54 protein-coding genes, 2 tRNA genes and 3 rRNA genes (2 of these 59 only partly in view) are annotated in these 55,963 nt (G+C 62.9%); 36 read left to right on the plus strand and 23 right to left on the minus strand.

All coding sequences use genetic code 11. The annotated features are described in order from the left end of the window. The 18 genes from CFB34_RS28950 to CFB34_RS29035 form a co-directional block, all read left to right on the plus strand. Positions 1–911, plus strand: the 3' portion of a protein-coding gene (locus tag CFB34_RS28950) for an NADH-quinone oxidoreductase subunit D (protein ID WP_009694120.1). 343 nt of this gene lie to the left of the window's left edge; only the last 911 of its 1,254 coding nucleotides appear in the window; its start codon lies beyond the left edge, outside the window; it ends in the stop codon at positions 909–911. A gap of 171 nt (positions 912–1,082) precedes the next feature. Then, positions 1,083–1,568, plus strand: coding sequence for an NADH-quinone oxidoreductase subunit NuoE (gene nuoE / locus CFB34_RS28955; protein WP_039370599.1), 486 nt, complete (start codon positions 1,083–1,085; stop codon positions 1,566–1,568). Then, entirely contained in the window at positions 1,565–2,875 is a 1,311-nt protein-coding gene (gene nuoF, locus CFB34_RS28960) for an NADH-quinone oxidoreductase subunit NuoF (protein ID WP_006478267.1), read from the plus strand. The genes nuoE and nuoF overlap by 4 nt, the downstream gene beginning before the upstream one ends. Positions 2,876–2,957: 82 nt before the next feature. Further along, positions 2,958–5,288, plus strand: a complete 2,331-nt coding sequence (gene nuoG, locus CFB34_RS28965) for an NADH-quinone oxidoreductase subunit NuoG (protein ID WP_089440664.1) — start codon at positions 2,958–2,960, stop codon at positions 5,286–5,288. Continuing rightward, entirely contained in the window at positions 5,289–6,356 is a 1,068-nt protein-coding gene (gene nuoH, locus CFB34_RS28970; RefSeq protein ID WP_011352696.1) for an NADH-quinone oxidoreductase subunit NuoH, read from the plus strand. A 12-nt stretch (positions 6,357–6,368) separates the two neighbouring features. After that, positions 6,369–6,857: an NADH-quinone oxidoreductase subunit NuoI gene (gene nuoI / locus CFB34_RS28975; RefSeq protein ID WP_011352695.1), complete on the plus strand. Its 489-nt coding sequence runs from the start codon at positions 6,369–6,371 to the stop codon at positions 6,855–6,857. 112 nt (positions 6,858–6,969) lie between these two features. After that, a complete protein-coding gene (locus CFB34_RS28980) occupies positions 6,970–7,620 on the plus strand; it encodes an NADH-quinone oxidoreductase subunit J (RefSeq protein WP_089425978.1) in 651 nt (216 codons plus the stop codon). Positions 7,621–7,637: 17 nt separating this feature from the next. Further along, positions 7,638–7,943, plus strand: a complete 306-nt coding sequence (gene nuoK, locus CFB34_RS28985) for an NADH-quinone oxidoreductase subunit NuoK (protein WP_006478272.1) — start codon at positions 7,638–7,640, stop codon at positions 7,941–7,943. Between the two features lie 17 nt (positions 7,944–7,960). Further along, entirely contained in the window at positions 7,961–10,015 is a 2,055-nt protein-coding gene (gene nuoL, locus CFB34_RS28990; protein ID WP_039370608.1) for an NADH-quinone oxidoreductase subunit L, read from the plus strand. 16 nt (positions 10,016–10,031) lie between these two features. Continuing rightward, on the plus strand, positions 10,032–11,522 hold the full coding sequence (locus CFB34_RS28995) for an NADH-quinone oxidoreductase subunit M (protein ID WP_021162817.1): 1,491 nt from the start codon (positions 10,032–10,034) through the stop codon (positions 11,520–11,522). A 39-nt stretch (positions 11,523–11,561) separates the two neighbouring features. Further along, positions 11,562–13,016, plus strand: a complete 1,455-nt coding sequence (gene nuoN, locus CFB34_RS29000; protein WP_039370611.1) for an NADH-quinone oxidoreductase subunit NuoN — start codon at positions 11,562–11,564, stop codon at positions 13,014–13,016. Continuing rightward, positions 13,016–13,312 (plus strand): DUF2818 family protein, encoded by a 297-nt coding sequence (locus CFB34_RS29005; RefSeq protein WP_046544751.1) that lies wholly within the window; start codon positions 13,016–13,018, stop codon positions 13,310–13,312. Before nuoN ends, CFB34_RS29005 begins: the two co-directional genes overlap by 1 nt. Positions 13,313–13,352: 40 nt before the next feature. After that, positions 13,353–13,943, plus strand: a complete 591-nt coding sequence (locus CFB34_RS29010) for an NUDIX hydrolase (protein ID WP_069248464.1) — start codon at positions 13,353–13,355, stop codon at positions 13,941–13,943. A gap of 135 nt (positions 13,944–14,078) precedes the next feature. Next, positions 14,079–14,501 carry a DUF1178 family protein gene (locus CFB34_RS29015; RefSeq protein WP_046544753.1) on the plus strand — a complete coding sequence of 141 codons (423 nt, stop codon included), beginning with the start codon at positions 14,079–14,081 and terminating at the stop codon, positions 14,499–14,501. Positions 14,502–14,603: 102 nt separating this feature from the next. Continuing rightward, on the plus strand, positions 14,604–15,800 hold the full coding sequence (locus CFB34_RS29020; protein ID WP_089440662.1) for an acyl-CoA dehydrogenase family protein: 1,197 nt from the start codon (positions 14,604–14,606) through the stop codon (positions 15,798–15,800). A 19-nt stretch (positions 15,801–15,819) separates the two neighbouring features. Further along, positions 15,820–16,953, plus strand: a complete 1,134-nt coding sequence (locus CFB34_RS29025; RefSeq protein WP_089440661.1) for an acyl-CoA dehydrogenase — start codon at positions 15,820–15,822, stop codon at positions 16,951–16,953. Between the two features lie 37 nt (positions 16,954–16,990). Continuing rightward, positions 16,991–17,452: a MaoC family dehydratase gene (locus CFB34_RS29030; protein WP_089440660.1), complete on the plus strand. Its 462-nt coding sequence runs from the start codon at positions 16,991–16,993 to the stop codon at positions 17,450–17,452. After that, positions 17,449–17,925, plus strand: coding sequence for a MaoC family dehydratase (locus CFB34_RS29035; RefSeq protein ID WP_039370625.1), 477 nt, complete (start codon positions 17,449–17,451; stop codon positions 17,923–17,925). The genes CFB34_RS29030 and CFB34_RS29035 overlap by 4 nt, the downstream gene beginning before the upstream one ends. A gap of 47 nt (positions 17,926–17,972) precedes the next feature. Here the strand turns inward: CFB34_RS29035 and CFB34_RS29040 are convergent, their stop codons facing one another. After that, positions 17,973–18,665 (minus strand): glutathione binding-like protein, encoded by a 693-nt coding sequence (locus CFB34_RS29040; protein WP_089440659.1) that lies wholly within the window; start codon positions 18,663–18,665, stop codon positions 17,973–17,975. A 244-nt stretch (positions 18,666–18,909) separates the two neighbouring features. Further along, positions 18,910–19,701 carry an enoyl-CoA hydratase gene (locus tag CFB34_RS29045; protein WP_069248459.1) on the minus strand — a complete coding sequence of 264 codons (792 nt, stop codon included), beginning with the start codon at positions 19,699–19,701 and terminating at the stop codon, positions 18,910–18,912. 202 nt (positions 19,702–19,903) lie between these two features. Between CFB34_RS29045 and CFB34_RS29050 the strand changes: the two genes are divergently transcribed. Further along, positions 19,904–20,560 (plus strand): glutathione S-transferase, encoded by a 657-nt coding sequence (locus CFB34_RS29050; protein ID WP_089440658.1) that lies wholly within the window; start codon positions 19,904–19,906, stop codon positions 20,558–20,560. A gap of 42 nt (positions 20,561–20,602) precedes the next feature. Here CFB34_RS29050 and CFB34_RS29055 read toward each other — a convergent pair whose 3' ends face one another. Further along, positions 20,603–21,775, minus strand: coding sequence for a pyridoxal phosphate-dependent aminotransferase (locus CFB34_RS29055; RefSeq protein WP_089440657.1), 1,173 nt, complete (start codon positions 21,773–21,775; stop codon positions 20,603–20,605). A 33-nt stretch (positions 21,776–21,808) separates the two neighbouring features. Continuing rightward, positions 21,809–22,306, minus strand: coding sequence for a putative toxin-antitoxin system toxin component, PIN family (locus CFB34_RS29060; RefSeq protein WP_089440656.1), 498 nt, complete (start codon positions 22,304–22,306; stop codon positions 21,809–21,811). A 57-nt stretch (positions 22,307–22,363) separates the two neighbouring features. On the opposite strand from CFB34_RS29060, the gene yaaA reads away from it, so the two are divergent. Together yaaA and CFB34_RS29070 are read left to right on the plus strand one after the other, a co-directional pair. Continuing rightward, on the plus strand, positions 22,364–23,146 hold the full coding sequence (gene yaaA, locus CFB34_RS29065; protein ID WP_089440655.1) for a peroxide stress protein YaaA: 783 nt from the start codon (positions 22,364–22,366) through the stop codon (positions 23,144–23,146). Positions 23,147–23,234: 88 nt separating this feature from the next. Further along, complete coding sequence (locus CFB34_RS29070) at positions 23,235–24,389, plus strand: M14-type cytosolic carboxypeptidase (protein ID WP_089440654.1); 1,155 nt, start codon at positions 23,235–23,237, stop codon at positions 24,387–24,389. Positions 24,390–24,470: 81 nt separating this feature from the next. On the opposite strand, the gene CFB34_RS29075 is transcribed toward CFB34_RS29070, so the two are convergent. From CFB34_RS29075 to CFB34_RS29090, 4 genes are all read right to left on the minus strand, one after another. Further along, positions 24,471–25,124, minus strand: a complete 654-nt coding sequence (locus CFB34_RS29075) for a hypothetical protein (RefSeq protein WP_089440653.1) — start codon at positions 25,122–25,124, stop codon at positions 24,471–24,473. A 138-nt stretch (positions 25,125–25,262) separates the two neighbouring features. After that, positions 25,263–25,937 carry an energy-coupling factor ABC transporter permease gene (locus CFB34_RS29080; protein ID WP_072440675.1) on the minus strand — a complete coding sequence of 225 codons (675 nt, stop codon included), beginning with the start codon at positions 25,935–25,937 and terminating at the stop codon, positions 25,263–25,265. Between the two features lie 75 nt (positions 25,938–26,012). Beyond that, on the minus strand, positions 26,013–26,849 hold the full coding sequence (locus CFB34_RS29085; RefSeq protein ID WP_089440651.1) for a response regulator transcription factor: 837 nt from the start codon (positions 26,847–26,849) through the stop codon (positions 26,013–26,015). A 212-nt stretch (positions 26,850–27,061) separates the two neighbouring features. Then, complete coding sequence (locus CFB34_RS29090) at positions 27,062–28,279, minus strand: DUF2863 family protein (protein WP_089440650.1); 1,218 nt, start codon at positions 28,277–28,279, stop codon at positions 27,062–27,064. A 568-nt stretch (positions 28,280–28,847) separates the two neighbouring features. On the opposite strand from CFB34_RS29090, the gene CFB34_RS29095 reads away from it, so the two are divergent. The 8 genes from CFB34_RS29095 (at position 28,848) to CFB34_RS29130 (ending at position 35,655) form a co-directional block, all read left to right on the plus strand. Further along, positions 28,848–30,380 (plus strand): 16S ribosomal RNA (locus CFB34_RS29095). Positions 30,381–30,444: 64 nt separating this feature from the next. Then, positions 30,445–30,521 (plus strand) — tRNA-Ile (locus CFB34_RS29100). Between the two features lie 91 nt (positions 30,522–30,612). Then, a tRNA-Ala gene (locus CFB34_RS29105) sits at positions 30,613–30,688 on the plus strand. Between the two features lie 293 nt (positions 30,689–30,981). Beyond that, positions 30,982–33,862, plus strand: a 23S ribosomal RNA gene (locus CFB34_RS29110). A 153-nt stretch (positions 33,863–34,015) separates the two neighbouring features. Then, positions 34,016–34,128 (plus strand): 5S ribosomal RNA (rrf, locus tag CFB34_RS29115). The 16S, 23S and 5S rRNA genes sit together here with 2 tRNA genes alongside, the layout of an rRNA operon. Positions 34,129–34,405: 277 nt before the next feature. Next, a complete protein-coding gene (gene cueR / locus CFB34_RS29120) occupies positions 34,406–34,810 on the plus strand; it encodes a Cu(I)-responsive transcriptional regulator (protein ID WP_041493104.1) in 405 nt (134 codons plus the stop codon). 215 nt (positions 34,811–35,025) lie between these two features. Continuing rightward, positions 35,026–35,172: a DUF3563 family protein gene (locus CFB34_RS29125; RefSeq protein ID WP_006478295.1), complete on the plus strand. Its 147-nt coding sequence runs from the start codon at positions 35,026–35,028 to the stop codon at positions 35,170–35,172. Between the two features lie 114 nt (positions 35,173–35,286). Next, a complete protein-coding gene (locus CFB34_RS29130; protein WP_179243647.1) occupies positions 35,287–35,655 on the plus strand; it encodes a hypothetical protein in 369 nt (122 codons plus the stop codon). A gap of 15 nt (positions 35,656–35,670) precedes the next feature. Here CFB34_RS29130 and rlmJ read toward each other — a convergent pair whose 3' ends face one another. Continuing rightward, a complete protein-coding gene (gene rlmJ, locus CFB34_RS29135; RefSeq protein WP_089440634.1) occupies positions 35,671–36,516 on the minus strand; it encodes a 23S rRNA (adenine(2030)-N(6))-methyltransferase RlmJ in 846 nt (281 codons plus the stop codon). Between the two features lie 111 nt (positions 36,517–36,627). Beyond that, positions 36,628–37,599, minus strand: a complete 972-nt coding sequence (locus CFB34_RS29140) for an aldo/keto reductase (protein WP_089440633.1) — start codon at positions 37,597–37,599, stop codon at positions 36,628–36,630. Positions 37,600–37,763: 164 nt separating this feature from the next. On the opposite strand from CFB34_RS29140, the gene CFB34_RS29145 reads away from it, so the two are divergent. Then, the gene (locus CFB34_RS29145; protein WP_089440632.1) at positions 37,764–38,552 is read left to right on the plus strand and encodes a 3-hydroxybutyrate dehydrogenase; all 789 of its coding nucleotides are present in this window, start codon (positions 37,764–37,766) and stop codon (positions 38,550–38,552) included. Between the two features lie 120 nt (positions 38,553–38,672). Here the strand turns inward: CFB34_RS29145 and CFB34_RS29150 are convergent, their stop codons facing one another. Further along, entirely contained in the window at positions 38,673–39,872 is a 1,200-nt protein-coding gene (locus tag CFB34_RS29150; RefSeq protein ID WP_089440631.1) for an amino acid aminotransferase, read from the minus strand. 267 nt (positions 39,873–40,139) lie between these two features. Between CFB34_RS29150 and uvrB the strand changes: the two genes are divergently transcribed. The 5 genes from uvrB (at position 40,140) to CFB34_RS29175 (ending at position 45,684) form a co-directional block, all read left to right on the plus strand. After that, positions 40,140–42,230: an excinuclease ABC subunit UvrB gene (gene uvrB, locus CFB34_RS29155; protein ID WP_089440630.1), complete on the plus strand. Its 2,091-nt coding sequence runs from the start codon at positions 40,140–40,142 to the stop codon at positions 42,228–42,230. Positions 42,231–42,449: 219 nt separating this feature from the next. Then, positions 42,450–43,001 (plus strand): iron transporter, encoded by a 552-nt coding sequence (locus tag CFB34_RS29160; protein ID WP_021163417.1) that lies wholly within the window; start codon positions 42,450–42,452, stop codon positions 42,999–43,001. A gap of 55 nt (positions 43,002–43,056) precedes the next feature. After that, positions 43,057–43,389 carry a cupredoxin domain-containing protein gene (locus CFB34_RS29165; RefSeq protein WP_047898577.1) on the plus strand — a complete coding sequence of 111 codons (333 nt, stop codon included), beginning with the start codon at positions 43,057–43,059 and terminating at the stop codon, positions 43,387–43,389. Between the two features lie 58 nt (positions 43,390–43,447). Further along, positions 43,448–44,290 (plus strand): FTR1 family protein, encoded by an 843-nt coding sequence (locus CFB34_RS29170; RefSeq protein WP_089440629.1) that lies wholly within the window; start codon positions 43,448–43,450, stop codon positions 44,288–44,290. Next, entirely contained in the window at positions 44,287–45,684 is a 1,398-nt protein-coding gene (locus CFB34_RS29175; protein WP_039370073.1) for a 4Fe-4S binding protein, read from the plus strand. The genes CFB34_RS29170 and CFB34_RS29175 overlap by 4 nt, the downstream gene beginning before the upstream one ends. A 274-nt stretch (positions 45,685–45,958) precedes the next feature. On the opposite strand, the gene CFB34_RS29180 is transcribed toward CFB34_RS29175, so the two are convergent. The 3 genes from CFB34_RS29180 to CFB34_RS29190 all read right to left on the minus strand — a co-directional run bounded on the left by CFB34_RS29180 (position 45,959) and on the right by CFB34_RS29190 (position 47,803). Beyond that, positions 45,959–46,210, minus strand: coding sequence for a hemin uptake protein HemP (locus CFB34_RS29180; protein WP_089440628.1), 252 nt, complete (start codon positions 46,208–46,210; stop codon positions 45,959–45,961). A gap of 138 nt (positions 46,211–46,348) precedes the next feature. Next, on the minus strand, positions 46,349–46,831 hold the full coding sequence (locus CFB34_RS29185; protein ID WP_039370078.1) for an SRPBCC family protein: 483 nt from the start codon (positions 46,829–46,831) through the stop codon (positions 46,349–46,351). 99 nt (positions 46,832–46,930) lie between these two features. Next, entirely contained in the window at positions 46,931–47,803 is an 873-nt protein-coding gene (locus CFB34_RS29190; protein WP_089440627.1) for a pirin family protein, read from the minus strand. A 122-nt stretch (positions 47,804–47,925) separates the two neighbouring features. Here CFB34_RS29190 and CFB34_RS29195 point away from each other — a divergent pair, with 122 nt between their 5' ends. Then, the gene (locus tag CFB34_RS29195; protein WP_069248441.1) at positions 47,926–48,900 is read left to right on the plus strand and encodes a LysR family transcriptional regulator; all 975 of its coding nucleotides are present in this window, start codon (positions 47,926–47,928) and stop codon (positions 48,898–48,900) included. Positions 48,901–49,290: 390 nt separating this feature from the next. On the opposite strand, the gene CFB34_RS29200 is transcribed toward CFB34_RS29195, so the two are convergent. The 9 genes from CFB34_RS29200 to CFB34_RS29240 all read right to left on the minus strand — a co-directional run. Beyond that, positions 49,291–49,719, minus strand: coding sequence for a biopolymer transporter ExbD (locus tag CFB34_RS29200; protein ID WP_039370086.1), 429 nt, complete (start codon positions 49,717–49,719; stop codon positions 49,291–49,293). A gap of 13 nt (positions 49,720–49,732) precedes the next feature. Then, positions 49,733–50,464: a MotA/TolQ/ExbB proton channel family protein gene (locus CFB34_RS29205; RefSeq protein WP_089440626.1), complete on the minus strand. Its 732-nt coding sequence runs from the start codon at positions 50,462–50,464 to the stop codon at positions 49,733–49,735. A gap of 36 nt (positions 50,465–50,500) precedes the next feature. Further along, on the minus strand, positions 50,501–51,232 hold the full coding sequence (locus CFB34_RS29210; protein WP_089440625.1) for an energy transducer TonB: 732 nt from the start codon (positions 51,230–51,232) through the stop codon (positions 50,501–50,503). A gap of 218 nt (positions 51,233–51,450) precedes the next feature. After that, complete coding sequence (locus CFB34_RS29215) at positions 51,451–51,687, minus strand: (2Fe-2S)-binding protein (protein WP_039370093.1); 237 nt, start codon at positions 51,685–51,687, stop codon at positions 51,451–51,453. 150 nt (positions 51,688–51,837) lie between these two features. Beyond that, positions 51,838–52,698, minus strand: a complete 861-nt coding sequence (murI, locus tag CFB34_RS29220; protein WP_089440624.1) for a glutamate racemase — start codon at positions 52,696–52,698, stop codon at positions 51,838–51,840. A 39-nt stretch (positions 52,699–52,737) separates the two neighbouring features. After that, positions 52,738–53,214: a bacterioferritin gene (gene bfr / locus CFB34_RS29225; RefSeq protein WP_011352652.1), complete on the minus strand. Its 477-nt coding sequence runs from the start codon at positions 53,212–53,214 to the stop codon at positions 52,738–52,740. Between the two features lie 194 nt (positions 53,215–53,408). Then, a complete protein-coding gene (locus CFB34_RS29230) occupies positions 53,409–54,932 on the minus strand; it encodes a fumarate hydratase (protein ID WP_089440623.1) in 1,524 nt (507 codons plus the stop codon). A gap of 34 nt (positions 54,933–54,966) precedes the next feature. Then, the gene (locus tag CFB34_RS29235) at positions 54,967–55,590 is read right to left on the minus strand and encodes a TIGR00645 family protein (protein WP_039370107.1); all 624 of its coding nucleotides are present in this window, start codon (positions 55,588–55,590) and stop codon (positions 54,967–54,969) included. Positions 55,591–55,703: 113 nt separating this feature from the next. Continuing rightward, positions 55,704–55,963: the 3' end of a DMT family transporter gene (locus CFB34_RS29240; RefSeq protein WP_071333524.1), read on the minus strand. The gene runs 634 nt beyond the window's last position; only the last 260 of its 894 coding nucleotides appear in the window; its start codon lies beyond the right edge, outside the window; it ends in the stop codon at positions 55,704–55,706.

Consider the following 55,963-nt stretch of genomic DNA (forward strand, 5'->3'; position numbering starts at 1 on the left):
GCGCGCACGCGCTCGACGTCGGCGCGATGGCCGTGTTCCTGTACGCGTTCCGTGAGCGTGAAGACCTGATGGACGTGTACGAAGCGGTGTCCGGTGCCCGGATGCACGCGGCGTACTACCGTCCGGGTGGCGTCTATCGCGATCTGCCTGACGCAATGCCGCAATACAAGGCGTCGAAGATTCGCAACGAGAAGGCGCTCGCGAAGATGAACGAAGCGCGCAGCGGCTCGGTGCTCGACTTCATCGACGACTTCTTCACGCGCTTCCCGAAGTGCGTCGACGAATACGAAACGCTGCTCACCGACAACCGGATCTGGAAACAGCGTCTGGTCGGGATCGGCGTGGTCAGCCCGGAACGTGCGCTGCAGATGGGCCTGACGGGCCCGATGCTGCGCGGCTCGGGCATCGCCTGGGATCTGCGCAAGAAGCAGCCGTACGAAGTGTACGATCGCCTCGATTTCGACGTGCCGGTCGGCGTGAACGGCGATTGCTACGACCGCTATCTGGTGCGCGTCGAAGAAATGCGCCAGTCGATCCGCATCGCGAAACAGTGTATTGAGTGGCTCCGCAAGAATCCGGGCCCGGTGATGACGGACAATCACAAGGTTGCCCCGCCGTCGCGCGTCGGCATGAAGACCAACATGGAAGACTTGATTCACCACTTCAAGCTCTTCACCGAAGGTTTCCATGTGCCGGAAGGCGAAGCGTACGCGGCGGTCGAGCATCCGAAGGGTGAGTTCGGCATCTACCTCGTGTCGGATGGTGCGAACAAGCCGTATCGCCTCAAGATTCGCGCACCGGGTTTCGCGCACTTGGCGTCGCTCGACGAAATGGCGCGCGGTCACATGATCGCCGACGCCGTCACGATCATCGGTACGCAGGACATCGTGTTCGGCGAAATCGATCGCTAATGGTTAGCGCCGCCCGCGCGAGCGGGCGGCGAGCAGCAAGTCACACGCGATGCGCGCTGAACCGGCGCGGCTTCGCAAGCTGTCAACAGTGAGCGCCAGGTCTGCCGTCCATGCACCCCAGTGTGCGGCAGGTTGTTCGTTCGGTAGGAATTGAAAGAGTCGTGTCTGAAAATGATCTCAGCTGAAGGCCTGAAGGAAATCGATCGAGCGTTGACGAAGTATCCCGCCGATCAGAAACAGTCCGCCGTGATGTCGGCGTTGGCCGTTGCTCAGGAAGAGCACGGCTGGCTGTCGCCCGAACTGATGCAGTTCGTCGCGGACTATCTCGGCATGCCGGCCGTTGCCGTGCAGGAAGTCGCGACGTTCTACACGATGTACGAGCTCAAACCGGTCGGCAAGCACAAGATCACGCTCTGCACGAACCTGCCGTGCCAGCTCGGCCCGGACGGTGGCGCGGAAGCGACCGCCGACTACCTGAAACAGAAGCTCGGCATCGGCTTCGGCGAGACCACGCCCGACGGCAAGTTCACGCTGAAGGAAGGCGAATGCATGGGCTCGTGCGGCGATGCGCCGGTGCTGCTGGTGAACAATCACAGAATGTGCAGCTTCATGAGCCGCGAGAAGATCGACCAGCTGCTTGAGGAGCTCTCGAAATGACGTCCCTCCACGACCGTCACATCAAACCGCTGATCCTCGCTGGTCTGAACGGCGAGAACTGGCATCTCGAAGATTACGTTGCGCGCGGCGGCTACAAGCAGCTGCGCCGCATTCTCGAAGAAAAGATTCCGCCCGAGCAGGTGATCGCCGACGTCAAGGCGTCGGGCCTGCGCGGCCGTGGCGGTGCGGGCTTCCCGACCGGCCTGAAGTGGAGCTTCATGCCGCGCCAGTTTCCGGGGCAGAAGTACCTCGTCTGCAACTCGGACGAAGGCGAGCCGGGCACGTTCAAGGATCGCGACATCCTGCGCTGGAACCCGCACGCGCTGATCGAAGGCATGGCCATCGGCGCGTACGCGATGGGCATCACCGTCGGCTACAACTACATCCACGGCGAAATCTTCGAAGTGTATCGACGCTTCGAAGCCGCGCTCGATGAAGCGCGCGCCGCGGGGTTCCTCGGCGACAACATCATGGGCTCGGAATTCTCGTTCCAGCTGCACGCGCACCACGGTTACGGCGCGTACATCTGCGGCGAGGAAACGGCACTGCTCGAGTCGCTCGAAGGCAAGAAGGGCCAGCCGCGCTTCAAGCCGCCGTTCCCGGCGAGCTTCGGCGTGTACGGCAAGCCCACCACGATCAACAACACCGAGACGTTTGCCGCGGTGCCGTTCCTGCTGTCCATCGGGCCGCAGAATTACCTCGAGATCGGCAAGCCGAACAACGGCGGCACGAAGATTTTCTCGGTGTCGGGCGACGTCGAGCGTCCGGGCAACTACGAAGTGCCGCTCGGCACGCCGTTCGCGACGCTGATGGAGCTCGCCGGCGGGATGCGCGGCGGCAAGAAGATCAAGGCCGTGATTCCGGGCGGTTCGTCGGCGCCGGTGATCCCGGGCGACATCATGATGCAGACGGATCTCGACTACGATTCGATCGCGAAGGCGGGCTCGATGCTCGGTTCCGGCGCGGTGATCGTGATGGACGAGACGCGCTGCATGGTGCGTTCGCTGCTGCGCCTGTCGTACTTCTACTACGAGGAATCGTGCGGCCAGTGCACGCCGTGCCGTGAAGGCACCGGCTGGCTGTATCGCGTCGTGAACCGTATCGAGCACGGCGAAGGCCGCCAGGAAGATCTGGACCTGCTGAACTCGGTTGCCGAGAACATCATGGGACGCACGATCTGTGCACTCGGCGATGCGGCGGCGATGCCGGTACGCGGGATGCTCAAGCACTACTGGGACGAATTCGCGTACCACGTCGAGCACAAGCACTGCATGGTCGGCGGCCACGCGCACGCGGCGGCGGCCTGAAGCGAACCCGGTTGCGGAATTTGAGCGCACGGTCGGGCGAAGGCGCGAACGGGCGGAAATAGGTTAAGGACCATTCACCATCATGGTTGAACTTGAAATAGACGGCAAGAAGGTCGAGGTGCCCGAAGGCAGCATGGTGATCCAGGCTGCGCACAAGGCGGATACGTACATTCCTCACTTCTGCTATCACAAGAAACTGTCGGTTGCGGCCAACTGCCGGATGTGTCTCGTCGAAGTCGAGAAGATGCCGAAGGCCGTGCCTGCCTGCGCGACCCCCGTGTCGGCCGGCATGATCGTCCATACGCAATCCGACAAGGCCGTGAAGGCGCAGCAGTCGGTGATGGAATTCCTCCTCATCAACCACCCGCTCGACTGCCCGATCTGCGATCAGGGCGGCGAATGCCAGCTGCAGGATCTGGCGGTCGGTTACGGCAAGTCGTCGTCGCGTTACGCGGAAGAGAAGCGCGTGGTGTTCCACAAGAACGTGGGCCCGCTGATCTCGATGGAAGAGATGTCGCGCTGCATCCACTGCACGCGCTGCGTCCGCTTCGGCCAGGAAATCGCCGGCGTGATGGAGTTCGGCATGCTGGGCCGCGGCGAGCACTCGGAAATCACGACGTTCGTCGGCAAGACGGTCGATTCCGAAATGTCGGGCAACATGATCGACCTGTGCCCGGTCGGCGCGCTGACCAGCAAGCCGTTCCGCTACAGCGCCCGTACGTGGGAGCTGTCGCGCCGCAAGTCGGTGAGCCCGCACGATTCCGTCGGCGCGAACCTCGTCGTGCAGGTGAAGAACAACCGCGTGATGCGCGTGCTGCCGTTCGAGAACGAAGCCATCAACGAATGCTGGATCTCGGACAAGGATCGCTTCTCGTACGAAGGCCTCAACAGCGAAGAGCGCCTGACGAAGCCGATGCTGAAGCAGGGCGGCCAGTGGATCGAGACCGACTGGCAGACCGCGCTCGAATACGTCGCCAAGGGCCTGAAGGGCATCGCCGCGGATCACGGCGCGAACGCGCTGGCGATGCTCGCGAGCGCGCACAGCACGGCCGAAGAGCTGTTCCTCGTGAAGCAGCTCGCCAACGAACTGAAGACGCCGAACGTCGACTTCCGTCTGCGTCAGCAGGATTTCTCGGCGCCGGTCCAGGGCGCACCGTGGCTCGGCATGCCGATCGCCGACCTGTCGAACGTGGACGCCGCGTTCGTCGTCGGTTCGTTCCTGCGCCGCGACCACCCGCTGTTCGCCGCCCGCCTGCGTCAAGCCGCGAAGAACGGCGCGAAGCTGCACTTCCTGCACGCGACCGGTGACGACGCACTGATCCCGACCGCGCAACGCATCGTTGCCGCACCGTCGGCATGGCTCGACCAGCTGGCCGGTATCGCCGCGGCCGTCGCGCAACTGCGCGGCGTCGCACTGCCCGACACGCTCGCGGGCGTCACGGCATCGCCGGCCGCGCAGGCTGTCGCCCAGTCGCTCGCGAATGGCGAACGCCGCGCGGTGCTGCTCGGCAACGTCGCGGTCCGCCATCCGGAATTCGCGAAGCTGCACGCCGTTGCCAAGTGGATCGCCGACAACACCGGCGCCACGTTCGGCTTCCTGACGGAAGCGGCGAACACGGTCGGCGCGCACGTCGTCGGCGCACTGCCGGGCGAAGGCGGCCTGAACGCACGCGAAGCGTTCGCGCAGCCGCGCAAGGGCTACGTGCTGCTGAACGTCGAACCGGAATTCGACACCGCCGATCCGGCGCAGGCGCTGGCCGCACTGAATCAGGCGGAAATGGTCGTCGTGATGTCGCCGTTCAAGCATGGCCTCGACTACGCCGACGTGCTGCTGCCGGTTGCGCCGTTCACGGAAACCGCCGGTACGTATGTGAATGCCGAAGGCACCGTGCAGAGCTTCAATGGCGTCGTGCGCCCGCTCGGCGACACGCGCCCGGGCTGGAAGGTGCTGCGCGTGCTCGGCAGCCTGCTCGGCCTGCCGAACTTCGAATACGAGACCGCGGAAGAAGTGCGTCTCGCCGCGCTCGGCGACGCCGGCGTCGCGAGCCGCCTGTCGAACCAGACGTCGGTCGCGCCGGTGCGCGGCGCGGCGAATGCCGCGAACGGCGGTTTCGAGCGCCTGGCCGATGTGCCGATCTATCACGCCGACGCACTCGTGCGCCGCGCAGGTGCGCTGCACCTGACGGCCGCCGCGAAGGCGGCGAATGCCGCGGCGCTGCCGGCTGCGCTGTTCGACAAGCTTGGCTTGAAGGAAGGCGACGCAGTGCGCGTGCGCCAGGGCGAGCGTGCGGTGCAGTTGCCGGCCGTGCGCGACGCGAATCTTGCGGAGACCGTCGTTCGCGTGTCGGCGGCGACGCCTGCCGGCGCAGCGCTCGGCAGCCTGTCCGGTGAACTGGTGGTGGAGAAGGCGTAAATGAGCTTGTTCGATACGATCAACGCGGGCGGGTCCCAGCTTCTCGGCTTCGCATGGCCGACGGTGTGGGCAATCGTGCGCATCCTCGTCGTCTCCGTCGTCATCCTGCTGTGCGTCGCGTACCTGATTCTGTGGGAACGCAAGCTGATCGGCTGGATGCACGTGCGTCTCGGCCCGAACCGCGTCGGCCCCGGCGGCTTGCTGCAGCCGATCGCCGACGTGCTGAAGCTGCTGCTGAAGGAAGTCATTCAGCCGAGCGCCGCCAGCCGCTGGCTGTACCTGATCGCACCGGTGATGACCGTCGTGCCGGCGTTCGCCGTGTGGGCCGTGATCCCGTTCCAGGCCGAAGCGGTCCTCGCGAACGTGAACGCGGGCCTGCTGTACGCGATGGCGATCTCGTCGATCGGCGTGTACGCGGTGATCCTCGCCGGCTGGGCATCGAACTCGAAGTACGCGTTCCTCGGTGCGATGCGCGCCGCGGCACAGATGGTGTCGTACGAAATCTCGATGGGTTTCGCGCTGGTGCTGGTGCTGATGACGGCCGGCAGCCTGAACCTGTCGGAAATCGTCGGTTCGCAGCAGCACGGCTTCTTCGCGGGCCACGGCGTGAACTTCCTGTCGTGGAACTGGCTGCCGCTGCTGCCGGCGTTCGTCGTGTACTTCATCTCGGGCATCGCCGAAACGAACCGCCACCCGTTCGACGTGGTGGAAGGGGAGTCGGAAATCGTTGCCGGTCACATGATCGATTACTCGGGCATGGCGTTCGCGCTGTTCTTCCTCGCCGAGTACATCAACATGATCGTGATCTCGGCGCTGACCGCGACGCTGTTCCTCGGCGGCTGGGATGCACCGTTCGAATTCCTGTCGTTCATTCCGGGCATCTTCTGGCTTGTGCTGAAGATATTCGCGCTGCTGTCGGTGTTCATCTGGGTTCGCGCGACGTTCCCGCGTTTCCGTTACGACCAGATCATGCGCTTGGGCTGGAAGGTGTTCCTGCCCGTCACGGTGGTCTGGGTGGTCGTGGTCGGCTTCTGGATGATGTCGCCGCTCAACATCTGGGTGAAGTAATCGGACGAAATCATGAGCGCAATCCAACACTTCTTTAAGACCTTCTTCCTGACCGAGCTGCTGCAGGGGCTCGCGCTGACCGGCCGTTACACGTTCAAGCGCAAGGTCACCGTGCAGTTCCCGGAAGAAAAGACACCGATTTCGCCGCGTTTCCGCGGGCTGCACGCACTGCGCCGCTACGAAAACGGCGAAGAGCGCTGCATCGCGTGCAAGCTGTGCGAGGCCGTGTGCCCCGCGATGGCGATCACGATCGAATCGGAAACGCGCGCGGACAACACGCGCCGCACGACGCGCTACGACATCGACCTGACGAAGTGCATCTTCTGCGGTTTCTGCGAAGAGAGCTGCCCGGTCGATTCGATCGTCGAGACGCAGATTCTCGAGTACCACGGCGAAAAGCGCGGCGACCTGTATTTCACGAAGGAAATGCTGCTCGCGGTGGGCGATCGCTACGAGAAGGACATCGCCGCGGCGAAGGCTGCCGACGCGCCGTATCGTTGATTGTGTTTGCAGTGCCGGCCCGAAGCCAGGGCCGAGCCGCCGCGACGGGTGCGGCACGCGAGAGCGTCCCGCAAGCCGCGCCTGACTATGGCCTAACGATGAACCGGTAATCATGGAATTCACGACCGTACTGTTCTACATCTTCGCGCTGCTCCTGGTGGTATCAGGGCTGAAGGTGATCACTTCGCGCAACCCGGTGGCGTCTGCGCTTTTCCTTGTGCTGGCGTTCTTCAACGCCGCCGCGATCTGGATGCTGCTGGAAGCGGAGTTCCTCGCGATCCTGCTGGTGCTGGTCTACGTGGGCGCGGTGATGGTGCTGTTCCTGTTCGTCGTGATGATGCTGGACATCAACATCGACTACCTGCGCCGCGACTTCAAGCGCTTCGTCCCGATGGCGACCGTGGTCGGCGCGATCATCGTGATCGAAACCGCGCTGATCCTGTGGCGCGGCTACGGCGACACGCAGACGGTGCATGCGATGGCGACGGGCGAGATGGCCAACTGGTCGAACACGCGCCTGATCGGCAAGGTGATCTACACCGACTACATCTTCGCGTTTGAAATCGCCGGCCTCGTGCTGCTGGTCGCGATCATTGCCGCGATCGGGTTGACCGAGCGCAAGGGCAAGGACAGCAAGCGCCAGCGCGTGTCGGATCAGGTCAAGGTGCGCCGCAACGATCGCGTGCGCCTCGTGAAGATGGACGCGGAAAAGCCGCAGCCGGAAACGGCGCAGAGCGAAGCCGGTTCGGGCACCAACGGCTAAGCGGAGGAAAAGAAAACATGCTGACTCTTGCTCATTACCTCGTGCTCGGCGCGATCCTCTTTGCGATCGCGATCGTCGGGATCTTCCTGAACCGCCGCAACGTCATCATCATCCTGATGTCGATCGAACTGATGCTGCTGGCGGTGAACACCAACTTCGTCGCGTTTTCGCATTACCTCGGCGACGTGCACGGCCAGATCTTCGTGTTCTTCGTGCTGACCGTCGCCGCAGCGGAAGCCGCGATCGGTCTTGCGATTCTGGTGACCCTGTTCCGTAAGCTCGACACGATCAATGTCGAGGATCTCGATCAGCTCAAAGGTTAATTTCAGGCAACGCTGTTATGTCAACGACACTCAATGAAAACCTGCTGCTGGCGATTCCGCTCGCTCCGCTGGCCGGCTCGCTGATTGCGGGGCTGTTCGGGAACGCAGTCGGGCGCAAGGGCGCACACCGGATCACGATCCTCGGCGTAATGATCGCGTTCCTCCTGTCGGCGAAAGTCTTCTTCGACGTGATGGGCGGCGCAAGCTTCAACGCGACCGTCTACGAATGGATGAACGTCGGCTCGCTGAAGCTCGAAGTCGGCTTCCTCGTCGATTCGCTGACCGCGATGATGATGGTCGTCGTGACCTTCGTCTCGCTGATGGTGCACGTGTACACGATCGGCTACATGGCGGAAGAAGACGGCTACCAGCGCTTCTTCTCGTACATCTCGCTGTTCACGTTCTCGATGCTGATGCTCGTGATGAGCAACAACTTCCTGCAGCTGTTCTTCGGCTGGGAAGCGGTGGGTCTGGTGTCGTACCTGCTGATCGGCTTCTACTTCACGCGTGAGAGCGCGATCTACGCGAACATGAAGGCGTTCCTCGTGAACCGCGTGGGCGACTTCGGCTTCCTGCTCGGCATCGGCCTGCTGCTCGCATTCGCCGGCTCGATGAACTACGGCGAAGTGTTCGCGAAGCGCGCGGAACTCGCGAGCCTGCACTTCCCGGGCACCGACTGGGGCCTGCTGACCGTCGCCTGTATCTGCCTGTTCATCGGCGCGATGGGCAAGTCGGCACAGTTCCCGCTGCACGTGTGGCTGCCGGACTCGATGGAAGGCCCGACCCCGATCTCCGCGCTGATTCACGCGGCGACGATGGTGACCGCCGGCATCTTCATGGTGTCGCGCATGTCGCCGCTGTTCGAGCTGTCGGATACCGCGCTGTCGTTCATCACGGTGATCGGCGCGATCACGGCGCTCTTCATGGGCTTCCTCGGCATCGTCCAGAACGACATCAAGCGCGTGGTCGCGTACTCGACGCTGTCGCAACTCGGCTACATGACCGTCGCGCTCGGTGTGTCCGCTTACCCGGTCGCCGTGTTCCACCTGATGACGCACGCGTTCTTCAAGGCGCTGCTGTTCCTCGGCGCAGGCTCGGTCATCATGGGCATGCACCACGACCAGGACATGCGCAACATGGGTGGCCTGCGCAAGTACATGCCGATCACGTGGATCACGTCGCTCGTCGGTTCGCTCGCGCTGATCGGCACGCCGTTCTTCTCGGGCTTCTACTCGAAGGACTCGATCATCGACGCGGTGAAGCTGTCGCACCTGCCGGGTTCGGGCTTCGCGTACTTCGCGGTTGTCGCGAGCGTGTTCGTCACGGCGCTGTACTCGTTCCGCATGTACTTCCTGGTGTTCCACGGCGAAGAGCGCTTCCGCAAGCCGAAGCATCCCGAATCGCCGATGGGCATGGCGGCTGCGCACGGCCACGACGACCACGGTCATGGCCACGGTCATGACGACCACGCGCACGAACCGCACGAGACCCCGTGGGTCGTATGGGTGCCGCTGGTCCTGCTGGCGATCCCGTCGGTCATCATCGGCGCGATCGCGATCAGCCCGATGCTGTTCGGCGACTTCTTCCAGCACGGCGTTGCATTCGACAAGGTGATCTTCATCGGCGAAAACCATCCGGCCCTGGCCGAGATGGCCGAGGAGTTCCATGGCTGGGTGGGCATGGGCCTGCACTCGGTGTCGGGCCTGCCGGTCTGGCTCGCGCTCGCCGGTGTCGTTGTCGCGTGGTTCCTGTACCTGAAGCGTCCGGAACTGCCGGCGTCGATCCGCCGCGCGTTCGGCCCGATCTACACGCTGCTGGACAACAAGTACTACATGGACAAGATCAACGAAGTGGTGTTCGCCCGTGGTTCGGTGGCGATCGGCCGCGGCCTGTGGAAGGAGGGTGACGTCGTGGTGATCGACGGCCTCGTCAACGGCAGCGCCCGGTTCATCGGCTGGTTCGCCGGCGTGATCCGCTTCCTCCAATCCGGTTACATCTATCACTACGCGTTCGCCATGATCATCGGCATGCTGGGGCTCCTGACCCTGTTTGTAACGCTCGGCGGCAAATAAGGCGGGGGACAACTTAATGCACGCTTTTCCGATTCTCAGTACCGCGATCTGGCTGCCGATCGTTTTCGGCCTCCTCGTGCTTGCGGTGGGTAACGACAAAAATCCGGGGACGGCCCGCTGGATCGCGCTGATCGGTTCGCTGCTCGGCCTGGCGGTCACGATCCCGCTGATCACGGGCTTCGACTCGAGCACGGCTGCGCTGCAGTTCGTCGAGAAGTCGACCTGGATCGAGCGCTTCGACATCGCGTATCACCTCGGCGTCGACGGTATCTCGATGTGGTTCGTCGTGCTGACCGCGCTGATCACGGTGATCGTCGTGATCGCCGCATGGGAAGTGATCACCGAGAACGTCGCGCAGTACCTCGCGGCGTTCCTGATCCTGTCCGGGATCATGATCGGCGTCTTCTCGGCAGCCGACGGCCTGCTGTTCTACGTGTTCTTCGAAGCGACCCTGATCCCGATGTACATCATCATCGGCGTGTGGGGTGGCCCGAACCGCGTGTATGCGGCATTCAAGTTCTTCCTGTACACGCTGGCCGGCTCGCTGCTGATGCTGGTCGCGCTGATCTACCTGTACACGGAAACGCATTCGTTCGACCTCGCGACGTGGCAGAACGCCAAGATCGCGATGACGCCGCAGATACTGTTGTTCATTGCGTTCTTCCTCGCGTTTGCGGTGAAGGTGCCGATGTGGCCGGTGCACACCTGGCTGCCGGACGCGCACGTGGAAGCGCCGACGGGCGGCTCGGTCGTGCTGGCTGCGATCATGCTGAAGCTCGGCGCATACGGTTTCCTGCGCTTCTCGCTGCCGATCACGCCTGACGCGAGCCACTTCCTGGCACCCGTCGTGATCACGCTGTCGCTGATCGCGGTGATCTACATCGGCCTCGTCGCGATGGTGCAGGCCGACATGAAGAAGCTGGTCGCGTATTCGTCGATCGCGCACATGGGCTTCGTCACGCTCGGCTTCTTCATCTTCAACCAGCTCGGCGTCGAAGGCGCGATCATCCAGATGATCTCGCACGGCTTCGTGTCGGGCGCGATGTTCCTCTGCATCGGCGTGCTGTACGACCGCGTGCACTCGCGCCAGATCGCCGATTACGGTGGCGTCGTCAACGTGATGCCGAAGTTCGCGGCCTTCGCGATGCTGTTCTCGATGGCCAACTGCGGCCTGCCGGGCACGTCGGGTTTCGTCGGCGAGTTCATGGTGATTCTCGCGGCCGTCCAGTACAACTTCTGGATCGCATTCGGCGCGGCATTCACGCTGATCCTCGGTGCTGCCTACACGCTGTGGATGTACAAGCGCGTGTACTTCGGCGCGGTGGCGAACGATCACGTTGCCAAGTTGAAGGACATCGGCCGTCGCGAATTCCTGATGCTGGCCGTGCTTGCCGCGTTCACGCTGCTGATGGGCCTGTATCCGAAGCCTTTCACCGACGTGATGCACGTTTCCGTGGAAAACCTCCTCTCCCACGTCGCGCAGTCGAAGCTGCCGCTGGCCCAGTAATCGCGAGCGGAGGAACTCAAGATCATGCAAAACGCCCCTATGAATGTTCTGTTGCCTGACGCGCTGGTGCTGGCCGCCATCGTCGTCGCATGGCTGAACGACACCTTTACCGGCGCCTCCGGCCGCCGCCTGACTTATCTGATCGCGGTCGTCTCGTCGGTCGTCGCCGGCGTGTGGTTCGCGGTGCAGGCACTCGACCCGCAGCAGTACTACTTCTTCTCGAAGATGGTCGTCGTCGACTCGTTCGCGAGCATGATGAAGGCTGTCGTGTCGTTCGGTTTCGCGGTCTCGCTCGTCTATTCGCGCAAGTACCTCGAAGATCGCGACATGTTCCGCGGTGACGTGTTCCTGCTCGGCATGTTCTCGCTGCTCGGTCAGCTGGTCATGGTGTCGGGCAACAACTTCCTGACGCTGTACCTCGGTCTCGAACTGATGTCGCTGTCGCTGTACGCCGTCATCGCGCTGCGCCGCGATGCCGCGCAGTCGAGCGAAGCCGCGATGAAGTACTACGTGCTGGGCGCGCTCGCATCGGGCTTCGTGCTGTACGGCATCTCGATGCTGTACGGTGCGACCGGCTCGCTCGAGCTGGGCGAGGTGTACAAGGCGGTCGGCGGCAACACCGACGCAGCCGTGCTGATGTTCGGCGTGGTCTTCATCGTCGCCGGTATCGCGTTCAAGCTCGGCGCCGTGCCGTTCCACATGTGGGTGCCGGACGTCTACCAGGGTGCACCGACCGCGATGACGCTGTTCGTCGGCGGCGGCCCGAAGGTTGCCGCGTTCGCGTGGGGCCTGCGCTTCCTGGTGATGGGCCTGCTGCCGCTCGCACAGAACTGGCAGACCGCGCTCGTGATCCTGGCCGCACTGTCGCTGATCGTCGGCAACATCACGGGTATCGTCCAGCGCAACATCAAGCGGATGCTTGCGTACTCGGCGATCTCGAACATGGGCTTCGTGCTGCTCGGCCTGCTCGCGGGTATCGTGAAGGGCGACGCGACGGCACCGGCGAACGCATACAGCTCGGCGATGTTCTACGCGATCGTCTACCTGATCACGACGCTCGGCTCGTTCGGCGTGGTGATGCTGCTCGCACGCCGCGATTTCGAAGCCGAAACGATCGACGACTTCAAGGGCCTCAACAAGCGCAGCCCGGTGTTCGCGTTCGTGATGATGGTCATGATGTTCTCGCTGGCCGGTATTCCGCCGACCGTCGGCTTCTACGCGAAGCTCGCCGTGCTCGAGGCGACCGTCAACGCAGGCCTCACGTGGCTGGCCGTGCTGGCCGTGATCACGTCGCTGTTCGGCGCGTTCTACTACTTGCGCATCGTGAAGCTGATGTACTTCGATGCACCGCAGGATACGACGCCGATTTCGGGCGATTTCTGCAAGCGCACGATCCTCGTGCTGAACGGCCTCGCGGTCGTCGCGCTCGGCCTGATCCCGAGCCCGCTGCTGACGGCCTGCCTGCAGGCAATTCGTCACACGCTGCCGCTGTAATGTCGGCAGCCGGCTGGTTTATCGTGCTGTTGGCGCTCGTCTGCGCCAACCTGCCGTTCCTGAACCAACGCCTCTTCGCCGTCGTGCCGTTCGGCACGGCGAAGAAGAGCGGGTGGGTGCGGATCGGCGAGCTGATCGTGCTGTACTTCATCGTTGGCGCGCTCGGCTTCTGGCTCGAGTCGCGCGCCGGCAACCGCTTCGAACAGGGCTGGCAGTTCTACGCGATCACGTTCAGTCTTTTCGTCGTGTTCGCGTTTCCCGGCTTCACGTTCCAGTATCTCGTCAAACGACGCTGACGGCTCCGGCCGTCCGTCGCGCTCAATTTTGGAGCCGCCGATGGCCGAACTACCCAATCACGACGCCGCACTGACCGAAACCTGCCTCGAAAGCGAGGCGATCTTCGACGGCGCGTTCCTCAAGCTCAAGCGCGATACCGTCCGTCTGCCGGATGGCAAGAAGGCCACGCGCGAATACGTCCAGCATCCGGGCGCGGTGATGGTGATCCCGCTGTTCGACGACGGCCGCGTGCTGATGGAAAGCCAGTATCGCTACCCGATCGGCAAGGTGATGGCCGAATTCCCGGCCGGCAAGCTCGATCCGAACGAAGGCGCGCTCGCATGCGCGGTGCGCGAACTGCGTGAAGAAACCGGCTACACCGCACGCGAGTACGTGTTCCTGGCCCGGATTCACCCGATCATTTCCTATTCGACCGAATTCATCGACCTGTACCTGGCGCGCGGGCTGACGGCCGGCGAGCGCAAGCTCGATGAAGGCGAATTCCTCGAGACCTTCACTGCGACGCAGGCCGACCTGCAGGAATGGGTGCGCACGGGCCAGATCTCCGACGTCAAGACGATCATCGGCACGATGTGGCTCGACAAGGTGCTGTCCGGCACGTGGCCGCTCGGGCCGGTCCTGACGCCCTGAGCGCGGCGTCAGCAATGGGTGGGGCGCCGCGTTACAATCCGGTGACGCGCGCCATCGCGGCGCGCGATCGATATTTAGCACGACCGTTCACAAAACCGCTTTTTGCGCTACACTCGCCACACGCCCTGATTCAGCATGAAGGTCCTCGATTTACAGTGCCCGCACGGTCATCGGTTCGAAGGCTGGTTCGCTTCCGCCGATGAATTCGAAGCGCAGTTGTCCCGCAAGCTGGTCGAATGTCCGGTGTGCGGAACGACCGAGGTCAACCGTCTGCCGTCGGCGCCGCGCCTGAACCTGTCGGGCGCGACGCAGGCCCAGCCGGTCGATTCGCGTGCACTGCAGGCGCAGGTAATGCGTGCGCTGCGCGAGGTGCTGGAGAAAACCGAGAATGTGGGCGAGCGCTTCGCTGAGGAAGCGCGGCGCATCCATTACAACGAGGCGCCGGCACGCAGCATTCGTGGCGTCACGACGCCTGAAGATGCGCAATCCTTGGCCGAAGAAGGCATCGACGTGATGCCGCTGCCGATTCCTGCCGCGCTCAAAGAACCGCTGCAATGACATTGCAGTGAGTCCTTGCCGGGCCGGACGGCTGCGGACAGCCTTGCATGGGACCGGACTAACCGCTGAAGCGCTAACTCCGGTCGACAGGAGACACTGCGCATGGATCTGGATTATTCCCCCTCGGACGACGCGTTCCGCGTCGACGTCCGCGCCTGGCTCGAGGCCAACCTGCCTCACGCACTGCGCGCCAAAGTACTCGATCACAAACGACTCGATCGCGAGGATTTCGCGAGCTGGCACCGGATTCTCGGTAAGCGAGGCTGGTCTGCGCCCGCGTGGCCGGTCGAATATGGCGGCCCGGGCTGGAACGCGACGCAACGACACATCTGGGAAGAGGAGTGCGCGCGGATCGGTGCGCCGACCGTGCTGCCGTTTGGCGTATCGATGGTCGCGCCGGTGCTGATGAAATACGGCAGCGAAGCGCAGAAACGTCATTATCTGCCGCGCATTCTCGATGGCACCGACTGGTGGTGCCAGGGCTATTCGGAGCCGGGTTCGGGATCCGACCTCGCATCGTTGCGCACGCGCGCGGAGCGCCAGGGCGACCACTACGTCGTCAATGGCCAGAAGACCTGGACGACGCTCGGCCAGTACGCCGACATGATGTTCTGCCTCGTGCGCACCGATCCGGCCGCGAAGAAACAGGAGGGCATCTCGTTCCTGCTGATCGACATGAAGACGCCCGGCATCACGGTGCGCCCGATCGTCATGCTCGACGAGGACCACGAGGTCAACGAGGTGTTCTTCGAGGACGTGAAGGTGCCGGTCGAGAATCTCGTCGGCGACGAGAACCGCGGCTGGACCTACGCGAAATACCTGCTTGGCCATGAGCGCACGGGCATCGCGCGCGTCGGCGGGTCGAAGCGCGAGCTCGCGTTCCTGAAGCGTGTGGCCTCGAAGCAGCGCAAGAACGGCAAGCCGTTGCTCGCCGATCCCGTGTTCGCCGCGAAGGTCGCGGCGCTCGAGGTCGAGCTGATGGCGCTGGAGGTGACGGTGCTGCGCGTCGTCAGCCGCGAGACGAGCGGCAAGGGGCCCGGCCCCGAGGCGTCGATGCTGAAGATCAAGGGCACGGAAGTGCAGCAGGCGCTCACCGAGTTGATGGTCGACGCGATCGGCCCGCTCGCCGCACCGTTCGACGTACCGTTCCTCGACGGCCAGCGCGAGCACAGCATCGCGGGCGACGACGATGCGGCACCCCTTGCCGCGTACTACTTCAATTATCGGAAGACGTCGATCTACGGCGGCTCGAACGAGATCCAGAAGAACATCATCGCGCAGATGATTCTGGGGCTGTGATCAGGGAACGGAGACAACCATGGATTTCAGCTTTACCGATGAGCAGCAGCAGTTTGCCGACGCGCTGCGCCGTTATCTCGGCGAGCAATACGGCTTCGAAGCACGTCAGGCAATCGTGCGCAGCGATGCTGGCGTGTCGGACACGCAATGGAGCGCGTTCGCCGAACTGGGGTTGACCGCGCTGCCCGTGCCGGACGCGCAGGGTGGCTTCGGCGGCGGCCCGGTCGACATGCTGGTCGTGATGCAGGAACTCGGCCGTGCGCTCGTGATCGAGCCGTACTGGGCAACGGCGGTGGGCGTCGAGGCCTTGCGCATTGCCGGTTCCGGCGCGGGTGAGGATGCGGCGCTGCTGGAAGCCGTCGCGCAGGGGCAAAAGCGCGTGGCAGTCGCGTTCCACGAACCGCATGCGCGCTACGACCTGTTCGAACTCGACACGCATGCGCGCGAGCAGGGCGGCACGTACCGGCTGACCGGCACGAAGTCGGTCGTTCAGCATGGCGCACAGGCGGATGCGTGGATCGTGCCCGCACGCGTCGATGGTGGCGGCATCGGCCTCTTCGTCGTCGAACGGGATGCCGCGAACGCGAAGGTGGTCGACTACCGGACGATCGACGGCCAGCGTGCCGCGACGATCGGGTTCAATGAAACGCCGGCGCGACTGCTGACGGGTGGAGCGCGCGACGCTGCGGCCCTCGAGCAGGTTGCCGATTACGCGACGTTCCTGCTGTGCGCGGAAGCGGTCGGCGTGCTCGACGAACTGAATCGCGCGACGGTCGAATACACGAAGACGCGCGAACAGTTCGGCGTGCCGATCGCGCGCTTCCAGGCGCTGCAGCACCGGATGGTCGACATGCTGATCCATGCCGAACAGGCGCGTTCGCTGACCTACCTGGCAGCCGTACGCTACGCGAGCGGCGATGCCGATGCGCGGCGCAAGGCCGTGTCGGCCGCGAAAGCGCGTGTCGGCGCCGCCGCGCGCTTCGTCGGCCAGCAGGCCGTCCAGCTGCACGGCGGCATGGGCGTGACCAACGAGGTCGCCGCCGCGCATTTGTTCAAGCGGCTGACGATCATCGAGACGACGCTCGGCGACACCGATCATCATCTTGCCCGCATCACGGCGCTGCCCGATTTCGCGCAGACGGACGCAGCATAACGGCGACACGCGAGCGCACCAGACAAGGAGACACCGAGTGGGCATCAGTTATGAAGACCTGGTGGTCGGCAGTACCACCGAAGTGGGCCGTTACACGTTCGAAGCGGACGACATCAAGGCGTTCGCACAACGCTATGACCCGCAGCCGTTCCACCTCGACGAAGAAGCCGGAAAAGCATCGCATTTCGGCGGGCTCGTCGCGAGCGGATGGCATACGTGTTCGGTGTTCATGAGCCTGCTCATCAAGAAGCTCGGGTCGGACTCGACGAGCATGGGCTCGCCGGGCATCGATTCGATCCGCTGGCTCAAGCCGGTGCGCGCCGGCGACACGATCACGATGTACCAGAAGGTTCACGACAAACGCGTATCGGAGAGCAAGCCCGATCGCGGCATCGTGTCGACGGAATGGGTCGGCGTGAACGGCGCCGGCGAGACTGTGATCACCGTGCATACCAAGGTGATCTTCGGGCTGCGCCATCCGGGAGGTACGCAGGCATGACCGATGTGACCTTGCCGCTGATCGCGTCGGCGCAGGCGCTGCAGGCGCGAGTCGGCGCGGAGCCGCTCGCGAGCGGCTGGATCGCGATCGACCAGCGTCGTGTCGATGGCTTTGCCGATGCGACCGGCGATCATCAATGGATTCACGTCGATCCCGAACGCGCGCGGCGCGAGTCGCCATTCGGCGGCCCGATCGCGCACGGGTTCCTGACGCTGTCGCTGATTCCGGCGTTGATGGCCGATGCGATGCGTTTCGAGCAGAAGATGGGGGTGAACTACGGGCTGAACCGCGTGCGGTTCCTGAAGCCGGTGCCGGTCGGTGCGCGTGTGCGTGCGCTGTTTGCGGTAAAGGAAACCGCCGAGGCCGCGCGGGACGGTGTGCAGGTGACGTGGTCGGTGACGATGCAGGTCGAGCGTCCCGATGTGCCGCTGCCCGTCTGCGCGGCGGAATTCATCACGCTGCATTACTTCTGAAGCGGGGAGCGGCATGCACGGATGCCGCTCCGCCCGTCACATGCGTGTCAGTGCTTCGCGTATTGCGTCGCACCGAACAGCACCTCGCGTGCCTTGTCGTCCTGCAGCGCCTTGCGCATCGACGCGAGCACTTCGACACCGCGTTGCACGGCCGGTCGCGCGGCGATCGCGTCGTGCCAACGTTTCACGTTCGGCAATTCGTCGAGCACGATGCCCTGGTTCTGCCACGAGCGCGTCCACGGGAACGTCGCAATGTCCGCGATCGTGTACGCGTCGCCTGCGAGATATTCGGATTCGCCGAGGCGCTTGTCCATCACGTTGTACAGGCGTTTTGCCTCGTTCGTGTAGCGGTTGACCGCATACTCGATCTTCTCCGGCGCATACAGGCGGAAGTGGTGCGCCTGCCCGAGCATCGGGCCGACGCCGCCCATCTGGAACATCAGCCATTCGAGCGTCGCGTAGCGTGCGGCCGGATCGGTTGGCAGGAACTTGCCGGTCTTCTCCGCGAGGTAGATCAGGATCGCACCCGATTCGAACACCGAGATCGGCTGGCCGCCGGGGCCGTCCGGATCGACGATCGCGGGGATCTTGTTGTTCGGGCTGATCTTCAGGAATGCCGGCTTGAACTGGTCGCCCGCACCGATATCGACCGGAAGGGCACGATAGGCGAGGCCCGTTTCCTCGAGCATGATGTGCACCTTGTGGCCGTTCGGGGTCGCCCAGCTATAGACGTCGATCATCGTGAACTCCTGTGTTGCATGCGGAAACGGCGCAGGCAGCGCCGCGACAGGCGGTCATTAGAGCATGGATCGATGCGGGCTGCTGGCGACGGGAACGTGCGTGCCGATGCGTGTGCTTGCGTGTTGCGCTAAGTGGCGCCGGAGGCGATTGCGTGTCGTCCCGAGTCGTCGAGATGGCCGCGTCGCCGTGCCGCATCGGGTCGATGCGGTGGCGACAGGTCAATTCGAAAGCGGGCGCGACCGCTCAGCGCTTGTAGCGGGGCGGGCGTTTCTCGAGAAATGCGGTGATGCCTTCGAGCCCGTCCGCATGATGCAGCGATGCGACGAAATGATCGCGCTCCGTGGCGAGATGCGCGTCGAGCGGTTGCGTCGTCGCGTCGTCGAGCAGCGACTTGATGCGCGTGAGTGCGTTCGGCGAGATGCCGGCGAGCGCGTCGGCCCATGCCAGGGCATCGGTCAGAGCCGCGCCGGGCACGGCGAGCCGGTTGACGACGCCGAGCGTATGCAGACGTTCGGCTGCAACAGGCTTGCCTTCGAACAGGATCTCGGCCGCGATCGCACGCGGCAGCGCGCGGGCGATGAACCACGAACCGCCTCCATCGGGCGTCAGGCCGACACGCGCATACGACATCACGAACTTCGCATCGTGCGCGGCGACGATCAGGTCGCACGCGAGCGCGAGCGAGAAGCCCGCGCCGGCCGCGGCGCCTTCCACTGCTGCGATCACCGGCTTCGTCGAAGCGTGGATCGCCGTGACCCAGGCGGCGAGCTGATCGATGCTGTCGGCCTGGTAGGACGGATCCTTCGAGCGGTTGTCGAGCAGCCGGTTCAGATTGCCGCCCGCGCAGAAGAAGCGATCGGCGCCGGTGAGCACGACCGCGCGAATCCCGGGATCCCGTTCGGCGGTGGCGAGCGCTTCGATGCCGGCCGCGTACATGTCGGGATGCAGCGCATTGCGCGCGCCTGGGTTGGATAGCGTGAGGACGAGCGTCGATTCGCTCTCGGGCGGACGCGAGGCCAGCAGTTCAGCACTCATGCGAGCGTGTCTCCATCGGATGGCGGGGCTGCGGCAGCGGACACCCAGCGCGTGCTGATGCGGACGCTGTCGTAGCGGATGTATTGTTGTCGTGACGGACGCAAAACTTGCTTTAGACTAGCACGAACGTGCTTTTCAGCGCGATGAATCCCGATGCGGCCGATATCGATGCGGCCGCGCTTCAGCAAGGAAGGAGCCCCCGATGCTACAGCTGTGCGGTATTCCGTTGTCCAACTATTACAACAAGGTGAAGTTCGTCCTGCTCGAGCATGACATTCCGTTCGAGGAGTCGGTATGCGGATTGCCGGTCAGCGATCCGGCACAGCTCGCCGATTCGCCGCTCGGCAAGATCCCCTTTCTGAAGACCGAAGAAGGCGCACTGTTCGAGTCGCAAGTGATCATCGAGTACCTGGCGGCGCGCTATCCCGAAAAAGGCATTTTCCCGGCGAGCCCGTTCGCGGCCGCGAAGGTGCGCGAACTCATCGAGACGCTCGAACTGTATCTCGAGTGGATGGCGCGCGAGGTCTACACCGAAGCGTTTTTCGGCGGCAAGGTCAGCGACGGGATGAAGGCGCACGTCGAGAAGCGCCTGCCGCGCGCGATCGATGCATTCAAGCAGATGACGCGGTTTTCGCCGTATGTGCTCGGCGAGTCGTTCGGTCTCGCGGACATCGCCGCGTGGGTTCATCTGCCGGTCATCGGCATGGCGACGAAAGCCGTATTCGGGCGCGATTTCCTGCTCGATGCAGGCATCGACTGGAAGGCGCACGCGAAGAAGGTGGGCGAGCGCCCTGCCGCGCAGCGCGTGGCGGCCGAGCGCAAGGCGTATATCGACGCGACGAGCGTCGCGCGTTCGTAAGCGCGGTTCCCGCAGGGCGGCGTGCGACCGCCCGTGCGGGTCTTACAGGCGGGCGAGCCGTTCGAGTGCGGACGCGAGCGTGCTTTCCTGCTTCGCGAAGCAGAATCGGACGACGCCCGATTCGTGCGGCTCGTGATAGAACGCCGACACCGGAATGGCGGCCACGCCGATCTCCGACGTGAGCCACTTCGAGAATTCCGCTTCCGGCAGGTCGCTGATCGCCGAATAATCGACGCACTGGAAGTACGTGCCCGTGCAGGGCAGCAGCTTGAAGCGGGTGCGCTCGAGGCCGGCCCGGAAGAAATCGCGCTTCTTCTGGTAGAAGTCGGCAAGCGTCAGGTACGGCGCCGGGTCGCGCAGGTAGTCGGCGAGCCCGATCTGCATCGGCGTGTTCACCGTGAACACGTTGAACTGGTGGACCTTGCGGAATTCCGCGGTCAGCGCGGCAGGCGCCGCGACATAGCCGACCTTCCAGCCCGTCACGTGATAGGTCTTGCCGAAGCTCGACACGATGAAGCTGCGCGCGGCGAGTTCCGGATAGCGCGCGACGCTCTCGTGGCGCGCGCCGTCATAGACCATGTGCTCGTAGACCTCGTCGGACAGGATCAGCACGTTGGTGCCGCGCACGATCTCCTCGAGCTTGTGCATGTCCGACTCGCGCCACACGGTCCCGGTCGGGTTATGTGGCGTGTTGATCAGGATCATGCGCGTTTTCGGCGTGATCGCGGCCGCCAGACGGTCGAACGGGATCGCGTAGTCGGGTGCTTCCAGCGTGACGAACACGGGCTTGCCGCCCGCGAGTTCGATCGACGGCAGGTAGCTGTCGTAGGTCGGTTCGACGACGATCACTTCATCACCCGGATGCACCGTGCACATGATCGCGGTCAGCAACGCCTGCGTCGCGCCGCCCGTCACGGTGATTTCGGTCGCCGGATCGTAACGCCGGCCGTAGACCTGCGCGATCTTGTCCGCGATCGCGTCGCGCAGCGGCGCGACACCGGCCATCGGCGGATACTGGTTGTGCCCGTTGCGCATCGCGGCGGCAACCGCATCGATGATGCGCGGATCGCAGTCGAAATCCGGAAAGCCCTGGCCGAGGTTCACCGCGCCTTTTTCGGCGGCAAGCGCGCTCATGACCGTAAAGATCGTCGTGCCGACGTTCGGCAGGCGCGAGGGGAAAACGGGAGTCGTTGGCATGTCTGAAGGAGCGTTCATCGATACGGTCGAAATCGGGTGGTGCGGCGTAGGTCAGGCCGGCGTGGTCGTCGTGTCCGGCGCGGCGTCGAGCGAGCAGGCCTCGGTAAATGGCGCGGGCTGCGCGATCCGGAAGCCGAAGTCGCGTGCGGTGCGCTTCGCGAGCTTCAGCAGCGCGCGGTCTTTCGATACGAGCCACTCGGCCTGCGCGGCGCGGGCGAGTTCGAGAAACTTCTGGTCGTCGCGGTCCTTGCACTTCGGCAGCGGCGGCGCGTCGGCGTCGACGGGCGGCGGCTCGACGAGGCTCGCGAGCCGGGCGACGGTCGCGAGTGCGGCCGCCTTGTCGATGGCGCGCGACTGGAACTGCGGATAGTCGAGCACGTATTCGAGCTCGGTCAGGCAGCGGCCGTCGATCACGGCGGCCAGCGCGCCGCGTTCCAGCGCGGCCCGGATCGGGCGCGTAGCGGGGTCGTCGAATACGAGGATGTCGATCCAGACGTTCGAGTCGAGCACGACGCGGTGCGCGGCGTGCGGGGCGAGAGAGCGGGTCATTCGTTACAATCGGTGGTTTTCGTCTGACCGCAAGGCACGGCGTGCCAGCGAGCCTCTATGATAATCGTTCTCTCTCCAGCCAAATCCCTCGACTACGATACGCCCGCGCACGTCCAGTCTTACACGAAGCCTGCATTCGTCGCCGACGCGTCCGAACTGATCGACGGCCTGCGCAAGCTGTCGCCGCAGGACATCGCAACGCTGATGGATATTTCCGATCCGCTCGCGCGCCTGAATTTCCAGCGCTACGCGGATTGGTCGCGGACCTTTACGCCGGCCAACGCGAAGCAGGCCGTGCTCGCGTTCAACGGCGACGTCTATGAAGGTTTCGACGCGAAATCGCTGTCGTCCGCCGATCTCGACTATGCGCAGCAGCACGTGCGCGTGCTGTCGGGCCTGTACGGGCTGCTGCGTCCGCTCGACCTGCTGCAGCCGTACCGGCTCGAGATGGGCACGCGCTTCGCGAATGCGCGCGGCAAGGATCTGTACGCGTTCTGGGGCGACCGCATCACGCGTGCGCTGAACGAACAGCTCGAAACGCGCAGCGGCGCGGCGCGCGTGCTGGTCAACTGCGCGTCGACCGAATACTTCAAGTCGGTCAAGCCGAAACTGCTGGTCGCACCGGTCATCACGCCGGTGTTCGAGGACTGGAAGGGCGGCCGCTACAAGATCATCAGCTTCCATGCGAAGCGTGCGCGCGGTCTGATGGCGCGTTTTATCGTCGAGAACCGTATTACCGACCCGAAGGCGCTGAAGGATTTCGCGGCGGAAGGCTATGCGTTCGATGCGGCCGCGTCGAACGATTCGACTTACGTATATCGCCGGCGAGTCGGCGAGTGACCCTGCCGGCCGTTCACGAGACGGCCGGCGCATGCATGAGGCCGGGCGAGCGCTACACCGCCTGTTCCGGTCGCCCCAGGAGAGACAGATGGCCCTTTCGATCACCAGCAATTTCGACGCAGGCGCAATCGACGTCGTGTCGTGCGACAGTCCCGATGCGATTCGGCTGCGCGTGCGCGGCGACACCCGCTCGGAATTCGCGCAATGGTTTTACTACCGCTTGACGGGCGCGCGCGGCGAGCGCTGCGTGATGACGTTCGAGAATGCTGCCGAATGCGCGTATCCGTCGGGCTGGCGCAATTACAGCGCGGTGGCGAGCTATGACCGGGTCGACTGGTTTCGCGTGCCGACGACGTTCGACGGCAAGACGATGACCATCGACCATACGCCGGAATTCGACAGCATCTACTACGCGTATTTCGAACCGTACTCGGAAGAGCGTCACGCGGCGTTTCTCGGCGCGGTCCAGCAGTTGCCGCAGGCGAGCGTCGTCGAACTCGGTCGCACGGTTGAAGGTCGCCCGATGTCGCTGCTGACGCTCGGTACGCCGGAAACCGATGGCGCGCCGAAGAAGAAGGTGTGGGTCATCGCGCGCCAGCATCCCGGCGAGTCGATGGCCGAATGGTTCGTCGAAGGCCTCGTCAAGCGGCTGGCCGGATGGGGCGACTGGGCAGGCGACCCGGTCGCGCGCAAGCTGTACGATCGTGCGACGTTCTATATCGTCCCGAACATGAACCCGGACGGCAGCGTGCATGGCAACCTGCGCACCAATGCCGCAGGCGCGAACCTGAACCGCGAGTGGATGGCGCCCGATGCCGAGCGCAGCCCCGAGGTGCTGGCCGTGCGCGATGCAATCCATGCGATCGGCTGCGACATGTTCTTCGACATCCACGGCGACGAGGATCTGCCGTATGTGTTCGTTGCCGGATCCGAGATGCTGCCGAGCTTTACCGAGCAGCAGGGCAAGGAGCAGACCGCGTTCATCGAAGCGTTCAAGGTCGCGAGCCCGGACTTCCAGACTGAGCACGGCTATGCCGCAAGCAAGTACAAGGAGGACGCGCTCAAGCTCGCGTCGAAGTACATCGGCCATCAGTTCGGCTGTCTGTCGCTGACGCTCGAGATGCCGTTCAAGGACAACGCGAACCTGCCCGACGAACGCGTCGGCTGGAACGGCGAGCGAAGCGCGGCGCTCGGCGCGGCGATGCTGGCGGCGATCCTGGTGCACGTCGACACGTTTGCGTAAGCGTAGCGTCGCCGTATGAAAAAGCCGGGGCATCTCAGGATGCCCCGGCTTTTTTACTTCTGTGGATGTCGCTTCGGCGGATCAGGACTTCTTCGCGGTCTTCTTCACGACTTTTTTCTGGCCGCTCGACTTTTTCGTGCCGACGGCCTTCTTGCTGCCGGTACGGCCCGATGCCTTTGCCTTGCCCTTGCCTCGGTGCGACTTGCCCTTGAATTTCTTCGTCGAGGACGAGGAGCGCTCGACGCGCGGCTTAAGCGGCGGAACCGGGTCGTTCCAGCTGAACGCGAGCATCTGCTGACCGACATAGCCGCATCGGAATTTCAGCGGCGTCGGGTCGCTGCCGTCGCTATGGACGCCGAGGCCGTCGACCGTGACGATATTGTCGACCTTCACGCGCTGCTTGCCCTGGTCGAACGAGTCATTCCATGGCGTGATAGTCGCGTTGCCGCTGTCGAATGCGTTCGGCGCGAAGTCGACGCGGTCGAAGGCCGACGACGTGCTGGCGATGAAACTGCCGTGCGCTGCACAATCGGCGGCGAGCGGATCGGCATGCATTTCGTTGACGAATTTGTTGATCAGTTCGGAGCGCTGGTCGAGCAAATCGGCGAATGCCGGTGTCGGAAGCGCAAGCGACAGGCCCGCAATGCAGGCTGCCAGCTTGCCGAGCGCCCGGAAAATCCGGAGCGACGCAGGAGAGCTGTCCATCTGGTTATTGGTGAGGAGCGAATGAGACATCGGGCACGTATAGATGCCCGATGAAGAACCGGAGTTCAATCTTAGCGTAAAAAAGTTGTGCGGCAGTAGATGTCGCATTCTGCCGTACTGAGCGAGGGGGGCCGGCGCGTGATGACGGCGCCGTTGCCGGAGGGCAATTCAGGCGCGCGGGCCGCCGAGACGATAGCGCCGGACGTCGAAGGTCGTGACCCACGCGGGACGATAGACAGCGATGAGTGCGGTCGCCATGCCGGTGAACCACGCTTCGCCAAGCGCGAGCAGCGCGGTGTTCAGCAGATAGCCGGCCGGAATCACGACGGGAACGCCATCCGCGAGCGCGAGCTGGACCCCGGCAGCGGCAGCGGCGACCGCGATGATCGCGATGGCGGGCGACAGGAATCCCTGGCCGGTAATGAACGACGCGAGATTGTGCGGCAACCATGCGAGTGCGGCGCGCTGCAGCAATGCCGACACGGCGACCGGCAGCGCGCCGTAGATCAGATAGGTCAGGCCAATGCCCTGCCAAGGCGCATCGAAGATGATCGCGGCGACCGCTGTGACAGCGCCCATCGCGATCAGTGCGAGTGTCCAGTCGAACAGCGTGACGAGCAGCGTCGCGCCGAGCAGATGCATGACGATGCCATCGTCGAGCCACGCATTCGAGGCCCAGAGGACCGCAATGGCGGTGACGAGCGCGAGCCATACGTGCTGGAGCGTGGCGTCCTGCAGGCGCACGAAGGGACGATTCCAGATCGCGAGCGCGAGCAGGGCCACGGCGGCGATCCAGCCACCGATGCCAACCCAGAGCGGAAGCGGTGTGAAAAGAAAACCCATGCGTCCATATTACTCGTTGAGCATCAAAGGTGGGAATCCGCACACACCGACCGTCGCAATATCGAGACTGTTTGGCTAGCGTTCGCGCCGGAACCGCGCCGGCGGCTCGGCGGCGATCGGCAGGTCCTGCGCGCTATCGATCGAGGCCGGCAACGGGTACGGGCGGTTACTCCGTTGCGTACGCAGCGGAACCGGGCCCTGTTCGCCGATGGGCGGCTTGCGCGCACGACTGCGGTTCGCCAACAGCACCTCGAGGTGGGGCGACAGCCAGCCGTTGTAGATGGCGACCGCGGCGGCCCGGTTGGCGGCACCAAGTTGCTGGAAGATGCTGGCGAGGTGGATCTTGACGGTGCCTTCGCTGATGCCGAGTGTGCGAGCGATCATCTTGTTGGTGCTGCCCATGTGGACGAAGCGCATGATCTGCGCTTGTCGCGGCGACAGGAGGCCGCTTGGCGGCCGCCGGGGAAGCGACCCGGCGAGCGTCTGGAAATGGGCATCGTAGCGCGCCGCAGCAGTGGAAGGCAGCAGGCGCAGCGCGATCGGCGGAATGTAGTGTCCGCCCAGCAGCACGATCTCGAGCGCACGCACGATCAGGTGTGGCCGCGTGGAATGCGGGATCACGCCGGCGACACCGTAGTTGAAGAAGCGCTGGATGGCCTCTGGCGATGTTTCGTCGACGAGAACGGCGACCGGTGTCGGCGAGCACGCGCTGCACAGCGCCTGAAGCTCGCTGAGCCGGCCGACGTCGAGCCAGTCGATCGCGACCAGGTCGAAACGCTGGTTGCGCAGTAGCCGGCGCGCCTGAAAACTGTCGGGCACATCGTTGATGCCGGCGTGACGGTCGATCTGTCGCAACAGGGCCTTCAGTCCGTCACGCCGCTCGGCGTCTGAATTGAGCATCAGGAACCGCATATTCAACCTCCGTAATGTGAGCCATTGATCTGCCGTCTGGCATGCCTTGGGTCTGATAATGACAAAGACCTTACACGATGTCTGCTTGGCTGAAAGGCTTAGGAAAAGTATGAAATTTCGGGCGGCGGGAGGACAGACAAGTAAAAAGCCGCTCCGGCGGGAACCGTGAGCGGCTTCAGGCGGGCAGGCCGTCGGGCCTGCTGTGCTGCGGATTAGTGGAAGTGCGGCTGGGCGGGGGACGCGTCTTCCGGCATTTCCGCGTGGACGATTTCACCGAGCGGATCTGCATAGAGCGGCACGCCGCAGTCATCGCAATATTCGGGTTCGAAGCGCCCGGCGTGCCGCCGGACGTCGGTTACGCCGCATTCCTTGAGCAGACTCACGATTTCCTCGACCGGTCCTTCGATCGGCGCTTCGCCTTCGAGCGTCGCACTGTCGATCGACAAGTCGCCGTTTTCACGCCCGTAGAGCGGCCATACGACGCCGTAGATTACGTCGTTGCTAGCCCGCCGCGTGAAGCCGACACGGTACTCGTCGATACGGCGTTCGCCGAAGCCGGCGACCACCGCGCGCAGCTCTTGCGGTGCCGCACCAAGTGTGTCGAATAGATAACGAATGGCCGTTCGGACCGTATGTGGACGGATACGTTCGTCCGCATCCCGGCAGGCCGAATAGTACGCGTCCGGAAGCAGGCATTCGAATTCGCAGCCGGGCAGCGCGATCGACAGGTTCGGGCCGCCTTGGGCCGTCCATTGCTCGAGGCACTGGCCGCGTTCGATCCGGCTGCCGTTTTCTTCTTCCTGCCAGCGGAACAGCGGAGCGCCGGCGGGGGCCGCAACGACGGCGAGCAGGAAGCGCGGGTCGGCGAGGATCGGCGAGGTTTCGGGCAGGTCGCCGAAGCTGAGCTTGGGCGTATGCTGGCTGATCGCCCCATGCGCGAGCTGCTGGGCGAGCCGGTAGGTCTCGACGTGGTGTCGCGGCAACTGGTCGATGCTATAGAGGAACGGGGCGAGCCCGACGAGGGTGCCGTTCGCAAGGACGTGCGCCTGCAGGTGCGTTCGAAGTGCGTCGGCAACGTCGCCCTTGAGCGGGCCCGACGGAATCATGTAGCGCGTCCATGCGAGAACCGGGACGGCGACCAGCAGCGCATCGAACGGTTGGCCGTCGTGCTCGATCACCATCGACTCGCTGTGCGTCTCGGCCATGTCGGCGAGCGCGCCATAGGCGTCGGGATGATTTTGCTGCAGATGGTCGAGCGCTGCGTCGAGCGTGGTCTGGTTGCCGTTGCGGACAATCTTGGCGAGCAGCGCGTCGAGCTTCGCTTCCCAGAAGCGGTCCTCGATGCGGCTGCCCGAGGCGAAGAGCGCAAGCGACAGGCCGACCAGTTTGTCGGCATCGGGGGGGAGGCGTTTGGCGATTCGCTGGCGCATATTAAAGACGTATATAGAAAGAGGCGAAGAGCCTCACATTCTAGTCCGTTCTTTGCACCATAAGCGGTCTCGTGCCGACACACGGCCGGCTGGCCAAATTGCAGCTTTTGTAAAAAAGTTGCTTCAAACCCCTTGCGCGAATGTCGCGAGCTACCTACAATCACGCCTCTTTCGCGCTAACGGAAACGCGGCGCGGGAGAAGAGAAGCAGGGTTGACGGTGTGCTGGAGTCTGGAGCGCGCAACTAGCCTGGAAGTTGAGCCCCGCAGTCGCAACGATGTAGTGTAAAAAGTTGTTGACGAGCTGCGAAACACGGTTCATAATCTCGCTTCTCTGCTGCTGAAAACGCAGCGCTGCCGGGAAGCACGAAGTTCCTCGCAGAATGCTCTTTAAAAATTAACAGCCGATAAGTGTGGGCGCTTGATGAAAGCGAGCTGATCCTCGGATCAGATAGCGAAAGTATCAAGAGTCTCACACTAAAGTAAGTCAGGTTTATGAAGTAATTCATTTACCTGTCAGCTTTGAGTGAGCGACCGGTTCTTAACTGAACCGAAAACAGTAACAGGTTTAAACTGAAGAGTTTGATCCTGGCTCAGATTGAACGCTGGCGGCATGCCTTACACATGCAAGTCGAACGGCAGCACGGGTGCTTGCACCTGGTGGCGAGTGGCGAACGGGTGAGTAATACATCGGAACATGTCCTGTAGTGGGGGATAGCCCGGCGAAAGCCGGATTAATACCGCATACGATCTACGGATGAAAGCGGGGGACCTTCGGGCCTCGCGCTATAGGGTTGGCCGATGGCTGATTAGCTAGTTGGTGGGGTAAAGGCCTACCAAGGCGACGATCAGTAGCTGGTCTGAGAGGACGACCAGCCACACTGGGACTGAGACACGGCCCAGACTCCTACGGGAGGCAGCAGTGGGGAATTTTGGACAATGGGCGAAAGCCTGATCCAGCAATGCCGCGTGTGTGAAGAAGGCCTTCGGGTTGTAAAGCACTTTTGTCCGGAAAGAAATCCTTGACTCTAATACAGTCGGGGGATGACGGTACCGGAAGAATAAGCACCGGCTAACTACGTGCCAGCAGCCGCGGTAATACGTAGGGTGCGAGCGTTAATCGGAATTACTGGGCGTAAAGCGTGCGCAGGCGGTTTGCTAAGACCGATGTGAAATCCCCGGGCTCAACCTGGGAACTGCATTGGTGACTGGCAGGCTAGAGTATGGCAGAGGGGGGGGGAATTCCACGTGTAGCAGTGAAATGCGTAGAGATGTGGAGGAATACCGATGGCGAAGGCAGCCCCCTGGGCCAATACTGACGCTCATGCACGAAAGCGTGGGGAGCAAACAGGATTAGATACCCTGGTAGTCCACGCCCTAAACGATGTCAACTAGTTGTTGGGGATTCATTTCCTTAGTAACGTAGCTAACGCGTGAAGTTGACCGCCTGGGGAGTACGGTCGCAAGATTAAAACTCAAAGGAATTGACGGGGACCCGCACAAGCGGTGGATGATGTGGATTAATTCGATGCAACGCGAAAAACCTTACCTACCCTTGACATGGTCGGAATCCTGCTGAGAGGTGGGAGTGCTCGAAAGAGAACCGGCGCACAGGTGCTGCATGGCTGTCGTCAGCTCGTGTCGTGAGATGTTGGGTTAAGTCCCGCAACGAGCGCAACCCTTGTCCTTAGTTGCTACGCAAGAGCACTCTAAGGAGACTGCCGGTGACAAACCGGAGGAAGGTGGGGATGACGTCAAGTCCTCATGGCCCTTATGGGTAGGGCTTCACACGTCATACAATGGTCGGAACAGAGGGTTGCCAACCCGCGAGGGGGAGCTAATCCCAGAAAACCGATCGTAGTCCGGATTGCACTCTGCAACTCGAGTGCATGAAGCTGGAATCGCTAGTAATCGCGGATCAGCATGCCGCGGTGAATACGTTCCCGGGTCTTGTACACACCGCCCGTCACACCATGGGAGTGGGTTTTACCAGAAGTGGCTAGTCTAACCGCAAGGAGGACGGTCACCACGGTAGGATTCATGACTGGGGTGAAGTCGTAACAAGGTAGCCGTATCGGAAGGTGCGGCTGGATCACCTCCTTTCCAGAGCTTCTCGCACAAGTTGAGCGCTCACGCTTATCGGCTGTAAATTTAAAGACAGACTCAGGGGTCTGTAGCTCAGTCGGTTAGAGCACCGTCTTGATAAGGCGGGGGTCGTTGGTTCGAATCCAACCAGACCCACCATTGTCTGACGTGTCGGTGATCGTTAGCGCTTTAGCGCTTACGAGCAGCCCATGCCGATAGGCTGTAGGTACCTGAGGTTATCTGTACTCATGGGGGCATAGCTCAGCTGGGAGAGCACCTGCTTTGCAAGCAGGGGGTCGTCGGTTCGATCCCGTCTGCCTCCACCAATCACCAACGCTAAGGGCTTGGTTCAGACACTGAACCGAGAATTTTGCATTGGCGATTGAGCCAGTCAGAGTGATATGAGTAAAACCATATCGGCTGTCGTTCTTTAACAATCTGGAAGAAGCAAGTAATTTGGATAGCGGAAGCGTCTTGAGATGGACGTGAAAACTATCCGGGTTGTGATTGTATCGATGTATCTCAAGATGATTCGAACTCTATGTTCGACTTAAATTGGAATACGGCACAACGCGAGAACTCAACCTGTAGCGACTGTCGCGAGACAGACTCGTTATAGGGTCAAGCGAACAAGTGCATGTGGTGGATGCCTTGGCGATCACAGGCGATGAAGGACGCGGTAGCCTGCGAAAAGCTACGGGGAGCTGGCAAACAAGCTTTGATCCGTAGATGTCCGAATGGGGAAACCCACTCCTTTTGGAGTATCCATGGCTGAATACATAGGCCATGTGAAGCGAACGCGGTGAACTGAAACATCTAAGTAACCGCAGGAAAAGAAATCAACCGAGATTCCCAAAGTAGTGGCGAGCGAAATGGGATGAGCCTTGCACTCTTTATTTGTATTGTTAGCCGAACGCTCTGGAAAGTGCGGCCATAGCAGGTGATAGCCCTGTAGGCGAAAACAGTATGAAAGAACTAGGTGTGCGACAAGTAGGGCGGGACACGTGAAATCCTGTCTGAAGATGGGGGGACCATCCTCCAAGGCTAAATACTCGTGATCGACCGATAGTGAACCAGTACCGTGAGGGAAAGGCGAAAAGAACCCCGGGAGGGGAGTGAAATAGATCCTGAAACCGCATGCATACAAACAGTCGGAGCCTCGAAAGGGGTGACGGCGTACCTTTTGTATAATGGGTCAGCGACTTACGTTCAGTAGCAAGCTTAACCGTATAGGGCAGGCGTAGCGAAAGCGAGTCCGAATAGGGCGTTCAGTTGCTGGGCGTAGACCCGAAACCAAGTGATCTATCCATGGCCAGGATGAAGGTGCGGTAACACGTACTGGAGGTCCGAACCCACTAACGTTGAAAAGTTAGGGGATGAGCTGTGGATAGGGGTGAAAGGCTAAACAAACTTGGAAATAGCTGGTTCTCTCCGAAAACTATTTAGGTAGTGCCTCGTGTCTCACCTTCGGGGGTAGAGCACTGTCATGGTTGGGGGGTCTATTGCAGATTACCCCGCCATAGCAAACTCCGAATACCGAAGAGTGCAATCACGGGAGACAGACATCGGGTGCTAACGTCCGGTGTCAAGAGGGAAACAACCCAGACCGCCAGCTAAGGTCCCCAAATATAGCTAAGTGGGAAACGAAGTGGGAAGGCTAAAACAGTCAGGAGGTTGGCTTAGAAGCAGCCACCCTTTAAAGAAAGCGTAATAGCTCACTGATCGAGTCGTCCTGCGCGGAAGATGTAACGGGGCTAAGCTATATACCGAAGCTGCGGATGCGTGCTTTGCACGCATGGTAGGAGAGCGTTCCGTAAGCCTGCGAAGGTGCGTTGAAAAGCGTGCTGGAGGTATCGGAAGTGCGAATGCTGACATGAGTAGCGATAAAGGGGGTGAAAGGCCCCCTCGCCGTAAGCCCAAGGTTTCCTACGCAACGTTCATCGGCGTAGGGTGAGTCGGCCCCTAAGGCGAGGCAGAAATGCGTAGCTGATGGGAAGCAGGTCAATATTCCTGCACCATTGTTAGATGCGATGGGGGACGGATCGCGGAAGGTTGTCCGGGTGTTGGAAGTCCCGGTCGCTGCATTGGAGAAGGCGCTTAGGCAAATCCGGGCGCGTAATTCAAGGGTGTGGCGCGAGCTCCTTAGGGAGCGAAGCAATTGGAAGTGGTTCCAAGAAAAGCCTCTAAGCTTCAGTCTAACGATGACCGTACCGCAAACCGACACAGGTGGGCGAGATGAGTATTCTAAGGCGCTTGAGAGAACTCGGGAGAAGGAACTCGGCAAATTGGTACCGTAACTTCGGGATAAGGTACGCCCTTGTAGCTTGACTGGCCTGCGCCAGGAGGGTGAAAGGGTTGCAATAAACTGGTGGCTGCGACTGTTTAATAAAAACACAGCACTCTGCAAACACGAAAGTGGACGTATAGGGTGTGACGCCTGCCCGGTGCCGGAAGATTAAATGATGGGGTGCAAGCTCTTGATTGAAGTCCCGGTAAACGGCGGCCGTAACTATAACGGTCCTAAGGTAGCGAAATTCCTTGTCGGGTAAGTTCCGACCTGCACGAATGGCGTAACGATGGCCACACTGTCTCCTCCCGAGACTCAGCGAAGTTGAAGTGTTTGTGATGATGCAATCTACCCGCGGCTAGACGGAAAGACCCCATGAACCTTTACTGTAGCTTTGCATTGGACTTTGAACCGATCTGTGTAGGATAGGTGGGAGGCTATGAAACCGGAACGCTAGTTTCGGTGGAGCCGTCCTTGAAATACCACCCTGGTTTGTTTGAGGTTCTAACCTTGGCCCGTGATCCGGGTCGGGGACAGTGCATGGTAGGCAGTTTGACTGGGGCGGTCTCCTCCCAAAGCGTAACGGAGGAGTACGAAGGTACGCTAGGTACGGTCGGAAATCGTGCTGATAGTGCAATGGCATAAGCGTGCTTAACTGCGAGACCGACAAGTCGAGCAGGTGCGAAAGCAGGTCATAGTGATCCGGTGGTTCTGTATGGAAGGGCCATCGCTCAACGGATAAAAGGTACTCTGGGGATAACAGGCTGATACCGCCCAAGAGTTCATATCGACGGCGGTGTTTGGCACCTCGATGTCGGCTCATCTCATCCTGGGGCTGTAGCCGGTCCCAAGGGTATGGCTGTTCGCCATTTAAAGAGGTACGTGAGCTGGGTTTAAAACGTCGTGAGACAGTTTGGTCCCTATCTGCCGTGGGCGTTGGATATTTGAAGGGGGCTGCTCCTAGTACGAGAGGACCGGAGTGGACGAACCTCTGGTGTACCGGTTGTCACGCCAGTGGCATCGCCGGGTAGCTATGTTCGGAAGAGATAACCGCTGAAAGCATCTAAGCGGGAAACTCGCCTTAAGATGAGATATCCCTGGGGACTAGATCCCCTTGAAGGGTCGTTCGAGACCAGGACGTTGATAGGTCAGGTGTGTAAGCGCAGTAATGCGTTCAGCTAACTGATACTAATTGCCCGTAAGGCTTGATCCTATAACAAGTCTGCCTTGTAGATCGGCGCCGTGCCCTGCACGAGCTGCGATCCCAAGCGACAAGTTGGATTCTCGTGTGTGATACACACAACTCAAAATTACTGCTTCTTCCCGGATTGGTTGTGCTGCAAAGCCAGCACAACAACCCTCTTTGCCTGATGACCATAGCGAGTCGGTCCCACCCCTTCCCATCCCGAACAGGACCGTGAAACGACTCTACGCCGATGATAGTGCGGATTCCCGTGTGAAAGTAGGTAATCGTCAGGCTCCCTAAGCCAAGAACCCCCGCCCGAAAGGCGGGGGTTTTTGCATTTGCGCGGCGGAAATGCGCGACGCACCTGGTATCGAGCACACCTCTTGGATGACAGAAGGGCACACCATCCTCCACATACCAACGGCACGCACGCCAGATCAATCAGCCGCCATCCTGCCGTCAACCCTTACCCCGGAACGAAACTACGCGATTTGATACGATCGACGTGTCGTCGGCGATCGCACACGTCGACGTTCATGTTCGAAATCAGGGCTTGATGGAGAGGGCGGAATGAATATCGGCGACGCGTCGCGCGAATCCGGAGTCAGCGCAAAGATGATCCGGTACTACGAACAGGTCGGCCTGCTTGCGCCAAGCAAGCGTACTGATGCCGGCTACCGGATCTACGGCGCAGACGAGATCCATATCCTGCGCTTCATCCGTCAGGCGCGACGCCTTGGCTTTCTCGTCGAGGATATCCGCAAGCTGCTGATGCTCTGGCAAGACCGTTCCCGCGCGAGCGCCGAAGTGAAGTCGATTGCCCTCGAGCATGTGGCCGAACTCGACAAGCGCATCGCCGAGCTGAGCGACATGCGCGATACACTGGCCGACCTTGCCGCGCACTGTCACGGTGACGGGCGGCCCGAATGCCCGATTTTGGCGCGTTTGTCCGACCCCGTCGGTGAACCAAATTAGTGCACTCGCTCGACGTCCAAATCAGGCCTTGACTCGATTTTCATAAAAATCAACGGGTTATGCGATGTTGGTGGCCAGCCATTCCGATTGGGAATGGTTCCCATGCAAGTATTTCACTAGCATCTTGGTGCAGCATCGCTATAATTCGGGATAACCCTATACGGGAAATCCCTGAACGCCGATTCACCAGGGGTCCCCCTTCCTTGGAGAATGTCATGATCGCCTACATCGTCGAAAAGCTGAGCAACTGGTTCGAATCCGCAGAACGTGAACGCCGTGAGGCCTACCTTGCCACGTCGTCGGACATCGTCCAGCTCGAGAGCCGCATCCGCTCGCTCGAAACCAACGGCTACTCGCTGTAATCGGAGTCACCGTCAGGTGCCATGTGGCACCGAGCGATAAGCAAGCCCCGTATTTGACGGGGCTTTGTTTTTTGTGCGCCGGATCTGGCGCAATCGTCAGTGCAGCGCTATGGTATGCACCTGCTTTTCATCCTGAAGGACACGATCATGCGTTTGCGTCTCGATGTGCGTCGAAGTGCCCGCGCGCGTCTCGTTCTGGGCGCGGCGGTGCTGGTCCACGGGCTCGCGGCTGTTGCCGCGACGTCGTCCAAGCCGCTGATTCTCGATACGCAACGCGGTATCCAGGACGGCAAGGGCGGGTTGGTGATGCAAACGGCACCGTTGTCTTCCGAGCCGATCGTCGAGCCGGCAGGGATGCGGGCTCCGGCCGGGCAGGCGCCGAACACGTCGGTTCCGCTGTTCGTCGCGCCGTATATCAATGTCCCCGCGTGGGGTGGGCAGCCGGCCAACCAGCCGAGGCTCGCGCCGACACCTCAGCCGTAACGGCCGGTTGCCCGATCAGTTTCCGCGGTGCTCGATCTGGCAGCGGGCGCCGCTATCCTGTCCGAGCATCTCGACCAGGTAGGGCAGTGCCTCGTTCATGCTCTGGGCGAGCGTATACGGCGGATTCAGAATGAACATCCCGCTGCCGTAGAGACCCAGCCCGTCAGTCGGCGGATTCGACACCGTCAATGTCAGGTGCAGCCAATTGTTCGGTTGCAGGCGCTTCAACTGCTCGGGAAAACGCTGCGATTCCGTCCGGGTCACCTGCGGGTACCAGACCGCATAGCAGCCCGTCGCGAAACGCTTCAGACACTCCGTCACGCATGCCACCGTGCGCGCATAATCCTTCTTGTCCTCGTAGGACGGGTCGATCAGCACGAGTGCGCGTCGCGGCGGCGGCGGCAGCAACGCCTTGATGCCTTCGAAGCCGTCGCCGGCGAAAATCATCGCGCGTCGGCCCGCATCGCGGAAATTGTGGCGCAGCACGTCGATTTCTGTCGTGTGCATTTCGAACAGGCGCATGCGGTCCTGCTCGCGCATCGATCGCCATGCGATGTACGGGGAACCCGGGTAGAAGCGCAGTTCGCCGTCGTCGTTCAGCGCGCGTACTTCATCCACATAGTCGCCCAGCACCTCCGGCAGGTTCTTTTCGTTCCACAGCCGGCCCATGCCGGTGTCGAATTCCGACGTCTTCGCCGCGTAGCCGTCGCGCAGCGAGTACACCCCGGCGCCTGCATGCGTGTCGATGTACCAGTAAGACTTGTCCTTCTTGTTCAGGTAGCGCAGCAGCTGGACGACGACGGCGTGCTTGAGCACGTCCGCGTGGTTGCCTGCGTGAAAACCGTGACGATAACTGAGCATGGCGGGCTGCCTGAAACGAAAGGTGAATCGGTGAAAGCGATCGATCGTGCGCGGCCGTCAGGCGGGGCGCCGATGCGGGCCGCTATTGTACGCGAGTGGCCGCGGATCGCCTTACTCGTACGCATCGCCGACCACCTCCTCGATGCGTTGCTTCACATGCGGCGTCAGCTTCGCGGCAACGTCGAGCGCGCGCATGTTGTCACTGATCTGCTCGACCCGCGACGCGCCTGTGATGACCGAACTCACGCGCGGATTGGCGAGTACCCACGCGATCGCGAGTTGGGCAGTGCTGCAGCCGAGCTCGGCTGCAATTGTGCCGAGCCGTTCGACGATGTCGTTGGCGGCCGGATTGGTCAGGCGGTCGCGCATCCAGTCGTAACCCTGTAACTGTGCGCGGCTGCCGGGCGGCACGCCGTTACGGTACTTGCCGGTGAGCAGGCCCGATGCCAGCGGGCTCCAGGTCGTGAGGCCGAGACCGTAGTCTTCGTAGAGCCGCGCATATTCCTGTTCGACCCGCGTGCGGTGGAACAGGTTGTACTGCGGCTGCTCGACGACCGGCTTGTGCAGGTGATGCCGCTCGGCGATCTCGCATGCAGCACGGATCTCGTCGGCACTCCATTCCGACGTGCCCCAGTACAGCGCCTTGCCGCGCACGATCATGTCGCTCATCGCCCAGACGGTTTCCTCGATCGGCGTGTTCGGGTCGGGGCGATGGCAATAGACGAGGTCGACATAGTCGAGTTGCAGCCGGCGCAGCGAGCCGTCGATGGCGTTCAGCAGGTATTTCCGGTTCAGCGTGTGATACTGGTTCGGCGCTTCGGCGAGCCCCCAGAAGAATTTCGTGGACACGATGTAGCTGATGCGCGGCCAGTCGAGCGTTTTGAGCGCGTGGCCCATGATTTCCTCGGACTTGCCGCCGGCGTAGACCTCGGCGTTGTCGAAGAAATTGACGCCTGCGTCGCGCGCCGCAGCCAGGCATTCGCGCGCGACCCGCTGGTCGATCTGGTTGCCGTACGTCACCCACGAACCGAGCGAAAGCTCGCTGATCTGCAGACCGGAGCGACCTAGCCGTCGATAGTGCATGCGAATCTCCTGGATGATGGAACCGACCTTAAGCTTAGACGTTTTGCGCGCGAACGGCGGGGCCGATCGTGCACAATGACGGCTGGCCCGCCAGCACGATCGCGCGACGGTAGCGGATGCGGTGGGCGCTTGTTTTATCGATCCGACAACGGGAGGAGACGGACATGGCAGCAGATCTGAGCGGCAAGACCGCAGTCGTCACGGGCGCCGCAAGCGGCATCGGCAAGGAAATCGCACTCGAGCTCGCGAAAGCAGGCGCGGCCGTTGCGATCGCCGACCTGAACCAGGACGGCGCGAACGCGGTCGCCGACGAGATCGTCAAGGCGGGCGGCAAGGCAATCGGCGTCGCGATGGACGTGACGAACGAGGAAGCCGTGAACAGCGGCATCGACAAGGTAGCCGAAACGTTCGGCTCGGTCGACATCCTCGTGTCGAACGCGGGCATCCAGATCGTCAACCCGATCGAGAACTATTCGTTTGCAGACTGGAAGAAGATGCAGGCGATCCACGTCGACGGCGCGTTCCTGACGACCAAGGCCGCGCTCAAGCACATGTACAAGGACGATCGCGGCGGTGTCGTGATCTATATGGGTTCGGTGCACTCGCACGAGGCGTCACCGCTGAAGTCGGCATACGTGACGGCCAAGCACGGCCTGCTTGGCCTGGCCCGCGTGCTGGCGAAGGAAGGCGCGAAGCACAACGTGCGCTCGCACGTGGTGTGTCCGGGCTTCGTGCGCACGCCGCTGGTCGACAAGCAGATTCCGGAGCAGGCGAAGGAGCTCGGGATCAGCGAAGAGGAAGTGGTGAAGAAGGTGATGCTCGGCAATACGGTCGACGGCGTGTTTACGACCGTTCAGGACGTCGCGCAGACGGTGCTGTTCCTGTCGGCGTTCCCGAGCGCCGCGCTCACGGGCCAGTCGATCGTCGTCAGCCACGGCTGGTTCATGCAGTAATGCGGGGGCGGGCAGGGTCGCTGCCCGCCGGTCAAAGGCATAAAAAAACGCGCTCCACGGAGCGCGTTTTTCATTTTGGCAGGGCGCGGCCGATGACGGCCGCCGCCTGCTCAAGCCGTGTTACTTCAGGACCGCTGCGACCGCGTTGGCGACCGCGTCGAGGTTGCGCGTGTTCAGTGCGGCGACGCAGATCCGGCCCGTGCCGACTGCGTAGATGCCGAACTCGTCGCGCAGGCGATCGACTTGCGCCGAGGTCAGGCCCGAATACGAGAACATCCCGCGCTGCTCGTTGATGAAGCTGAAGTCGCGATCGACGCCGCTTGCCTTCAGGCGCTCGACGAGACCATTGCGCATTGCGCGGATGCGATCGCGCATTTCACCGAGTTCCTGCACCCACGAAGCGTGCAGTTCCGGCGATGCGAGCACCGCTGCGACCACGGCGCCGCCATGGGTCGGCGGGTTCGAGTAGTTCGTGCGGATCACGCGCTTCAGTTGCGACAGCACGCGCGTCGCTTCTTCCTTGCTCGACGTGATGATCGACAGTGCGCCGACGCGCTCGCCGTACAGCGAGAACGACTTCGAGAACGACGACGACACGAATGCGTTCAGGTCAGCCGCGGCAAACAGGCGCACGGCAGCGGCATCGGCCTCGATGCTTTCGCCGAAACCCTGGTAGGCCATGTCGAGGAACGGCACGAGGTTGCGCGCCTTCACGACGTCGACGACCTGTTGCCATTGCGCTTCGGTCAGGTCCACGCCGGTCGGGTTATGGCAGCACGCGTGCAGCACGACGACCGTACCTGCCGCGTAGCTGTTCAGTGCCGACAGCATGCCTTCGAAGTTCACACCGTTGGTGGCAGCGTCGTAATACGGGTACGCAACGACTTCGAAGCCGGCTGCTTCGAACAGCGCGCGGTGGTTTTCCCAGCTCGGATCGCTGATCGCGACCTTCGCGTTCGGGTTCACGGTGCGCAGGAAATCGGCGCCGATCTTCAGCGCGCCCGTGCCGCCCAGTGCCTGGGCCGTGACCACGCGACCGGCCGCGATCAGCGGCGAGTCGTTGCCGAGCAGCAGCTTCTGCACGGCCGCATCGTAGGCGGCGATGCCGTCGATCGGCAGGTAGCCGCGCGGCAGGCCGGCCTCGACACGCACCTTCTCTGCTTCACGAACCGCGCGCAGCAGCGGAATCTTGCCTTCTTCGTTCGTATACACACCGACGCCGAGGTTGACCTTGGTCGGACGCGCATCGGCGTTGAAGGCTTCGTTCAGGCCCAGGATCGGGTCGCGGGGAGCAAGCTGGACAGCAGAGAAGAGCGACATGATGATTCGGCAGTAGTGAAAAGAGGGTCAGGCTTTCAACGGGCGGGGCGGGCGCGGTGGATGGACCGCGCGCAGGCAGGCACGACGCCGGAAAGCGCAGCAGCCTGACATTGTAGCGAATTCGCGCAGGCGGGGGCGGCGTTTCGGCGGCGAAATTCGGCCGGAGATCGCGATTTCGGGCGGCCGTCGCGCGTCAGGAGTCGACAGCAGTTCGCGAGGCCGCGAAGCGCTAGAATGCTTTCTTTGCCCTCGCTCCGGCCGCATTCCATGTCCGAACATAAAGCCGAAACCGGCGACGCGCTCGACGAATCGAAATTCGTGACCTTCGAAGGGTCGCCGTTCCAGCTGTATCAGCCGTATCCGCCCGCAGGCGACCAGCCAACTGCGATCCAGACGCTCGTCGAAGGGGTCGAGGACGGTCTCTCGTTCCAGACGCTGCTCGGCGTGACAGGCTCGGGCAAGACCTTCACGATGGCGAACACGATCGCGCGGCTCGGCCGCCCGGCGATCGTGTTCGCGCCGAACAAGACGCTCGCCGCGCAGCTCTACTCGGAATTTCGCGAGTTCTTCCCGCGCAACGCGGTCGAGTACTTCGTCTCGTACTACGACTATTACCAGCCGGAAGCGTATGTGCCGCAGCGCGACCTGTTCATCGAGAAGGATTCGTCGATCAACGAGCACATCGAGCAGATGCGGCTGTCGGCGACGAAGAGCCTGATGGAGCGCCGCGATGTCGTGATCGTCGCGACGGTGTCGGCGATCTACGGTATCGGCAACCCGTCCGAATACCACCAGATGATCCTGACGCTGCGTGCGGGCGACAAGCTCGGCCAGCGCGACGTGATCGCGCGGCTGATCGCGATGCAATACACACGCAACGAGCAGGATTTTCAGCGCGGTACGTTCCGCGTGCGCGGCGACACGATCGACATCTTCCCGGCCGAACACGCGGAGCTCGCCGTGCGCGTCGAACTGTTCGACGACGAGGTGGAGACGCTGCAACTGTTCGACCCGCTGACGGGGCGCGTGCGGCAGAAGATCCCGCGCTTCACCGTGTATCCGTCGTCGCACTACGTGACGCCGCGCGACACCGTGATGCGCGCGGTCGAGACGATCAAGGACGAATTGCGCGAGCGGCTCGAGTTCTTTCACCGAGACGGCAAGCTCGTCGAGGCGCAGCGCCTCGAGCAGCGCACGCGCTTCGATCTCGAGATGCTGCAGGAGCTCGGCTTCTGCAAGGGCATCGAGAACTACTCGCGACATTTCTCGGGCGCGGCGCCCGGCGATCCGCCGCCGACCCTCGTCGACTACCTGCCGCCCGATGCGCTGATGCTGCTCGACGAGTCGCACGTGCTGATCGGCCAGCTGAACGGCATGTACAACGGCGACCGCGCACGCAAGGAAAACCTCGTCAACTACGGGTTCCGGTTGCCGTCGGCGCTGGACAACCGGCCGCTGAAGTTCCCCGAGTTCGAACGCAAGATGCGCCAGGTCGTGTTCGTGTCGGCCACGCCGGCCGACTACGAGAAGCGCGTGACCGGGCAGATCGCCGAACAGGTCGTGCGGCCGACGGGCCTCGTCGATCCGGAAATCGAAGTGCGGCCGGCGAGCTCGCAGGTCGACGACGTGCTGGCCGAGATCAACGCGCGCGTGAAGGCCGAGGAGCGCGTGCTGATCACCGTGCTGACCAAGCGCATGGCCGAGCAGCTCACCGAGTTTCTCGCCGATCACGGGGTCAAGGTGCGTTACCTGCACAGCGACATCGACACGGTCGAGCGCGTCGAGATCATCCGCGACCTGCGGCTCGGCACGTTCGACGTGCTGGTCGGGATCAACCTGCTGCGGGAAGGGCTCGACATTCCCGAGGTGTCGCTCGTCGCGATCCTCGACGCGGACAAGGAAGGCTTCCTGCGCGCGGAGCGCTCGCTGATCCAGACGATCGGCCGCGCGGCGCGGAACGTGAACGGCAAGGCGATCCTCTACGCGGACAACATGACCGAGTCGATGAAGCGCGCGATCGGCGAGACCGAGCGGCGCCGGGCGAAGCAGATCGCGCACAACGAAAAGATGGGCATCACGCCGCGCGGTGTCGTGAAGCGCATCAAGGACATCATCGACGGCGTCTACAACGCGGACGAGGCACGCGCCGAGCTGAAGGAAGCGCAGCAGCGCGCGAAATTCGAGGACATGTCGGAAAAGCAGCTTGCCAAGGAAATCAAGCGCCTCGAAAAGCAGATGGCCGACTACGCGAAGAATCTCGAGTTCGAGAAGGCCGCCGCGACCCGCGACCAACTTGCGCTGCTGCGTGAGCGCGTGTTCGGCGCGAACGTCGGCGATCACGTCAACGGCGGCCGGTAAATCTTTCCAAGCGTCACCGAAACCCTGCGGTAACGAACCTGTAAGCCTTGTCGGATCAGGGGTTTACACGGCTCTTCGTTTGTTCCGAAACAGGTTCGGTGCTAAACTTCGTGATTATTGAGAATTGTTCGCATTAACGTTCTTCGTCGCGTTAGTGTTTTCAGTGGGCCGGCCGGTGGTCGGTCCGCATGGTTCCAGATCAAATAACAAGGAGTGTCCATGTTGGGTTCTTCGTTCATCCGCACGACGGTTGCGGTAGCGGCGGCGCTTGCCGCGATGTCGGCTTCGGCTGCCGAATATCCGATCGGCAAGCAGCAGATCCAGGGCGGCATGGAAATCGGCGCGGTGTACCTGCAGCCGATCACGATGGACCCGGAAGGGATGATGCGCAAGGCGTCGGATTCCGACATCCACCTCGAGGCCGACATCCATGCGGTCAAGAACAACCCGACGGGTTTCGCGGAAGGCGACTGGATGCCGTACCTGCAGGTCACGTACAAGCTGACGAAGCAGGGCGACACGAAGTGGAAGGCTGAAGGCGACCTGATGGGCATGGTCGCGAGCGATGGCCCGCACTACGGCGACAACGTGAAGCTGAACGGCCCGGGCAAGTACCACCTGACGATGGTCGTCAAGCCGCCGATGCAGACGGGCCACATGGCGTTCGGCCGTCACATCGACAAGGAAACGGGCGTGGGCGCATGGTTCAAGCCCATTACCCTCGAGTACGACTTCCCGTTCGCCGGTATCGGCAAGAAGGGCGGTTACTGATCGGTGGCATCACGAACGGCGCGCTTCGGCGCGCCGTCGGCGTAGAGAACCCAGAATGAAAATTCCCCAGAAAATCGTTGCCGCAGCCGCTGCGCTGTGGCTTGCCGGCGCAGCGTATGCTGCCGATCTGCCGACGTTCAAGCTCGAGATGGCGGACGGCAAGCTGAATCCCGCCCGCATCGAAGTGCCGGCCGGCCAGCGTTTCAAGATCGAGATCAAGAACACCGGCAAGGGCGCCGCCGAATTCGAGAGCGTGCAACTGCGCAAGGAGAAGGTACTTGCGCCGGGCGCCGATTCATTCGTGGTCGTCGCACCGTTGTCACCGGGTGAATACAAGTTTTTCGACGATTTCCACCAGCAGGCGCAGGGCGTGATCGTCGCGAAGTAATGCGTTTTATCTGCGCGCGGGCGCGCCTGCCCGGTGTACCGCGCGTCAGGAGGTATCGATGGGTCAGATCTTGTTCATCGTCTGGCGGGAGAGCGTCGAAGCGCTGCTCGTCGTCGGCATTCTCTATGCATGGCTGAAAAACGGCGACGACGACGCGCGCCGCGGCCTGCCTTTTCTCTGGACCGGCGTCGGTGTCGGCCTGCTGATGGCCGTCGGCCTCGGTGCCGCACTGGTCGGTTTCACCGAAGTGTTGTCCGGCGACGCGCAGGACTACTTCCAGACCGCCATGGTGCTGATCGCATGCGTGCTGATCGTGCAGATGGTGCTGTGGATGCGCCGGCACGGCCGCACGCTGAAGCGCGACATGGAGCAATCGCTGCAGCAGAGCACGCGCGATTCGAACTGGTGGGGTGTCGCGGTGCTGGTCGCGCTCGCGATCGCGCGCGAAGGCAGCGAGACGGTGATCTTCCTATACGGTCTCGGTTTCGGCCAGTCGGGGCACGTCGACGGCAGCCAGATGCTCGCGGTCGTGATCGGCCTCGGCCTCGCGTTCCTCACGTTCTATCTGCTGCAACTCGGCGGCAAGTACTTCTCGTGGCGGCATTTCTTCCGCGTCACGGAAGTGATGCTGCTGTTCCTCGGCGCAGGTTTGTTCCAGACGGGCGTCGACAAGCTGATCGACAAGGAAATCCTGCCGCTCGGCATTTCGCAGGTGTGGGACACGTCCGCGATCCTCGATGATTCGGGCACGTTCGGCTCGCTCGTCGCCACGCTGACCGGCTATCGTGCCCACCCGGCGCTGACCAACCTGGTCGCGTATGCGGTGTACTGGGCGGTGGTCTGGCTGCTGATGAAGCGCGCGAGCCGCCGTCCGGCGGTCGCGGCAGGTCGCGCGGCATGAGCGTGGTCGCCGCAGCCAAGCAGGGCTGGCTCGCGCAGGCCGGCCAATGGATGCAGCGCCACGGTGCGCTGATCCGCGGTATCCAGTGGGCCGTCGTCGCCGTCTATGCGTTCCTGATCATCGTGCCGGCGGTGTTGCCGCTGCCGGACGACTCCGCACACCTGTGGAACAACCTCACGCTGATCGCGCAATTCACGTTCTGGGGCATCTGGTGGCCGTTCGTGCTGCTGTCGATGGTGATGCTCGGCCGTGTCTGGTGCGGCGTGCTGTGTCCGGAAGGGGCGCTCACCGAATTCGCGAGCAAGTTCGGCCGCGGCGGCCCGATTCCGCGCTGGATGCGGTGGGGCGGCTGGCCGTTCGTCGCGTTCGGACTCACGACGATCTACGGGCAGATGGTGAGCGTGTACCAGTACCCGCTCGCGGTGCTGTTCGTGCTCGGTGGCTCGACCGTCGGTGCGATCGTGATCGGCTTGCTGTACGGCCGCGAGAAGCGCGTGTGGTGCAAGTACCTGTGCCCGGTCAACGGCGTGTTCGGGCTGCTCGCGCGGCTCGCGCCGATGCGCTACAAGGTCGACGAGGATGCATGGCGCCGGTCGTACAAGAACGGCGAGCATGGCCATCGCGTGATCCCGATCAACTGCGCGCCGCTCGTGCCGTTGCGCAACATGAAGGGCGCGGCGGACTGCCACATGTGCGGCCGCTGCAGCGGGCACCGGGATGCAATCTCGCTGTCGTTGCGCTCGCCGTCCGACGAGGTCGTGAACCTCGGCGCGCAGCAGGCGAACCCGTGGGACACCGCGCTGATCCTGTACGGCCTGCTCGGCGTCGCGATCGGTGCGTTCCACTGGACCGTCAGCCCGTGGTTCGTGCAGATCAAGCAATGGCTCGCGGGCTGGCTGATCGACCATGACATCACGTGGCCGCTCGAGACCAATGCGCCGTGGTTCCTGCTCACGCACTATCCGGATCGCAACGACGTGTTCTCGTGGCTCGACGGCGGGCTGGTCATCAGCTACATCGTCGGCACGGGGCTCGTATACGGCACGGCGCTGCTGGTGCTGCTGGCCGGTGCGACGCTGATGCTCGGCCGCTTCGATCGTGTGCGGCTGCATCATCTTGCGCAGGCGTTGATTCCGATTGCAGGCGCGGGTGTGTTCCTTGGCCTGTCGGCTACGACACTGTCGCTGCTGCGTGCCGAGCATGTACCGCTCGGCTGGGCGACCGACGTGCGCATCGCGATCCTGGTCGGCGCCAACGCATGGAGTGCGTGGCTCGCGTGGAAAGTGACGGGCCGCTATGCGGGCTGGCCGCGCCGGCTGGCGGCATTCGCGTGGTTCGCCGCCGGGCTTGCCGTCATCGACAGCGCATGGTGGTTGATGTTCTGGGGTTTCTGAAGCGGATCAAGTGCCGCTTCGGCGGTCGCGCAGCGACGCGGTAACGAACCCGGGGGGCATGCTTCACGCGTCGGGCGCCCAAACAAAAAAGCGACACGTCGAAGGACGTGTCGCTTTTTTTTCTTCCTTGTGCGAGAACCAAAAAAAGTGGCTTGGCTTGCTGCAACGGCTGCTTGAGTGTGTTTGCACGAAGGGGTCTAGATCTCGCGTGCAAGCCGTTACGCTGGCTACTGCCCAACACCTCTCAGGGAGGTGGTCCCCACAATACGCTGTCTTACTTCGTCAGGATCAGTTTGCCCAGCCGTGTGGCGCGCAACTGATAGGTCTCTCCGTTATGCGCGATGCTGACGTGGCTTTGGCCTTGCAGCAGCGCATCGCTGCTGACGACCCGCGTGCCTGCTTCGCGGTTGCCGGCGGGTTTCGCCGGCGTGGTGACCGCTGCCGTCTTCTGACGGCTGCTGCCTGCGGTGCCGGTCGTGCGGCGCAAGGTCAGCGTGGTCGGGGTCTGGCGCAGGGTGTCGGTCATTCGCTTGATCGGTGACTGTCGATACGATGGAATGAATTCTAAATGATAACTATTCCCATTTACAAAAACTCTTTATCGATCGAAATGGCGAGCCCGATAGCTTGAGTCAAAGGGGCGGCCCACAGGCCGCCGTCGGGTTCAGTGCAGCGGATCGGGATCCTTGCGGCCCTGCGCGTACTCGCGGATCAGGCGGACCGTGTCGATATCCGACGTGCGGTACGCTTCCTTGACGATCCCGTGCGTCTGACGCGCGTCTTCGCTGTCGTCCGTGACGACCAGCGTCGTGCGGTATTCGAAACGCAGGAACAGCTCGTGGTCGTCGCGTTCCTCGATCGTCATCGTCAGCGAGCCGCCGATCTCGCCATCGGCGGCGAGGATGTCGTAGCGAACCTGCTGGTTCGGCGTGAACGTGACGTGGTCGCGCACGGTCGCGTGACCGTAGTGCAGTTCACGTTCGAGCGTCGTGTCCGTCCGTTCGTGGACGACGCAGCTGTCGAGACCGAGCACGAACAGTTGCGGCTGTTCGGCGCGCAACACGAGACCTTCCCAGAGCTGGTCGCGGGTGAGGGTCGGCACGGCCGGATCGTCGGAATTGATCTGGATCAGATGTTCGAAGTTCAAGGGGACGGGTTCCTTCTGGTGGCGGGCGGCCACGTGGTTCAAGAAGTTATTGTGACGCAAAACGCGCGATTTCGCGGCACCTGGGCGCCCGTCGGTGCGTCATGCTTCGATGCGCCCCATGCGACCGGTCTGGTAGTCGACGACCGCCTGCCGGATTTCTTCCTCGGTGTTCATCACGAACGGCCCGTAGCGGACGATCGGCTCGTTGAGCGGCACGCCGCCGATCAGCAGCAGGTCGAGCGACGTGTCGCCGGCGGCGAACGTGACGGTGTCGCCGTCATCGCAGTACACGACCATGTGTCGTGCGTCGACCGCCTGCCTGGCGGGCCCGTAGAGGCCCGTTCCGTCGATCGGATAGGCGAACACGCGATAGCCGGCCGGGACGGTCTGCGTGACCGTTGCGCCCGGTTGCAGCGTGAAATGCTGGTAGAGGATCGGTGTGCGTGTCTCGATCGCGGCGCGGACGCCGAACGCTTCGCCGGCGATCACGCGCACCCGTGCGCGGCCGTCAGGTGAGGTGGCGGTCGGGATGCGGTCGGCGGGGATCTCCTGGTAGCGCGGCGCGATCAGCTTGTCGCGACGCGGCAGGTTGACCCACAGCTGGAAACCGTGGGAGCGACCGCCCGCTTGCGCGAATTCCGGATCCGGCATCTCGCTGTGCACGACGCCGGCGCCTGCCGTCATCCATTGCACGTCGCCCGGGCCGAGCGTGCCGGCATGGCCGGACGAGTCGCGATGGCGGAAGCGCCCGTCGAGTGCGTAGGTCACGGTCTCGAAGCCGCGATGCGGATGGTCGGGGGCGCCCTTGGCTTCGCCGGGCGCGTAGTCGACGGGGCCCATTTCGTCGAGCAGCAGGAACGGATCGAAATCCATCAGCAGCCGGGTCGGGAACGGGCGGTGAACCACGAAGCCGCCGCCTTCGGTCGTGCGAAGCGCGGGGTAGGTGCGGTCAAGCGAGCGAGCGGTCGTCATGCGGATACCCTCGAAATGGTCGGAATAGCGTTATTTTTGAAACATAGCGCTATTATATTGGGCGTTTTACCGTTCGATTCGCGACGGTTCGCAATGGATTGTTCTGAAAATGGAACGATGAGATGAATATCGATGCACATAACCTGAACGACCTCATGTACTTTTCGCAGGTCGTCGAACATGGCGGTTTCTCGGCCGCGGAGCGCGTGCTGGGCATCTCGAAATCGCGCCTGTCGCGGCGCCTGACCGAACTCGAGGCGGCGCTCGGCGTGCGCCTGCTGCAGCGCTCCACCCGCAAGCTCGCGCTGACCGAGGCGGGGGAGCTGTTCTACCAGCATTGCCAGGCGATGCTGGCCGAAGCGCAGGCGGCGATGAACGCGGTGCAGCAGTTGCGCTCATCGCCGCGCGGATCGGTACGCGTCAGCGTGCCCGTGACGCTGTCGCAGACGATGCTGTCGCGCATCCTGCCCGAATTCCTGCGTCGCTATCCCGAGGTGAAGGTGCACGTCCGCGTGACGAATCGCGTGATCGACCTGTTCGAGGATTCGATCGACGTCGCGCTGCGCGTGCGCTCGGAGCCGCCGCAGAACGCGAACATCGTCGTGCGGCCGCTGTGGCGCACCGAGCAGATGTTGGTCGGCGCGCCGAGCCTGTTGAGCCAGAATGCGCCGCCGCTGGTACCGGACGACCTGAGCGGCTTCGAGACACTCGATACGCCGAGCGTCGACGGGCGGCACGTGTTCAACCTGATCGCGCCGGACGGAACGCGTCACGTGCACGAGCACGACCCGCGGCTCGTGACGGCCGACCTGATGACGATCCGTGAAGCCGTGCTCGATGGCCTCGGCATCGCGGCATTGCCGGAGATGATGTACGGCAACGCGCTGCGCGCGGGGCAATTGTCGCCGGTGATGCCGGGCTGGACGCTGCCGGTGCCGCAACTGTACGCGGTGTTCGTGTCGCGGCAGGGGATGCCGCCGGCCGTGCGTGCGTTCGTCGACTATCTGGTCGAGAAGCTCGATCACGGCGCCTACCAGGATCCGGGGTGCCCGGAACGCGCGAAGAAGGAAGCGGCGGCCGATGTTTCGGCGACCTGAACACGACGCGCACGGCGACGCAAATTTGTTTTGTCATTGAAGCGTCGCCTGCAATCGCAAGTTTCAATCGCGGGAACCTTGAATGCGCGTGCGCGCGGGCCTATATTGAAATCCCATTTCGTGAAGGAAGTTCTGAGCGAAATCAGGTGGCCGCATATATTGTGAGCCAGATAGGGCAGAACGCGCAGTCCGTGCAGACCACGGCAGAGTCGCATTTGCGTTGCTCGAGGCGCAACCGATACCGCCAAAGAGCCCGCCGCCCGAAGGCGCCCGCGTGCGCATGAAAAAAGGCCTTCATCTGGCGATGAAGGCCTTTTACTTTGTGCGCGGCCGGCTAGGCGCGGCCGGCGAGGCGTGGCCGGCGATGCGTTACCGCAAGACGTGCGTGCGTTACTTCGCTTTCGCGCCCGGCTCCGTCACGAAGCCGAGCTTCGTCAAGCCGCCTGCCTGCGCATCCGACATCACTTCCGCGACGTGTTCGTACGCGACCTTGCGATCCGCACGAAGGTGCAACTCCGGTTGCGGCGTGCGTTTTGCCGCTTCCGCGATGCGTTCCTGCAATTGGGCGCGCGTGACCGTGTGGTCGTCCCACAGGATCGTGCCGTCACCCTGGATCGCGACGTCGACCGTCTGCGGCTTTTCGTCGACGGGCTGGCTGCTGGCGTGCGGCAGGTCGATCTTCACCGCATGCTGCATCGCCGGGATCGTCACGAGGAAAATGATCAGGAGTACGAGCATGACGTCGACGAGCGGCGTCATGTTGATCTCGCTCATCACTGCATCGTCGTCATCGTCGCTGAAACCGGTGTTCATTGCCATGGTTCACCCCGCCTCAGCTGGCGCGCGTCGCGAGACGCAGGCCGTCGCGCGTCGACGACGAGGCCAGGCTCGCGCCCGTCACGAAATACGCATGCAGACCGTGCGCGAAGCGGCGCAGCTTGCTGACGACGCCCTTGTTCGCGCGGGTGAGTGCGTTGTAGCCGAGCACCGCCGGAATCGCGACGAACAGGCCGAAGGCCGTCATGATCAGCGATTCGCCGACCGGGCCCGCAACCTGGTCGATCGACGTCTGGCCGGATGCGCCGATTGCGAGCAGGGCGTGGTAGATCCCCCAGACCGTACCGAACAGGCCGACGAACGGCGCCGTGCTGCCGATCGACGCGAGGATCGCGAGACCGCTCTGCATGCGCGAGATGCCTTCGTCCATCGTGTCCTTCAGGCAGCGCGTGACCCAGTCCGACACGTCCATGCGGTCGTGCAGGTGCGGTTGCGTCTGGTGGTGGTGATCGGCGGCTTCCTTGCCCGACAGCGCGAGCGCGAGGAACGGGTTGTCGTTCGGCGTCGATGCGGCGAGGCCGAGCTTCTTGATGCCGTCGTCGAAGTTGTCCGAATGCCAGAATGCCTGTTCGGCGTTCTTCGTCAGGCGGTTCAGGCGAATCACGTTCCAGCCCTTGATGACGATCACGATCCACGACAGGACCGACATCACGAGCAGCGTGATCGCGATGGCGCGCGTGACGAAATCACCTTGCGCCCAGACGTGCGCGATACCGTAGCTTTGCATTTTCTTGTTTCCTTTGAATCTACCGAATATGACGGGTTAGTCGTCAAGCGTGAAGTTGAAGGGCAGCGTATGGGCGGCGCGGATCGCCTGGCCGTTCTCGATATACGGCGGGCAGGTGCTCGCGCGCGTCGCCTCGAGCGCGGCTTCGTCGAGACGCGGGTAGCCGCTGCTCTTCTGCAGCTGGACGCTTTCGATCTTGCCCGTCACGCCGATGATGAAGTGAACATAGGCCGTGCCCGTTTCGCCGCGACGGCGCGACATCGACGGATAGGTCGGCTTGACGAAATTGCAGGCGAGCGCCGACACGTTCTTCGGCGCGCTGACCTGCATCGTCTCGCGCGCGGGGCCGGGTGCTGCAGCCGGGGCAGCCGGCGCCGGCGCGGCGGGAGCCGGTGTTGGATCGGCCACTGCCGGCGCGGGCGTCGGCGACGGTGCCTGCGAGACGGGCTGAGGCGTCGGGACCGCCTTCTGCACCGGCTTCGGCTCGACCTTCGGCTTCACGCGCGGCGTGGGCTTGGGCGGCGTAGGCTGCTGCGCGGCTGACTGGACCGCGACCGGCTGGGCAGGAGGGGCAGGCGGAATGAGCTGCGCGGTGATCGACTGAACCTCGATCTCCTTCGGCGGCGGCGGCGCGTTGCGATGGAGCCAGGCGGCCGTCAGCATGATCGCATGTGCGGCAAGCACACCGACCGCGACGACGATCACTCGGGGATTCATACGTGGTGCAGCCGGCACGGCGCCGGCAGGAGCGAGATGCGAAGCCTGCATGTTAGCTTGAAAGAACGATGTCGCACCCGGGGCGCGGCGGGTGAATCGGCATCACTTGCGGAAGATCAGCAGCGAGATGCAAACGGTGGTCACAAATCCGATCAGCAATTCCATGACAGGCTCCTTGGCAGGTAAGCCGCTGGCTCGCGCAGACGGTGGCTTGCTGACGGTCAAAACAAAAAATGCGGCCGGGGCCGCATGCGCACACTCGGCGCCGGTCAGGCGGCCTTGCGTTCGTAGAACGTGACCGGGATCGGGTGAGCATGATGCTCGACACCGCACCGGCTCGCGCAGACGCCTTGTTCGGCCATGAGGTCGCGTACGGACTCCTCGCACTTGCCGCAGCACGTGGCCACGCCAAGCTCGAACTGGAGTTCATCGAAAGAGTTCACGCCCTCTGCGAGGGACGCGCGAATCTTGCGATCGGAAACGGACTTGCACACGCAGACGATCATGATGAGTTGCGATAGCTAACGGTAATGCGAATTATTATCATTAAATTTGTGGACGTTGACAAGCCTGGGGCAGGCTTTTTTTAAGGGCATCGGACCCTTGAAGCGTCGGAAGGGGGGAGCGGCACGCGGAAGAGGGCGTGCCGGCCGGTATCAGGCGGTCGCGCAGGCGCGCGCGTTCGGCGAGGAAATGGTGACGGATTCGACCGGTGCGGCGAGGCCGAGCAGCGTCGAGGCCAGCACCTGCAACTGGCGGCCGTCGCTGGTCGAGCAGAAGCGGGGCGATGCTGCGCGCGTGCCGGCCGGTGCGCGCAGGTTGCGTTCGTCGAGCACCCGTACGAGCTGGCGCGCGATCGCGTCGCTGGTGTCGACGAGCGTCAGGCGGTCGCCCACAAGGTCACGAATCGTTTCGGTGAAGAACGGGTAATGCGTGCAGCCGAGTACCAGCGTATCGGCGCCGTCGTCGAGCATCGGTTGCAGGTAGCTGTCGAGCAATGCGCGCAACGCGGGCGAATTCGTATCGCCGCGCTCGATGGCTTCGACGAGCCCGTGGCCGGGCTGGCAGATGAAGCGGCGGCCGGCGCCGTAGCGGTCGAGCAGCGCCTGGAAGCGCGGGCTGTTCAGCGTCGACTGCGTGGCGAGGACACCCGCGACGCCGCTCGCGGACACGGCGGCGGCCGGCTTGATGCCCGGCTCGACGCCGATGAGCGGCATCGACAGATGTTCGCGGACCGTGGCGATCGCACGTGCGGTCGCCGTGTTGCACGCAATGACGAGCGCTTTCGCCCCTTCGCGTGCCAGCCACTCGCCGATTGCGAGCGTGCGTTCCGTAATGAACGCCTCGTCGCGCGGACCATACGGCGCATGGTGCGAATCGGCAACGTAGATGAACGATTCGTCGGGAAGCTGCGCGCGCACGGCGCGCAACACCGACAGGCCGCCCAGCCCTGAATCGAAGATGCCGATGGGGGCGACGGTCGTGGCCGTCGCAGGAATAACGGAAGGTGTCGACATGAACGGGCTGGGGGCGGTAACGGGAAGCGTGGAGCGAGTTTACTCCGGCGACCCCATCATCGTTTGCTGGTAGTTCTGCAGGCCGACCTTGCCGATCAGGTCGATCTGCGTTTCCAGCCAGTCGATGTGCTCTTCGGTGTCGTCGAGGATCTTTTCGAAGATCTCGCGCGACACGTAGTCACGCACCGATTCGCAGTAGGCGATCGCTTCCTTGCAGGTGGACTGCGAGATCTGTTCGAGCTTCAGGTCGCACTTCAGGATCTCTTCGGTTTCCTCGCCGACGAGCAGCTTGTGCAGATCCTGCAGGTTCGGCAGGCCGTCGAGCATGAAGACGCGCTCGATCAGCCAGTCGGCGTGCTTCATTTCGCCGATCGACTCGTCGTACTCGTGCTTGCCGAGCTTCTCGAGGCCCCAGTGCTTGTACATGCGCGCATGCAGGAAGTACTGGTTGATCGCCGTGAGTTCATTCTTCAACTGGGCGTTCAGATATTCGATGACTTTCTTGTCGCCTTGCATGGCTTGTTCCTTGTTCAGTGGGGCTTCAGAAACCGAACGATAATCGCTCGAACGAGAAAAGCCAAGCCTCGAAGCCTTGCCGGGCCTGCCTTTTGCGTGTAATGAGAATCAGCCTCGAATATCCGGCCACGCACAATAATGAGAATGAGAAGTAAAAAGGCCGGACTCGCGTCCGGCCTTTCGTTCGATCGCGCTTAAGCGGTTGCGACCGGGATCTTGCCGATCTTCGCTTGCCACTCCTTCGGACCGGTCTGGTGCACCGACGTGCCCGACGAATCGACGGCAACCGTCACCGGCATGTCCTGTACGTCGAACTCGTAGATCGCTTCCATGCCGAGGTCTTCGAACGCGAGCACCTTCGCACCGCGGATCGCCTTCGACACGAGGTAAGCCGCGCCGCCGACGGCCATCAGGTAGGCCGCCTTGTGCTTCTTGATCGCGTCGATCGCGACCGGGCCGCGCTCGGCCTTGCCGACCATCGAGATCAGGCCGGTTTGCGCGAGCATCGTCTCGGTGAACTTGTCCATGCGCGTGGCCGTCGTCGGGCCTGCCGGGCCGACCACTTCATCGCGGACCGGATCGACCGGGCCGACGTAGTAGATCACGCGGTTCGTGAAGTCGACCGGCAGCTTCTCGCCCTTCGCGAGCATGTCGGCGATGCGCTTGTGCGCCGCGTCGCGGCCGGTGAGCATCTTGCCCGACAGCAGCAGCGTCTGGCCCGGCGTCCAGCTCGCGACTTCTTCCGGCGTCAGCGTGTTCAGGTCGACGCGCTTGCTGGTTTCCGTGTTCGGTTCCCAGTTGACCTTCGGCCACGCGTCGAGCGACGGTGCTTCAAGCTTGGCCGGGCCCGAGCCGTCGAGCACGAAGTGCGCGTGGCGCGTCGCCGCGCAGTTCGGGATCAGCGCGACCGGCTTCGATGCCGCGTGCGTCGGTGCGGCCATGATCTTTACGTCGAGCACCGTTGCCAGGCCGCCGAGGCCCTGGGCGCCGATGCCGAGCGCGTTGACCTTCTCGTGCAGCTCGACGCGCAGTTCCTCGACCCAGTCCTTCGGGCCGCGCGCGATGATTTCCTGGATGTCGATCGGCTCCATCAGCGATTCCTTCGCCATCAGCATCGCCTTTTCGGCGGTGCCGCCGATGCCGATCCCCAGCATGCCGGGCGGGCACCAGCCCGCGCCCATCGTCGGGACCGTCTTCAGCACCCAGTCGACGATCGAGTCGGACGGGTTCAGCATCACGAACTTCGACTTGTTCTCCGAGCCGCCGCCCTTCGCCGCGACCTGCACGTCGACCTTGTCGCCCGGCACGATCTCGTAGTGGATCACGGCCGGCGTGTTGTCCTTCGTGTTCTTGCGGGCGCCTTCCGGCGGATTGACGATCGACGCGCGCAGCACGTTGTCCGGGTGCGTGTAACCGCGACGCACGCCCTCGTTGATCATGTCGGTGAGGCCCATCGTCGCGCCGTCCCAGCGCACGTCCATGCCGACCTTCACGAAGATCGTGACGATGCCGGTGTCCTGGCAGATCGGGCGGCGGCCTTCCGCGCACATGCGGCTGTTCGTGAGGATCTGCGCGATCGCATCCTTCGCGGCCGGGCTTTCTTCCAGCTCGTACGCGCGGCCGAGGGCCTGGATGTAGTCGAGCGGATGGTAGTAGCTGATGTACTGCAGCGAATCCGCGATGCTCTGGATCAGGTCTTCCTGTTTGATGACGGTCATGGCTGAGACTCTGTGGGGACAGTGGGGAATGCGTTTATGCGTTGACGGCTGCGTCGGCCGGCTTGCGGGGCTCGTTCGCCGCGGGCGCGTGCGCGCCGTGGGCGTGCGGCTCGTGGAAATGGGCCGGGTGCGTGTGCGTCGTCAGGCGGTCGACCCACGCCATCACGAGCGCCGACACCAGGAACGACACGTGGATGATCACCTGCCACATGATCGCGTGCATCGTGTGCTGGTCGGGGTTGATGAAGGTCTTCAGCAGGTGGATCGACGAAATGCTGATCAGCGCCATCGACAGCTTGACCTTCAGCACGCCCGCGTTCACGTGGTCGAGCCACTCGGGCTCGTCGGGGTGCCCCTCGATGCCGAGGCGCGACACGAACGTCTCGTAACCGCCGACGATTACCATGATCAGCAGGTTCGAGATCATCACCACGTCGATCAGGCCGAGCACCGCGAGCATCACGCTGATTTCGTCGAGGCTCGTCGCATGCGACAGCAGGTGCCAGACTTCCTTCAGGAACAGGAACACGTAGACGGCTTGCGCAACGATCAGGCCGAGGTAGAGCGGAACCTGGAGCCAGCGGCTCATGAAAATCAGCGCGGGAAGCGGGCGAAGCGGGCGACGCGCGGGGCGGCCGGGCGAATGCGGGGCGGACATGGTGGACAGTCGGGCGCGGTGCGCAGGTATCGGGGGTAATCTTGAAAAGGCGCGCTATTGTAACGCGTCGGCCGGCGCGATTGCAGTGACGCGCCGGCGCTGCCGGGGACGGATCAGGAGGCGGCGGCCGGCACGCGTTTCACGCGCAGGCTGGCGAGCACGATGCCGGTGACGACGCACGCGAGCGCGATGCCGTGGGCGAGCGTCGGGCGCTCGCCGAGGAACGCGATGCCATACGCGGCGGCCGCGACCGGCAGCACCGCGCTGAACACGCCGGCGAGGCTGCCCGGCACGTGCCGGATGCCTTTCATCCACAGCCAGAACGAGAAGATGCTGGCCGACAGGCCATACCAGACGACGAGCGCCCAGGTGC

The organism is Burkholderia sp. HI4860, from assembly GCF_002223045.2.
Taxonomy (GTDB): Bacteria; Pseudomonadota; Gammaproteobacteria; order Burkholderiales; family Burkholderiaceae; genus Burkholderia.

What these genes read in the sequence shown, in the direction of transcription:
- CFB34_RS29010 (WP_069248464.1), top strand. Translation starts at nt 13,353, where the DNA reads ATGGCCGAACTACCCAATCACGACGCCGCACTGACCGAAACCTGCCTC.
- nuoF (WP_006478267.1), top strand. Translation starts at nt 1,565, where the DNA reads ATGACGTCCCTCCACGACCGTCACATCAAACCGCTGATCCTCGCTGGT.
- CFB34_RS29025 (WP_089440661.1), top strand. Translation starts at nt 15,820, where the DNA reads ATGGATTTCAGCTTTACCGATGAGCAGCAGCAGTTTGCCGACGCGCTG.
- CFB34_RS28995 (WP_021162817.1), top strand. Translation starts at nt 10,032, where the DNA reads ATGCACGCTTTTCCGATTCTCAGTACCGCGATCTGGCTGCCGATCGTT.
- CFB34_RS29055 (WP_089440657.1), bottom strand. Translation starts at nt 21,775, where the DNA reads ATGAACGCTCCTTCAGACATGCCAACGACTCCCGTTTTCCCCTCGCGC.
- yaaA (WP_089440655.1), top strand. Translation starts at nt 22,364, where the DNA reads ATGATAATCGTTCTCTCTCCAGCCAAATCCCTCGACTACGATACGCCC.
- nuoG (WP_089440664.1), top strand. Translation starts at nt 2,958, where the DNA reads ATGGTTGAACTTGAAATAGACGGCAAGAAGGTCGAGGTGCCCGAAGGC.
- CFB34_RS29145 (WP_089440632.1), top strand. Translation starts at nt 37,764, where the DNA reads ATGGCAGCAGATCTGAGCGGCAAGACCGCAGTCGTCACGGGCGCCGCA.
- CFB34_RS29005 (WP_046544751.1), top strand. Translation starts at nt 13,016, where the DNA reads ATGTCGGCAGCCGGCTGGTTTATCGTGCTGTTGGCGCTCGTCTGCGCC.
- CFB34_RS29040 (WP_089440659.1), bottom strand. Translation starts at nt 18,665, where the DNA reads ATGATCGACGTCTATAGCTGGGCGACCCCGAACGGCCACAAGGTGCAC.
- CFB34_RS29165 (WP_047898577.1), top strand. Translation starts at nt 43,057, where the DNA reads ATGAAAATTCCCCAGAAAATCGTTGCCGCAGCCGCTGCGCTGTGGCTT.
- CFB34_RS29140 (WP_089440633.1), bottom strand. Translation starts at nt 37,599, where the DNA reads ATGCACTATCGACGGCTAGGTCGCTCCGGTCTGCAGATCAGCGAGCTT.
- CFB34_RS29125 (WP_006478295.1), top strand. Translation starts at nt 35,026, where the DNA reads ATGATCGCCTACATCGTCGAAAAGCTGAGCAACTGGTTCGAATCCGCA.
- CFB34_RS29200 (WP_039370086.1), bottom strand. Translation starts at nt 49,719, where the DNA reads ATGGCAATGAACACCGGTTTCAGCGACGATGACGACGATGCAGTGATG.
- nuoL (WP_039370608.1), top strand. Translation starts at nt 7,961, where the DNA reads ATGTCAACGACACTCAATGAAAACCTGCTGCTGGCGATTCCGCTCGCT.
- CFB34_RS29015 (WP_046544753.1), top strand. Translation starts at nt 14,079, where the DNA reads ATGAAGGTCCTCGATTTACAGTGCCCGCACGGTCATCGGTTCGAAGGC.
- CFB34_RS28980 (WP_089425978.1), top strand. Translation starts at nt 6,970, where the DNA reads ATGGAATTCACGACCGTACTGTTCTACATCTTCGCGCTGCTCCTGGTG.
- nuoI (WP_011352695.1), top strand. Translation starts at nt 6,369, where the DNA reads ATGAGCGCAATCCAACACTTCTTTAAGACCTTCTTCCTGACCGAGCTG.
- CFB34_RS29060 (WP_089440656.1), bottom strand. Translation starts at nt 22,306, where the DNA reads ATGACCCGCTCTCTCGCCCCGCACGCCGCGCACCGCGTCGTGCTCGAC.
- CFB34_RS29170 (WP_089440629.1), top strand. Translation starts at nt 43,448, where the DNA reads ATGGGTCAGATCTTGTTCATCGTCTGGCGGGAGAGCGTCGAAGCGCTG.
- bfr (WP_011352652.1), bottom strand. Translation starts at nt 53,214, where the DNA reads ATGCAAGGCGACAAGAAAGTCATCGAATATCTGAACGCCCAGTTGAAG.
- CFB34_RS29235 (WP_039370107.1), bottom strand. Translation starts at nt 55,590, where the DNA reads ATGTCCGCCCCGCATTCGCCCGGCCGCCCCGCGCGTCGCCCGCTTCGC.
- cueR (WP_041493104.1), top strand. Translation starts at nt 34,406, where the DNA reads ATGAATATCGGCGACGCGTCGCGCGAATCCGGAGTCAGCGCAAAGATG.
- murI (WP_089440624.1), bottom strand. Translation starts at nt 52,698, where the DNA reads ATGTCGACACCTTCCGTTATTCCTGCGACGGCCACGACCGTCGCCCCC.
- CFB34_RS29150 (WP_089440631.1), bottom strand. Translation starts at nt 39,872, where the DNA reads ATGTCGCTCTTCTCTGCTGTCCAGCTTGCTCCCCGCGACCCGATCCTG.
- CFB34_RS29045 (WP_069248459.1), bottom strand. Translation starts at nt 19,701, where the DNA reads ATGAGTGCTGAACTGCTGGCCTCGCGTCCGCCCGAGAGCGAATCGACG.
- CFB34_RS29180 (WP_089440628.1), bottom strand. Translation starts at nt 46,210, where the DNA reads ATGACCGACACCCTGCGCCAGACCCCGACCACGCTGACCTTGCGCCGC.
- CFB34_RS29210 (WP_089440625.1), bottom strand. Translation starts at nt 51,232, where the DNA reads ATGCAGGCTTCGCATCTCGCTCCTGCCGGCGCCGTGCCGGCTGCACCA.
- CFB34_RS29205 (WP_089440626.1), bottom strand. Translation starts at nt 50,464, where the DNA reads ATGCAAAGCTACGGTATCGCGCACGTCTGGGCGCAAGGTGATTTCGTC.
- CFB34_RS29190 (WP_089440627.1), bottom strand. Translation starts at nt 47,803, where the DNA reads ATGACGACCGCTCGCTCGCTTGACCGCACCTACCCCGCGCTTCGCACG.
- CFB34_RS29195 (WP_069248441.1), top strand. Translation starts at nt 47,926, where the DNA reads ATGAATATCGATGCACATAACCTGAACGACCTCATGTACTTTTCGCAG.
- CFB34_RS29035 (WP_039370625.1), top strand. Translation starts at nt 17,449, where the DNA reads ATGACCGATGTGACCTTGCCGCTGATCGCGTCGGCGCAGGCGCTGCAG.
- CFB34_RS29075 (WP_089440653.1), bottom strand. Translation starts at nt 25,124, where the DNA reads ATGTCTCATTCGCTCCTCACCAATAACCAGATGGACAGCTCTCCTGCG.
- CFB34_RS29160 (WP_021163417.1), top strand. Translation starts at nt 42,450, where the DNA reads ATGTTGGGTTCTTCGTTCATCCGCACGACGGTTGCGGTAGCGGCGGCG.
- nuoK (WP_006478272.1), top strand. Translation starts at nt 7,638, where the DNA reads ATGCTGACTCTTGCTCATTACCTCGTGCTCGGCGCGATCCTCTTTGCG.
- CFB34_RS29090 (WP_089440650.1), bottom strand. Translation starts at nt 28,279, where the DNA reads ATGCGCCAGCGAATCGCCAAACGCCTCCCCCCCGATGCCGACAAACTG.
- CFB34_RS29215 (WP_039370093.1), bottom strand. Translation starts at nt 51,687, where the DNA reads ATGATCGTCTGCGTGTGCAAGTCCGTTTCCGATCGCAAGATTCGCGCG.
- CFB34_RS29175 (WP_039370073.1), top strand. Translation starts at nt 44,287, where the DNA reads ATGAGCGTGGTCGCCGCAGCCAAGCAGGGCTGGCTCGCGCAGGCCGGC.
- nuoE (WP_039370599.1), top strand. Translation starts at nt 1,083, where the DNA reads ATGATCTCAGCTGAAGGCCTGAAGGAAATCGATCGAGCGTTGACGAAG.
- CFB34_RS29230 (WP_089440623.1), bottom strand. Translation starts at nt 54,932, where the DNA reads ATGACCGTCATCAAACAGGAAGACCTGATCCAGAGCATCGCGGATTCG.
- rlmJ (WP_089440634.1), bottom strand. Translation starts at nt 36,516, where the DNA reads ATGCTCAGTTATCGTCACGGTTTTCACGCAGGCAACCACGCGGACGTG.
- CFB34_RS29080 (WP_072440675.1), bottom strand. Translation starts at nt 25,937, where the DNA reads ATGGGTTTTCTTTTCACACCGCTTCCGCTCTGGGTTGGCATCGGTGGC.
- nuoN (WP_039370611.1), top strand. Translation starts at nt 11,562, where the DNA reads ATGAATGTTCTGTTGCCTGACGCGCTGGTGCTGGCCGCCATCGTCGTC.
- nuoH (WP_011352696.1), top strand. Translation starts at nt 5,289, where the DNA reads ATGAGCTTGTTCGATACGATCAACGCGGGCGGGTCCCAGCTTCTCGGC.
- CFB34_RS29085 (WP_089440651.1), bottom strand. Translation starts at nt 26,849, where the DNA reads ATGCGGTTCCTGATGCTCAATTCAGACGCCGAGCGGCGTGACGGACTG.
- uvrB (WP_089440630.1), top strand. Translation starts at nt 40,140, where the DNA reads ATGTCCGAACATAAAGCCGAAACCGGCGACGCGCTCGACGAATCGAAA.
- CFB34_RS29070 (WP_089440654.1), top strand. Translation starts at nt 23,235, where the DNA reads ATGGCCCTTTCGATCACCAGCAATTTCGACGCAGGCGCAATCGACGTC.
- CFB34_RS29020 (WP_089440662.1), top strand. Translation starts at nt 14,604, where the DNA reads ATGGATCTGGATTATTCCCCCTCGGACGACGCGTTCCGCGTCGACGTC.
- CFB34_RS29050 (WP_089440658.1), top strand. Translation starts at nt 19,904, where the DNA reads ATGCTACAGCTGTGCGGTATTCCGTTGTCCAACTATTACAACAAGGTG.
- CFB34_RS29130 (WP_179243647.1), top strand. Translation starts at nt 35,287, where the DNA reads ATGCACCTGCTTTTCATCCTGAAGGACACGATCATGCGTTTGCGTCTC.